The following is a 43117-nucleotide window of genomic DNA, read 5'->3' as shown; positions in this document are numbered from 1 at the left end:
ACCCGTTCGGCGCCAGCCGCAGCATCAGCTCTCCAAAGGTCACTACTTTAGACATAGTTCAAAATTCCTTTCCTGTTTCTTGATGAATGTCCGCTTGCTTATTTCTGCACCAGGTGGACGGCAAAGCCGCAGAAGCTGTCCTTGAGATAGATGGCCTTGGTCACGCCCTTGGCGTCCATCTTGCGGGTGGACTCGTCAAAGGCGACGCCCTGGAGGCCCAGGTGGTACACGGCCCGGTCCACATGGTTGGTGCCCACGGCCAGATGGCCGTGCTCGCCCAGGTAGGGCTTTTTCATGCACTCCACGGCGCTGCCGGAGAAGATGGAGGAGTTGCCGGGCTTGTAGTCCCAGCCGAAGACGGCGGAGAACATCTTGGCCGTCCGCTCCGCCTCCGCCTCATCGGCGCAGTTGATGCCCAGGTGGCGGATGGTGAAGCCCAGCATGGTCTTCACCGCCTCCTTGCAGATGCGGGTGATCTCGTCCCACTGCTCGCCCTCGATCAAATCCTTTTTCACCATCCAGGTGCCGCCGCAGGCGAGGATGCGGTCAAAGCCCAGATAGTCCATCAGGTTCTTGGTGCTGACGCCGCCGGTGGGCATGAACTGGAGGGGAAACACGGGGGCCAGGGCCTTCAGATACTCAATGCCGCCGGCCCGCTCCGCCGGAAAGAACTTCACAACCTTCAGCCCCGCGTTGACGGCCTGGGTCATCTCGGAGGCGTCCGCAGTGCCGGGCAGCACGGGCACACCGATCTCCAGGCAGTGGGCCACCAAGTCGGCGTTATAGCCGGGGGAGACGATGAACTTGGCGCCGGCGGCCACGGCCCGGTCGCACTGGTCCACGTTCAGCACCGTACCGGCGCCCACCAGCACCTCGGGGCAGTTCTGCGCGATCTGCCGGATGGCCTCCTCACCGGCGGCGGTGCGGAAGGTGACCTCCGCGGCGGGCAGGCCGCCGGCAGTCAGGGCGCGGGCCAGGGGGACGGCCTTGGCGGCGTCCTCAATGGCAATGACCGGGATGATTCCGATATTGGATACCTGTTGCAGCACATCATTCATAGCTACATTCCTCCTAGATTCTCCAGTGTCCCCATGTACAGAGCTCACTTGTCTTTATTATATAAAGTTGTCCCGCAGAAAACAAGATGCCGGGGAAAGAAATTCCAGCCTTTTCCGCCGCCGTCACTGACGCGGCGCTCCCTCCCCCGCCCGCATCCCCCGCCTCTTTGAACGCGGGAGGGTGCAATTTTTTGGCCGCGCCCCGCGCTTTTTGGGATAGCGCTTTCTTTTTCCGCACTACACCTATCCGCTTATTCTCCTTACTGCTTTTCAATATTATTTGGCACTATTTCACAAAAGTTTTTGAAATTAATTTGATAGATTGGTCGTTGTATCTTTTCTTTTCCTGTGATATAGTCTTTTTATAGAAAGCGCTTTCATTTCTTTTAGGGCTCCGGCCGGCCAGCCGGACCAGAGAGCGAGGGGGTACTGCACAACATGAGCAACGAAATTGCGGCCATTCGGTGCACGCTGATGCGGGGCGGCACCAGCAAAGCCGTGTTCATCAGAAAAAGCGAGCTGCCCGCGGACCCGGTTCTGCGCGACAAGGTGATTCTCTCCCTGTTTGGAAGTCCCAGCCTGCGGCAGCTGGACGGTTTGGGCGGCGCCGATTCCACCACGTCCAAAGTCGCCATCATCGCACCTCCCAGCAGAAGCGACGCCGACATTGATTATACCTTCGGCCAGGTGGGCCTCCGGGAGGCCTTTGTGGATTACGGCGGCAACTGCGGAAACATCTCCTCCGCCGTGGGGCCCTACGCCATTTTTTACGGTCTGGTTCCCATCACGGAGCCGTACACCGTCGTGCGGATTCACATGACCAATACCGGGCACATCCTGCGCGCCAAGGTCCGTGTGGAAAACGGAAAGCCCTGCGTGGACGGGGACTGCGTGATCGGCGGCGTGCCCGGCACCGCCTCCCCCATCGAGATGGACTGGAGTCTGGCGGTGGGCTGCACCACCGGAAAAATTCTCCCAACCGGCCATGCCACGGATACCTTTGAAATGGACGGCATGCGCTATACGGTCTCCATCGTGGACGGGGGCAACAACGTGATTTACGCAAAGGCGTCCGATTTCGGCCTGACCGGGACGGAGACCCCCGACGAGATCAACACCCCGGAGCGCCTTGCAAAAATCGAACGGCTGCGGGGCATCGTCTGCCAGCACCTGGGACTGATCGGCGATTGGCGGGAGGCCTCCCAAAAAATTCCGTACCAGCCGTTTTTCTGTCTGGTCTCTCCGGCGGCAAGCTACGCCACCTACACCGGCGAGCAGGTTTCCAAAGAGGATGTGGACCTTGTCGTGCGGCTCTATGTGATGGGGCTGATCACCAAGGCCTATCCCGGCACCGCAACCGTGAGCACCGGCTGCGCCGCCAGAATCAAGGGGACGCTGGTGGAGCAGCTGATGAGCCGGGAGGCCCTGCAAAAACAGGAATTGAACCTGGGCCATCCCACCGGCTTCATCACCGTCACCTCCATTGCGGAACCCAGCGGCGGCCTGGTTCCCACAATCCGGAAAATGAGCTTTATCCGCACGGCCCGCGTCCTGATGGAGGGCTGCGCATTCGTCCGGAAGAGCACATTGTAAAGCCGGAAGCCCACAGGCGTTTATTATTTTCTGAAAAAAAGGAGGATTGCTATGACGATTCTGGAAAAAGTCGCCGACTACACGCTGTCACTCCATATGGAGCAGATGCCCGGAGAGGTGGTCTCCACCGCGAAGGATTTCTTTCTGGATACTCTGGGATGCATCATCGCCGGCGCCGCCGGAAAGCCGTCCCAATTGGCCTACGAGTTTTGCAAGACGATGTACGGCACAGAAAAACAGACCGCAAGCGTCATTGGAACGGGCAAAAAGCTGAACAGCTGTTCCGCGGCATTCATCAACGGTATCTCCTCACACTTCCATGATTTCGACGATATGCTGCCCTCTTTGAGCGGGCATCCCAGCGCAGCGGTTCTTCCGTGCACGCTGGCAATGTGCGAAGAGCTGGGAAAGGGCGGCAGGGACGCGCTGGAGGCCTATATCATCGGCGTTGAAGTGATCGACGCCATGTCCCGCGGTCTGAATCAAAAAAACATGGTGCACTACAGCAAAGGCTGGCACTCCACGGAAACCATCGGTATTTTTGGCGCCACCGCCGCCGCAGGGACGCTGCTGCGACTCACCAGGGAACAGCTGGTTACTGCATTCAGCATGGCCGCCAGCGAAGCCGCCGGCCTGCAGGGCAACTTCGGCACCATGACCAAGGCCTTTCATGCCGGCCGTGCCGCAGAAAAAGGCATTCTGGTTTCCAAAATGGCAAAGCTGGGTTTCACCGCCAACCCCGACATTATGGAGATGGCGGGCGGCTATGTGAAAGCCTCCACCGGCAGCCTGGACACCGCATCCATGTACGACAAGATGGACCACGGGAAATCCGCCTTCCTGGACCCCGGCATCACGATGAAACCGTACCCCTGCTGCAAATGCTGCCACAATATCATCGATGACATCTGGAATTTGATGGAGCAGCACCACTTTGGCTACGACGACGTGGAGTCCATCCGCATTGGCGCCCAGCCCTTGACCATGGGCTGCTTAAAGTACCACGATCCCAAGACCATGCTGGAGGGCAAGTTCAGCGCCCAATACACCACCGCGCTGACATTGGCCAACCACCGCCGCCCGGGTATTGCGGATTTTGAAGGAACCCGCATTATGGACCAGCGCGTAATCAGCATGATGAAGAAAATCACGATGGTCACGGACGACTCCATTGCCAACGGCGAATACTTTGCCGGGAACTGGGAGACGCGGATGACGGTATGCTTAAAGGATGGCCGGGAGCTGAAGGAAGCGGTCGTCTATGCCAGAGGCGAGGCGCAGAATCCCATGCACACCGACGAGGTTGTTGAAAAGATGACGGAGTGCATGGGCATCACGCTTGACCCCGGAAAAATCGCCCCTGTGACCAAGATGCTGCGCAGCCTCGAGGAGATTCCCACAATCGCGGACCTGATGCAGGCCATTGGCAACGCAGCCAGATAAAGAACGAGCTTGAGGGGGACATAGCAGCCATGAAAACCTATCGGATTTACCCGTTGAAGCTGGGAACCTCCATCCGCGACAGCTCCGCTGTGGCGTACCAGCAAAATCCGGGCACGCAGCGCGAACAGCCCATTATCTCCTATTATGTGACGGACGGAAGCCGCAAAGTGCTTGTGGACACCGGCGGCGACCCCGCCGACGGCGTGAAGCACATGCCCTATTACCAGGACGAAGACGACTTTCTCCCCATTCGGCTGGGCGCGCTCAATGTGAAGCCCGAAGAAATCGACACCGTGATCTTGACGCACCTGCATTGGGATCACTGCTCCAATAACGATTTGTTTCCAAACGCAACATTCTATGTGCAAAGAGAGGAGCTCCGCTATGCGGCGGCTCCCCTCGCCATCCAAAAGAAACTCTACGACCAGCAGGTGATTTTCAAAACGGACTACGTCATTTTGAATGGCTGTGCAGATATTTTGGACGGCATCCGTGTGATTCCCACCCCAGGCCACTCTCCGGGTTCTCAATCCGTTCTGATCCAGACAGAAAAGGGCATCTATGCTCTCACCGGGGACCTGGTCACGGTGTTTGACTGCTGGGAGGCCAATCCGCGAATCGTCAACGGCCTTCACACCGACATGATCCGCTATTACGAAAACTTCGACTACTTGGAAAAATCCTGCGACCACATCTTGCCCGGTCATGAGATCGGCGTGTTCCGGCAGCCTTGCTATCCCTGACGGGCAACTCAAAAAGTCCTGTCTAAACGTTTGAAGGGAGTTATAACCATGAAATCCAAGAAGTTTTTGAGCCTGCTATTCGTGCTTGCAATGGTATTTTCTCTGGTTTCCTGCGGAGGCGCAGACACCGCTCCAAATGACGCTCCCGGCACCTCCAGCGACGCATCCACTCCCGCGGACGGCCCCACCTATGTTTGGCGCTTCCATCACGGCCTCGCCACAGACCATCCTTACCACATCGGCGCAACCAAATTTGCCGAGCTCTGCGCAGAAAAATCCGGCGGCAGAATTCAAATCGACATCTTCCCCGGCTCCCAACTGGGAAGCGAGCGCGAAACCTATGAAATGCTTCAAATGGGAACTCTGGATTTTGCCTCCAACACAACCTCCCCCCTTGTCAACTTTGACCCCAGCTTCGCCATCTTCGACATGCCCTTCCTGTTTCGGGACAAGCAGCATGCCTATTCCGTTCTGGACGGCGAAATCGGCGACGAAAAATTTGAGAGTCTGGAGAACTACGGCATGCACGGCCTGGCCTGGTGGGAATGCGGCATGTTCAATCTCGTGTACAGCGGCGACCCCATCCGGGTCCCCGACGACATGAAGGGCCGCACCTTCCGCACGATGGAGACGGAGGTAACCATGTCCTGGGTTGCGGCGACCGGCGCAAACCCCGTCCCCATGGCCTGGGCCGAGGTTTTCACCGCTCTTCAAAACGGCACGGTCGACGGCACCATCCTCCCCTATACCACTACTTTTTTCAATAAAATCTATACCGTCGCACCGAACTACACCCTGCTGAACGTCACCTACTCCCCCGTTCCTCTGGTAATCAGCAAGCAGACCTGGGATCCTCTGCCCGACGACATCAAGGCAATCCTTGAGGAGGCCGCCGTCGAATCCCGTGACTACATGCGCGAATATTCCAACAACGTCGAAGCGGAGATTCGGCAGACCATGGAGAACGAGGGCGTCAACCTCATTGATCTGACGCAGGAGGAAATGGACCAGTGGGTTGATACGATTACGGAAAAAGCTTATCCCCAGCTGATTCCCAGCTGGTTCTCCCAGGACGAGGTCGACCGCATTCAGGCCGTGCAATAACGGACGCCGAAGGAAATGCGGGGGGCGGCCGCCCCTCGTATCTCCCGGCAGGAAAGGAGAACGCATGTTGAAGGAACCCAAAAAGGGCGGAACCGTTCAAATCCTCCGCAAATTGGATCAGGCGCTCCACTGGCTGGAAGGCGTCATTTCCATGCTCTGCTTTGTCGCCATGGCGCTTCTGGTACTGTTCGGCGTCCTATCCAGATTTGTCCTGCACATTCCGATGATGTGGACCGAGGAAGCCTCCCGGTACCTCATGGTAACGGGCGCCTATATTGGAATCAGTATGGCGGCGCGGGAACGCGCCCATCTGGGGCTGACGTTTGTCGTCGATATGTTTCCCGCCAAAATCAGATCGGCCGTCATCATCCTGCGCGAGCTGATCTCCATTACCGCCTATCTTCTGTTTACCTGGTTCTCCACCAGCTTCATGCTGCAGGTTCAGAGCTTCCAGCAAAAGTCCGCCGCCCTGCGCTGGCCGATGTGGATCATGTACGTTCCGCTGGTCGTCGGGTTCGGCTTGGCCGCGGTCCAGGCAATGATGCTGTTTTACAACGACCATTTCCTGGGGGGAACGGCCCTTGAAAGCTATGATGATGAGCTGATGGCAAACTGACCATACCGAACGGATCGTGAGGTGAGTGCATGATAACCATTTTTATATTCGTCGTATTCTTTTTGCTCGTACTGATCGGTGTTCCCGTGGCAATTGCGCTGGCACTTGGCGCAATCATTCCGCAGTTCCTCTTTGCCGACGTCACCATGGCGGTAGTCGCGCAGAAGTTCTTCTCCGCCCTGGATTCCTATAGTCTGCTGGCCATTCCCTTTTTCATGATCGCGGGCGGTCTTTTGGAAAAGGGCGGCGTATCCAAGCGTCTGGTAAACCTTGCCAACGCCTTAATCGGCTGGCTTCCCGGAGGGCTTGCAATCGTGGTGTTTTTGTCGTCCGCATTCTTCGGCGCCATATCCGGTTCAGCGGTGGCCACGGTTGCGGCAATCGGCTCCATCATGCTGCCGTACATGCTGGAAGAGGGCTACCCGAGGGCATTTTCCCTGGCAACCATCGCAAGCGCCGGCTATTTGGGCATCATCGTCCCGCCCTCTATACCGATGGTCTTATACGGCCTCTCTTCCGGAGCAAGCATCGGAAACGTCTTTTTGGGGGGATTCATTCCCGGCTTCATGCTCGCTGCGGGGATGTCCATCTACGCCATCATTTACGGCGTCATTCATAAGGAGACCCTGAAAAGCCACAGCTTTTCCCTGCGGGAACTGGGCAGGGCCTTTGTGGACGGCATTTGGGCCCTGATCATGCCCGGCATTGTGCTGGGCGGCATCTATGGCGGCATTTTTACACCCACGGAGGCCGCGGCCGTCTCCTGCCTGTACGGACTGCTTGCAGGCACGTTGATTTATCGGGAGCTGGACCCCAAGAAAATCATCTCCATTCTCCGCAGCTCCGTGATCTCCACCGCCATGATTCTATTTGTCGTAGCGGCGGCCTCCTGCTTTGCTTACGTCCTGACCACGCAGATGATTCCGGTCGCTGTGACAAACTTCATCATCTCGACATGCGACACCCGGGCGCAGTTCCTTTTGCTCGTAACCATCTTCCTGTTTTTTGTCGGCATGGTCATGGACACCCCTCCGGCCATTTTGGTGCTGTCTCCCCTGCTCGCGCCGGTCGCACAGCAGTATGGCATTGATCCTGTGGCGTTCGGTGTGATTATGATCATCAATCTGGGCATCGGGCTGGTGACACCCCCCGTCGGAATGAACCTGTATGTAGCAGCCAGCATTCAAAAGGATAATGCAAAAATTGTGATCAACCGCCATCTGTGGGCCTACGTCATATGCTCTATGCTGATCTTGATTCTGCTGATGGTCGTTCCGGAAATAATCATGTTCCTGCCGAATCTGGCCCTGTAAAAAACCGAATTCAAAAACGTGTACTGGAGGCGATTTTACGTGAGAGAAGGAGCCTTGTCGGGGGTGACCGTCATCGACTTGACTCGCGTGCTGGCGGGCCCATACTGCTCCATGATGCTGGCGGATATGGGCGCCGATGTTATCAAAATTGAACTCCCCGGCAAAGGAGACGACAGCCGCGCCCACTATCCCCAGGTGAACGGGGAGAGCGCCTATTACATGAATCTCAACCGCAACAAGCGCAGCATGACGCTCAACCTGAAATCCGAGGCCGGCAAAAAGGTCTTGCTGCAGCTGGTGGAAAAGGCGGACATCCTCTTGGAAAACTACCGTCCCGGCGTCATGGAGCGGCTGGGCCTCGGCTACGAGAGCCTGAAAGAGGTCAACCCCGGCCTTGTGTACGGCTGCGTGTCCGGTTTCGGCCACTACGGTCCCTACAGCCAGCGGCCCGGATACGACATCATCGGCCAGGCCATGGGCGGACTGATGAGCACCACCGGCTGGCCAGACGGCATGCCCACCCGGTCCGGCACCGCCATCTCCGACGTCATGGGCGGGATCAGCCTGACCGTCGGCGTCCTGGCCGCCTACATCAAAAAGCGGGAAACCGGCGCGGGCCAGTTGGTGGACGTGTCCTTGGTGGACTCCGTGGTGTCCTCTCTGGAGATCATCAACCAAATCTATTTGATGGAGGGCCGCATCCCCGAGCGGATCGGCAACCGCTACGAGGCCTCCTACCCCTACGACTCCTTCCGGACCAGGGACGGCATGCTGGTCATCGGCTGCGGCAACGACAAGCTCTTCAAGCTGCTCACGGACCTCATGGGACAGCCCGGGCTGCGGGACGACCCCCGCTTTTGCACAAACGTGGAGCGCGTGAAGCACCACGCGGCGCTCAAGCCCATCCTGGAGGACTGGCTGGCGCAGTACGACACCCAGACCGCCGTGGAGCTGATTCTGGCCGCCGGCGTCCCGGCGGGACCCATCAACAACATCAAGCAGGTCGCCGAGGACCCACACATCGCCGGCGCAAGGGAGATGTTCGTGGAGATGGAGCACCCCGTCGCCGGGAAGATCAAAATCACCGGCAACCAAATCAAGCTGAGCGAAACCCCCGTGACATACCGCTCCCCCGCGCCGCTTCTGGGCCAGCACACGGAGGAGATTCTGCAGGACTTCCTGGGCTATTCCGCCCGGGACTGCGAATCCCTCCGTGCGGGCGGCGTTTTGTAAGGAGGCGCTATGAAAAGCAGCGTTTCCATCATGGAGGTCTGCCCCCGGGACGGCTGGCAGAACCTGCCGGACTTCATTCCCACCGAGCGCAAAATCCACTACATCGAACGAATGCTGGACGCCGGCGTGCAGACGCTTCAGGTGACCTCCTTCGTCCACCCCAAGGCCATCCCCCAGCTCCGTGACGCCGCCCTGGTGGCCAGGACCATCACCGGCAGGTACCCGGACCGGACCCTCACCGCTCTGGTCCCCAATCTGCACGGCGCCCGGGCGGCGGTGGAAAACGGCATCCGCGAGGTCAACTACGTGGTCTCCGTGTCCGAGACCCACAACCTGAAAAACATCGGCCGGACCCACAGCCAGTCCTTCGCGGAACTGCAGCGCATCCGCCGGGAGCTGCCGGATTTGAAAATCACCCTGGGCTGCGCCACCACTTTCGGCTGTCCCTTCGAGGGCCAGCACTCCCTGGGCACGATTCTCCGCTTCATCGAGCGCGGCGCGGACATGGGCGCGGACCAGCTGGAGCTGTCCGACACCGTGGGCATGGGCGACCCCAGGCTGATTCAGGAGGTCTTTTCGGCGGTCAAGCGCACCTTCCCCCAACTCCCCCTGATGGCCCATCTGCACGACACCCGGAACAACGGCGTTCTGAATTGCTACCTGGCCCTGGAGAGCGGAGCGGACATGGTGCACACCGCCCTGGGCGGCTTGGGAGGCTGTCCCTTCGCCCCCGGCGCCTCCGGAAACACCTCCACGGAGGACCTGGTGTACCTGCTGGAGAAAAGCGGAGTCCGCACCGGAATCGACTTTGAAAAAATTCTGGGGGCCGCCCGTGACATGCGGCGGGAGATCCCGGGCAATTACAGCGGGCATCAAATTCATATCCCGCCGGAGGGCGCATGTCCCGGCGGCGAAGGGAGGCGCGGCTGATGGGAAAGACGCTGGCGGAAAAAATCCTCGCGCGGTGCTGCGGGCGGGCGGAGGTCACGGCGGGCGATATCGTCACCGGAAAGGTGGACTGCGCCATGCTGGACGACACCCTGGGCCCCTGGTATGTGGACGCGGGTCTGCGCCGCCTGGGGGGCACCATCTGGGACAAGTCCAAGGTGGTCCTGATTTTGGATCACTACGCGCCCCCCGCCACGGAGGCGCAGGCAAACGTCATCAAATTCGACCGGGACTGGTCTGCGGCGTACGGCATCGAGCACTATTTCGAGGAGTGTGGCCCCTGCCACCAGATTCTGGCGGAAAACGGCTTCGACCTCCCCGGGACCCTTCTGGTGGGCGTGGATTCGCACACGGTGACGGCGGGCGCCTTCGGCTGCTTCGGCACCGGCATCGGCTCCACGGAGATGGCGGGCGTCCTGGCCACCGGGGAAATCTGGCTGCGGGTGCCGGAGTCCATGCGGGTGGAGTGGCGCGGCAAACTTCCCCGGCGGGTGATGGGGAAAGACCTCTTTCTTCGGACCATCCGGGACGTGGGACACGCCGGAGCCACCTACCAGGCCATGGAGTTCTGCGGAGACACCATCCACGCCCTGCCCATGGACGAGCGCATGTGCATCTGCAACATGTCGGTAGAGGCGGGGGCCAAGGCCGGTTTGATCGCCTGCGACGCCGTCACGGAGGCCTACCTCAAAGGCACCGGCACCGCAAAGCCCTACTATCCCATGGACAGCGATCCCGACGCGGTCTATGCCTCCAGTCTGCAATTCCAGTCGGAGGAGCTGACGCCCCAGGTGGCCTGCCCCCACGCGGTGGACAACGTGCACGACGTCCGGGAGGCGGCGGGCGTGCGGGTGCACCGGGCCTACATCGGCTCCTGCACCGGCGGGCGGCTGACGGACCTGATGGCCGCCGCGGAGATATTGCGCGGCAGGAAGCTGAGCAGGGCGTGCAAGCTCTGCGTGTCCCCCAGCTCCAAGCAGGTCTGGCGGCAGGCCGCCGAGCTGGGCCTCCTCACGGCGCTGTCCGACGCCGGAGCCACGATTCTGGCGCCCACCTGCGGTGCCTGCGTGGGCTTCCACTCCGGCGTGCTGGCGGCGGGGGAAACCTGCGTGTCCACCACGAACCGCAACTTCCGGGGGCGCATGGGCAGCAGCCAATCCAACGTGTACCTGGCGTCGGCGGCCACCGCCGCCGCGTCCGCCCTGACCGGGGAGCTGACGGACCCCCGGGACATCTGACAGGAGGAATCACAGTGGCCCAAGAGATCATTCGCGGAAAAGTCCATAAGTTCGGCGACAACATCAACACCGACGCCATCAACCCGGCGCAGTACATGGAGCTGACCATGGACGACATGATCGCCCACGTCCTGGAGGGCGCGGACCCGGACTTTGCCCGGCGCGTCCGCCCCGGCGACATTCTGGTGGCCGGCAGAAACTTCGGCTCCGGCTCCAGCCGGGAGACCGCTCCGGTCAGCATCAAGGGCTGCGGCATCTCCGTGGTCATCGCGGAGTTTTTCGCCCGCATTTTCTACCGCAACGCCATCAACATCGGCCTCAAGGCGCTGATCTGCAAGCAGGCCTCCGAGATTCAGGACGGCGACGAACTGGAGGTGGACCCCGCCTCCGGGCGAATTCTGGATCTGACCACCGGCCGGGAATACTGGTGCGACCCCCTTCCGCCCCACATCCTGGAGCTGGTGGAGGACGGCGGGCTGCTCCCCCACCTGGAGCGCAGGCTGGGCATTGCGGCAAAATCATGAATCAAGAAAGGGAGAAGGATATGTCTTTCAAAGTGAGGGCCCGCTCCATCGCCGGCACCTATGCCGAGGGCGAAGCCCTGGTCAGCAAAATGGCGCTCGGCTTCAACCACGGCGTCTACACCGACACCGGCATCATCAAGGACAACGGCCACGACCTTCAGGGCGTGTCCATGAAGGGGAAGGTGTTCGTCTTCCCCAACGGGCGCGGCAGCACCGGCGCCTCCTACTATTTCTATCAGCTCATCAAGGCCGGCGGCGGCCCCGTGGCCATGATCATGGACAAGGCCGACACCATTGTGGCGGCGGGGGCCATCATGTCCGACGTGCCGACGGTGGACGCCCTGGAAGACGGCGCCTACCACACCATCGAGACCGGCGACTACGTGAAGGTCGATGCGGCAAACGGCACCGTAGAGATTATCAAGAGAGGCGAGAGATAAATGTATTTGACGGATGAAGAAAAGAGAATGCTCAACGGCGAGTGCGGCGAGCCTCTGCGCTTCGCCATGCAGATGCTGAAAACCCTGGGCGAGATCAACGGCGCCGACAAAATGATCCCCATCAAGCACGCCCACATCGCCGGAATCTCCTTTAAAACCCACGGCGTAGCCGGCACGGAGTGGGCGGAGGACATGGCGGCCAAGGGGGCCAAGGTCCGCATTCCCACCACCTACAACGTCAGCGGCTGCGACCGCAGCCAGGATCTGGGCTCGCCGGAGCGCTGGGTCGCCTATTCCCGCCGCATCTGCGCCGCCTATGAGAGCATGGGCATCCACGGCATCTCCACCTGCACACCCTACTACCTGGGATACGTGCCCCGGCTGGGGGAGAGCGTGGCATGGGCGGAATCCTCCGCCGTGGTCTACGCCAACTCCATCCTCGGCGCCCGGGACAACCGGGAGGGCGGTCCCAGCGCGCTGGCCGCCGGCCTCGCGGGCCGGACCGCAAACTACGGCATGCACCTGGCGGAAAACCGCAGGGGCGACATCCGCGTGAAGGTGGAGGTGCCCCTGACCGACATCTCCCACTTCGGCGCCCTGGGCAACTTCACTGGAAAGTTCATCAACACGAAGATCGCGGTGTTCGACGGCATCCCAGACGCCAAAAATGAGGACCTTTTGAGCATGGGCGGATGCATGGGGGTGGTGGGCGCCCCTCTGATGTTCCACGTGGTGGGCATCACTCCCGAGGCTCCCACCCTGGAGGCCGCCTTCGGCGGCAAGCGCTACGAGACGGTCGTCTTCGGCAGGCAGGAGCTGGCGGCGTCCATCGCCGATCTCAACAAGGGCAAAAACCGCCACGTGGACTACATCACCATCGGCTGTCCCCACGCCAACCTGGACCAGATCAGGGAGGTGGCGGAGAAGCTGCGGGGCAAAAAGATCAAAGACGGCGTCCAGTTCCACGTGCAGACGAACTGCGCCTTCAAGGGCCTGGCCCGGCAGTTGGGGTACATGAAGACCATTGAGGACGCCGGAGCGAAACTGCTGCAGGACTTTTGCAGCCCCCTGGGCGACCCGGAGGATTTCGGTTTGAAGGTCATGGCGACCAACTCCGCCAAGTCCGCCTTCTACGGCCCCCACAACAACCACATGGACACCTGGTTCGGCACCCTGGACCAGTGCATTGAGGCCGGCGTCACCGGCTACTGGAGGGAAACCGACTAAGGGCCCAAAACAATTTTTACGAGGAAAAGGAGCATGGTCATGGTACTGAATCTGTTTGACCTGGCCGGCAGGACGGCCATCGTCACCGGGGCCTGCAAGGGCCTGGGGCGCAAAGAGGCGGAGGCCCTGCACGAGGCCGGGGCGGCGGTCGTGCTGGTGGACATCATGGAGCAGGTCCGCGACACCGCCGGGGAGCTGGCCGCCGCCGGCGGCGCCCCCGTGTACGCCATCGTGGGCAACCTGCTGGACAGGGACGACCTGGACCGCGTGTTCCGGGAGGCGGTGGAGACCCTGGGCGGCCGCCTGGACATCCTGGTAAACAACGCGGGAACCCACTGCAAGGGCCCCACCATCGGCTATCAGATGAAGGATTGGGACCGGATCATCGCCCTGAACCTGACGGCGCAGTTCATGATGTGCCAGCGGGCGGGAGAGGTGATGGTCCGGCAGGGCTACGGAAAAATCATCAACATCTGCTCCGCCGTCGGCGTGACCGGCGGATTGCACTGCACGGCGTATTCCGCCAGCAAGGGCGGCATCAACACCATGACCAAAACCCTCTCCAACGAGTGGGCCGGCAGCGGTGTGTGCGTCAACGCCATCGCCCCCGGCTACATCAACACGGACATCAACAAGGCCTCCAGCCCGAAGCGCCGGGCCTACATCAGCTCCCGCATCCCCAAGGGCTGCTGGGGCGAGCCGGAGATGCTGAAGGGAACCGTGGTGTTCCTGGCCTCGGACGCCTCCGACTACGTCACCGGCGTCATTTTACCGGTGGACGGCGGATACCTCTCCCGGTAATCTCCCCCGCACGGGCCGCGCCCCATACCCGCGGCTTCGGCCGCGGGTATGGGGCGAAACCGGGATCGGCGCTCCATCGGTCTTTGTTCCGCCCATGCTCTGCGCGGCGCTTGCCATGATCCTGCTCACGGCTTTCCCGCAGATCATCCTCCTTCTGCCCAACCGGATGCTGTGAAACATCCCCCCATGCCATTCCCCCGGAGGCGCGGGCCTCCGGAAGCGGCGGCGGAGCCGCCGTGCATTTTGTAAAGAGGAGGCGCTTGTCCTATGGAGTTTGAGAAAGTCGCCGTCGTCACCGGAGGCGGCACTGGAATCGGCCGCGCCATCGCGCTGCGTTTTGCAGCGGAGGGCTATTTTGTGGCGGTCAACGGAAGGCACCGGGAGAACGCGGAAGAGACCGCGCGACTGGCGGAGGCGGTGGGCGGCCGCGCGGAGGCTTACACCGCGGATGTCTCGCAAAACGGCCAGGTCCGGGAGATGATGCGGCGGATTGTGGAGGCGCGGGGGCGCGTCGACGTGCTGGTGAACAACGCCGGCGTCTGTCCCATGCGGAACTTCGAGGACATCACGCCGGAGAGCTTCGAGGAGACGATGCGGATCAACCTCTTCTCCATGTACTACTGCGCAGCCGCGGCGGCGGAGAGCATGAAGGCCGCCGGCGGCGGCCGGATCATCAACGCGGGCAGCCAGTCCTCCTTCCGGCAGAGTCCCCAGACGGTGGAGTACGCCACCTCCAAGTGGGCGGTGCGGGGGCTGACCCGCACACTGGCGGCGGCCCTCGCGCCGTACAACATCACCGTCAACGCCTATTGCCCGGGCACCGTGCTGACCCCCATGCAGAAGAAGAACAGCAAAAAGCGCGGCGAGATGTTCGGCATCACCGAGGAGGCGTATCTGCAAAAGCGGTTTTCCGAAATCCCCCTGGGGCGGCCCCAGACGGAAGAGGAGATCGCCGCGTTCGTCTCCTTCCTCGCCTCTCCCGACGCAAACAGCATCACCGGCCAGTGCATCATGATCAACGGCGGCCAGGTGATGTGCTGAAAAACGACTCCCCCGGGCCGCCCGGCGCGAACGCGGACCGGAAATTTGGAAAATCTTTCTTGCTTTTTGTGGGATTATCCCTATAATAAAAGCATATTCAGGGTTCATCCCATACGAAAAACAGGATGACGACTATGACGATTTATGATGTTGCAAATGAGGCCGGCGTTTCGATTTCAACGGTTTCCCGTGTGATGAACAGCCCGGAGAAGGTGTCGCCGGCGACACGGGACCGGGTTTTGGCCGTGCTGCAAAAAAACAGCTACGTACCCAGCGCATTTGCCCGGGGCCTTGCGAACAACTCCAGCAAAACCATTGCCATTTTGATGCCGGATATCCGCAACCTTCACTTCTCCATCGCGGCCTACGTGCTGGAAAACTATTTTTTCGAGCACCAGTACATGACGCTGCTGTGCAACACCGGCAACGATCTGGAGCGGAAAAAGAGCTACATCCGGAGCCTGTCGGAAAAGAAAATCGAGGGTCTGATCCTGCAGGGGTCCGTATTCAACGATCCGGAGATTGAGCGGATGCTGACGGATTACATGCCGGATATCCCGGTGATCATTTCAAACAGCGAGCTGAACCTGAAAAACGCGTATTCCGTCTCCGTCGATCAGGCATACGGCGCCGAGCTTCTCCTGCAGCACCTGTGCGACAGGGGCTACCGGAACGTCTACTTCATCCGGTCCAACAAAAGCCGCAACACCCAGCGGAAAATCGACGGGTTTCTCCATGCCATGAAGCGGCACCACCTGCCGCTGAACGAGGAGAAAAACCTCTTTTGGTGCGACTACTCGCCGGAGGGCGTGCTGGACCTGGCCCAGAGCATCCTGCCGCTGTGCGGCCAGGGGACCGCGTGCATTTTCTACGACGACTACCTGGCCAGCTGCGGCGTCGGCGCCTTCCGCTCCCTGGGCCTCTCCATCCCCCGGGACGTGGGCATCGTCGGCTTCGACAACTCCCGCTTCTCCACCACCTGCTACCCGCAGCTGACGACAATTGACACCAAAGTGGAAAAAATCGCGCTGATGATGGCCAATACCCTGCACAACATCCTCACAAACCAATTGGCAGCCGAGGCGACCATCATCAAGCCGGAGCTGATCGTCCGGGAGAGCACCTGAACCGTCGGCCCGGCGCCTGATTAAAAAAAACGAGGCAGGCCTCCCCCATGGGGAGGCCTGCCTCGGCGCATCGCTGCATCCATTCCGGCACCCGGCCGGTTCCCCCGCCGCGCTACCGGGCAGGCGGGACGATCTCCTCCGCGGTAATGACCGTCTGCATGACCGCTTCCAGATCACAGGTGTAAATGCTCTCATAAGGCCGATACCGGACCGTCAGATAGACCGCGTCCCCACCGGCGGGGCGGAGTTCCGCAGAGACCACCGCCGCAAGCAGCCGCCGCTCATCGGGGAACTGCGCCGCGGGAAAGTGGGAGTTCTGCGCGAAACCGTCGGGGAAGGGACGCCACGTCTCACCGCCATCGTCGGTTTGCAGAAGGGCCCAGGGCGTTTCCCGGCCGCTCCCCAGCAAAACCCCCTCCCAGCTGTTGAAGAAGTACAGGCCGGAAACCGTCAGGGAAAGCGGCTCGCCCACCTCCTCCCAGGTCCTACCCCCGTCCACCGTGCGGCGCAGGCGCCCGGCGCCTGCGGCCCAGCCCTCGCTCCCGCTGAGGAAGGCATACGCGCTGCTCCCCTCCGGCAGGGCCCCGCTCTGCGGAACAGCAGGCGCGCCGCCGCGCAGCACGCCGGCGGCCTCCAGAAGATTCCCGTAGGCCCAGTGCCCGGCGTCCAGGTCCGAAAAGGGATTCGCCCCCGCCTCAACGGGCGTACAGGACTCGTCCCGCCCCAGCATCCGGTTGATGGCGGTCACCGCCTCAGCCCGGGTGATCTCCCGATCGGGATGGAATTCGCCGCCGGCGTCCCCGGTCATCCACCCCAAAATTCGGGCGCTGTAAAGGAAGTCTTCCGCCCAGCTCCCCTCCGGAACATCCGCAAAATCCGCCGTGTCACCGTACCGGCCCACGGGGACGGCAAACTGGCAGCGGTGCAGCAGCACCGCGCACTGGGCCCGGCTGACCGGCGATTCCGGCCGGAACGTCCCATCCGGATAGCCGGAGAGGATGCCGTAGCTTCCCAGATAGTTCACCGCCCGGGCGCAGTCCGCTCCGGCAATGTCCGAAAACCCGGCGTCGAACAGCCGGTCCTTGTTGTCCGCCTCCAGCAGGGCGTACAGCATCTGCGCCATCTCGCCCCGCGTCACTGCGTCGTCGGGCCGGAGGAGGCTGCCCTCCACCGGGAGATAGGCGAGATGCCGCTCCTCCCGCAGGCGCGGCAGCGCGTCCGGGCGCACGGGCGTCAGGCACTCCCGCAGGCGCTCCACCGACAGCGCCGCCGACGCCCGTGAAAACGCCTCCAGCAGGTCCGCGCCGCTGTTCGCCCCGTCGCCCGGGGACTTCCAGAGGAACATCCGGTCCTCCCCCACCGCGAGAATCCGATAGGCCGGGTGGGTGTACGCCTCCGAAAAGAATGCGCTCCGGGGCGAGACCACTTCCAGCGTGCCGATCAGACCGCCGAAGCGCTCCCGGGACGGCGCGTGATAAAAGCGCACGCCGGTTTCCCCCTCCTCCGCCGTGATCTCCCCGCCGGAAAGGCCGGGAACCGTGAGGGAGAAGCCCAGCGCCTCGCTCTCATAGTGGAACGGCTCCGCCGCAGCCGCCGGAACGGCGGCCAGGAACACCAGGCAGACTGCCAGGACCCAGGAAAATTGTTTCATCGACAGCATCTCCTTTTCTCTCCGTCCAGCGGAATCCTCCGCCACCGCACAGCGTCTTTCCCGGGCGGACGGCCCGCGGCGCCGGGGTGTTTGGCCTGATTATACCACCCGCCGTCCCCGCACGCAAGCCGCCCCGCCGGGGTGCCATCCCCGCGTCCGCCTGCACGTATACAGCGGCAGCGCGGAGGACCCTGGGGAGCGGGAGGGCCCGGGGTATGTCCACCTTCGACGAGCCGATGCCCACAGGCCGGGGTTCGGCCCCCGCCGAGGCGGCTCCGGCGCGCTTCGGCGCCCAAGATTCGAGGCCATACGCGGCTTCGCCCGCAGAACGGTCTCTCACGTTTCTTTCGGCGGCCGCATACGCTATATAGGGTTGTCAATGCAATCGCCCCCGATAGGAGGTCATTCTATGTTCCATGATCAGCCTGACGGCTGTAGAGATAAATGCTGTTCCACCCTCGACCACATGAATGTTTATCGCCCGCCTCATCCCCCTTGCTGTCCTCCATGCTGTGGATTGCCCGGTCCCGCAGGGCCCCAGGGCAAGCCCGGCCCCGCAGGGCCTCAAGGCGAACCCGGGCCCGCCGGACCCCAGGGCGAACCCGGTCCCGCTGGTGCCCAGGGCGAACCCGGGCCCGCTGGTATCCAAGGGGAACCCGGACCTGCCGGACCTCAAGGCGAACCTGGTCCCGCAGGTGCCCAGGGTGAACCCGGTCCCGCCGGACCCCAGGGCGAACCCGGTCCTGCCGGTGCTCAGGGAGAACCCGGTCCTGCCGGACCTCAGGGCGAACCCGGTCCTGCCGGACCTCAAGGCGAACCCGGTCCCGCCGGTGCCCAGGGCGAACCCGGACCCGCCGGACCCCAGGGCGAACCCGGACCCGCCGGACCTCAAGGCGAACCCGGACCCGCCGGGCCCCAGGGGCCAATTGCCGCCACCATACCGTTCTCTTACTCCAACCAGAACGCATCCGGCGTTCCGCTCAGCACGGACAATACCGGCGCGCCGGCGCAAATCGCCTACGCCGGTTTTGGCGGAGACGGCGGATATTTTACCGCGCTGGATCCCGGAGAGTGGGCGTCGGGTGTCATCACCATCAAAACAAGCGACTCGTACCCCTCCTCTTTCGTCATGCCCCATGACGGCACGGTACGCAATTTCTACGGCGTATTTGCCAACCGCCAGGAACTATTCCCGGAACAGGGCGTGATCCTGCGGCCGTTTATGTGCCTGGCCGTAGGTGAGGCCGACCGGCTGGCCTTTACCGTGCTTCCGGACAGCATCGTATATTTTCCGCCGTATGTGGGCGGGGAGGAAATCCCCAAATACACCCTCCGCAGAGCCGGTCAAACGGGACTGAGCATTCCGTTGGCCGCCGGTACGCTGGTGACGATTCTCTTCGGAATCATCTCGGCGGGCACCGATACGGCGCAGTATATGACCGCTTCCATCAGCGGTGGGATTTATATCGAGTAATCGGCTTTGAAACGGGCTCCGGATTTGGCTCCGGCCAAGTCCGGGGCCCGCTTTTATATGCAAAAAAGGAGCGGTCGCCATGTCAGTAAGGGAAACCATTCTACAGCTTATCCGCCAAGAAACCGCCATTCCCGTCCCAATTCTGGAGACAACGGACCTGTTTAAGGACCTGTATCTGGATTCTCTTTCCTTCGTAAGCCTGCTGCTGGAGATCGAGGAACGCTACCATATCACGATTGAGCTGCCGGAGATGGCGGACTGCCGCATTGCCGGGCGGCTCGTGGAACTGGTGGAGCGCAAGGCCGGAAAGGAGCGGAACGATGCTTAGAGACGCATTGCTGGCCAGATGGGGGCAGGACCTCCCCGCTGTGCTGGGGAGGGAGCCGCCGGTTTCCTTCGCAGACCTGGCACAGCGGGCGGCAGGCGTGCAGGCGGCTCTGCCCAGCGGGGACGGTCCGTCGATTGCGGCGGTTCTGCTGCCTGACGGAGAGGATTTTCTCGCCGCCCTGTTCGGCATTCTCCAGGCCGGATGGACGGCATTTCCTCTCAATGCCCATCTGACCGCGGAGGAGCTGTCGGCATTGCTGCGCCAGGCGCCGGTCCGGGCCGTGGTGACCTCCGGCGCCTTGGAGCCGCTCTGCCGGCGGGCGGCGGCAGCCTGCGCAAAAACGCCGGACGTCCTCCGCATGGAGGCGCTGCCGCCGTTTTCCGGACTGCGGCCCGCGCCGCCCGCCGCCGCGCCGGATTCGCCCATGCTGCTGCTGGCCTCATCGGGCACCACGGGCCGCGCCAAGCTGGTTCAGCTCTCCGAGGCCAATGTGGCGTTCAATGTTCTGGCCTATCTCAACCACATGGGATACGAAAAGCACCGGGACACCGCGCCGCGTTATGCGCTCGGCACTCCCCTTTTCGCAATCTACGGCCTGCTGGTCTCGTTTTCCTGCGTCCTCCGGGGGTTCCCCCTGCTGCCCATGGCGGAGGGGTTCACGCTGGACGCGCTTTACCGCGCGTCGCAGGAGTACGGGGTGAGCCACTATGACGGCGGAACCCTCGCGGCGGTCTTGATGGATCGGACCTTGGGCCATCCCATCCCGTATGACATCTCCGCCCTGCAGTATTTCGGCTTTGGGGGAAGCAAAGCGCCCGAGGGAACGCTGGAACGGCTGTCCGCCGCGTTTCCCCGGATCCGGTTTTGGTCAGGATACGGAATGACCGAGGCCTCGCCCCTGATCGCGCAGCCTTACCAGGAGCTGCCGCCCGACAAGCTGGGCTCCGTCGGGGTGCCGCTTCCCGGCGTCACCGTCCTTTTGGAGACGGAGCGCGGGCGGACCGATGCCCCCAACCAGCCGGGCGAAATCGTGGCGCGCGGGCCCAACGTCATGCTGGGCTACTACGGCGACGAAGCGGCAACCAAAGAAGTGATCCGGGACGGCTGGCTCCACACGGGGGACATCGGGTATTTCGACGAGGACGGATACCTCTATCTCTGCGGGCGCAAGAAAAACATGCTCTTGGTGCGGGGCTTCAACGTCTACCCGGAGGAGGTGGAAGCCCGTCTTTTGCGCTGCCCGCTGGTTCAGGACTGCGTGGTGTACGGTGGTGCGGAGAAATTCGGCACGGAGGCCGTCCTCGCCGACGTGGTCCCCTCCGGACCGGACGCAACCGTTGCGCGCATACAGCGCTGGTGCGCGGAGCATTTGGCGGACTATAAGCGCCCCAGCAAAATCAGGCTTTTGGATCAGCTGGAAAAGACCTCCACCGGCAAGAACAGGCGCGTCTCGGAGCCCCCGGTCCCATGAAGCTGATTCACATACGCGGCCTGAACTGCTATCACGACTGTGTGATCACCCTGGCGGGCGCCTTCGGGCTTGACTATGTCCAATCCTTCTCCGGGCTCTGGTCTGAGAGCGACCTGCGCTACGATCCGATTTGCAAGGTGTTTCTCACACGGCGGATGCCCGCAGCGCTGGAGGACATGGGGATGCGCTTAGGGCCGCCCCGCGTCACGAAAGAGGAGCGGGAACGGGCCTGGGCGCAGCTCCCCGCCGGCGGATTTCTCCTCGCCGGCATGGACGGCTTTCTGATCCCCTGGAATCCGCTTTACCGTCTCCAGCACGGCCCGCACTATTTTATCGTCCAAAAGACGCGCGCAGACCCGCAGACCTGTCTCGACCCCACCTACGGCCTGGGCGGCGAAGCGCTGGACTCACAGGATTTGGTGGGCAATGCCTACGCCCTGATCCCCGTCGCAAGGACTGCGTCCGGCCTCCCCCTTGCGGCGGCGCAGGACCCGGATTCCCTCCCCGCCCAAGCGCGCGAGGTGATCGGGCATCATCCCGCCGCCATAAGCGGGTTTTTGGAGCAGGCGGGCGTCTGGCTCCGCGGGACGGAGGAAACCGTCCTGTTTCCGGCCAAATTTGTGGATGCCCTGCTGGCAAACCGGCTCCTATACCGGCATTACCTGGAGGAGCGGCATCCCGAATCGGAAGAGGCGGCCCTATTTCAGGATAAACGCTATTATGAGGCGTGGCAGGCCGTCAAGCACGGATTTTATAAAGCAGCGCTCACAAAGCGGAATCCAAGTGTGTTTGACGAAGCGTGCGATTGCCTTGCGGCGCTCTTTCAGCGGGAAATCGCCTTGGCAGAGCGGCTCCTTGCACGTCAGCAGGGCGTGCCCCGAGCGTGAGCCACAGCCGTCCCGGCAAACGGGCAGCGTCCTTTCCGCGGGACTCCGCCTCCCCTCAGGCGCCGCGCCCCCTGTAAAGGCTTTGTTCTCCCCCCCTCACAACCCTAATAAAGCGCCGGAGCCGCGCCGCATAACCGCCTCCGGCCGTCTCCCCTTTTGCCGCCTGCCCGAAGGAAAGGCAGCTAAAGAATTGAGGCCCTCAACCGTTTCCGGTTGAGGGCCTTCCAAGCCTTGGAGTCACCGGTTTTTCCGGCCACATATTTTTTTGCCTCGCACTTCTGCCGCGCCCCTATAAACCCGATCCCCGCGCCCCCGTTCTCCTCGGCCGCGAGCCCAGCGCGGCGGGTCGCGGCCGAAAGCGAAGAAACACCCCTTATGGCATCGAGTCCCGCAGCAGGCGGGGTCTCGTTCCACAAGGGGTGTTTCTGAGCTGGAGCGGCTGATGGGAGTCGAACCCACCTATGCAGCTTGGGAAGCTGCCGTTCTACCGATGAACTACAGCCGCGTCTGGATGGTATTATAACAGAGCTTTTTCCAAAATGCAACCCGAAAAACGGCGGACTTTCCGGAAAATTTATTTTCCCCGCCCGCCGCCTTGCAAAGCCGCCGGGGCTGTGATATGGTGGCCTCACTTTCAACCGCGGGAGGACATCTTTATGAAGACCATCGGGCTTTTGGGCGGCATGAGCTGGGAGAGCACCGCCCTGTACTACCAGCTGATCAATCAGGCAGTAAAGGACCGCCTGGGCGGGCTGCACTCCGCCAAGCTCCTGCTGCACAGCGTGGACTTCGCCGAAATCGAGGCCTGCCAGGCGGCGGGGGACTGGGACAAAAGCGCCGCCATTTTGACGGAGGCCGCCCTGGGCCTGGAGCGGGCGGGGGCGGACTTCCTCCTGATCTGCACCAACACCATGCACAAGGTGGCGCCCCAGATCGAGAGCCGCCTCTCCATCCCCCTCCTCCACATTGCGGAGGCCACCGCCCGGGCACTGCTGGACCGGGGCGTGCGCACCGTGGCGCTGCTGGGCACCCGGTACACCATGAGCCAGGACTTCTACAAGGCGAAGCTGACGCAGGCGGGGATCACCGTCCTGGTTCCGGAGGCGGCGGAGGCGGCGCTGGTGGACCGGGTGATCTACCGGGAGCTGTGCCTGGGCGTGGTGTCCGGCGCCTCCCGGGACGCGTACCTGCGCATCATCGACGGCCTGGGGGCCCGGGGCGCCCAGGGGGTGATTCTGGGCTGCACGGAGATCGGCATGCTGATCTCCCAGGCGGACACCGCCCTCCCCGTGTTCGACACCACCCGCATCCACGCCCTCCGGGCGGCGGAGCTGGCCCTGGAGGCATAAGAGAGCGGGCATCCCCAGCGGGGGGTGCCCGTTCTTTGCTGCCCTGCATGAATGTCCCCTCCCCGGCATATGCATGTAGCAATGCTGCAAAGGGGGATCACCATGAGGAAAGTACTTGCACTGCTGTGCGCCCTGCTGGTCCTGGGGACCGGCGCCCGGGCGGTGGAGGTGGCGGCTCCGTCGGCCCTGCTGATGGAAAAGGAGACCGGCACCGTCCTCTTCGCCAAGGAGGAACACGCCAAACTGGAGCCCGCCAGCGTCACCAAAATCATGACCATTCTCTTGACCATGGAGGCCATCGACGCCGGCCAGCTCTCCTACGACACCATGGTCACCGCCTCCGCCCACGCCTGCTCCATGGGCGGCAGCCAAATCTGGCTGAAGGAGAACGAACAGATGACCGTGGGCGACATGCTCAAGGCGGTGTGCGTGGTGTCCGCCAACGACTGCGCCGTGGCCCTGGCGGAGCAGATCGCCGGCAGCGAGGACGCCTTCGTGGAGCGGATGAACCAGCGGGCGGCGGAGCTGGGCATGGCGGACACCACCTTCCACAACGCCACCGGGCTTCCGGCGGCGGGCCACGTCACCTCCGCCCACGACATCGCCCTGATGAGCCGGGAGCTGATTTTGAACCACCCGGACATCCGCCAGTACACCACCATCTGGATGGACACCCTCCGGGGCGGCACCTCCCAGCTGGTGAACACCAACAAGCTCATCCGGTTCTACGACGGGGCCACCGGCCTGAAAACCGGCTCCACCGACTCCGCCCTCTACTGCCTCTCCGGCACGGCGGAGCGGGACGGCATGGAGCTCATCGCCGTCATCATGAAGGACGCCACCTCCGCCCAGCGGTTTGAGGACGCCAAGGCTCTTTTGAGCTACGGCTTTGCCGGCTACGCCCTGGAGACGGTGACGCCGGAGGCGCCCCTGCCGCCGGTGGCGGTGGACCTGGGGACTCAGGCCACGGTCCAGCCGGTGCTGGGGGAGGGCACCCACCTGCTGCTGGAGAAGAGCCGGGCGGGCAGCCTCCAGCAGAGCGTGACCCTGGCGGAGTCGGCGGCGGCGCCGGTGGCGGCGGGGGACCGGCTGGGGACGCTCACGGTCACCGCCGGGGAGGAGGTCGTGGCGGAAATCCCGCTGCTGGCGGGGGAGGACGTCCCCCGGATCACCTATGTCCAGATGCTGCTGCGGCTGCTGCGGACGGCCTTTTTGTCGGATTGACCGAAAGCCCCCCCTCCCTTTTCGGCGCCCTTTCGACGCTTTTCCCTTGCCGTCCATCGGTCAAACTGCTATAATTTGGATAGGGCCCATGGGCCGGGATTCATGCATCCTGCCCATGGGCGATCAAGGAGACCCTTGGACGGCGGGCCGTCCATGGCAAAGGAAAGGACGATACATGCGATGTTGGATGTGAAATTGTTCGAGATGCGGAGCTTTTTGCCCATGCCCTACGAGGAGGCCCTGGCGCCCCGGCTGAAGCTGGCCCATGAGAAGCTGCAAAACGCCTCCGGCGCCGGCGGGGAGTTCACCGGCTGGGTGCACCTGCCCCGGGACTACGACCAGGAGGAGTTCGCCCGCATCCAGGCCGCCGCCGGGCGCATTCAGGCCGATTCCCAGGCCCTGGTGGTCATCGGCATCGGCGGGTCCTACCTGGGGGCCCGGGGTGTGATCGACTGCCTGTGCTCCCCCAACTACAATCTGAAAAAGAAGGACACCCCCAACGTCTACTTCGTGGGCAACGGCCTCTCCGCCGACGCCATGCAGGAGGTTTTGGACCTGGTGGCGGGGGGGGATTTCTCCGTCAACGTCATCTCCAAGTCCGGCACCACTACGGAGCCCGCAGTGGCTTTCCGCTTCTTCCGGGCGGCCCTGGAGGCGAAGTACGGCAAGGAGGGCGCGGGAAAGCGCATCTACGCCACCACCGACAAGGCCCGGGGCGCCCTGAAGTCCCTGGCGGACAACCAGGGGTGGGAGACCTTCGTGGTGCCCGACGACGTGGGCGGGCGGTACTCCGTCCTCACCGCCGTGGGCCTGCTGCCCATCGCCGTGGCGGGGGTGGACATCCGGGAGCTGATGGCCGGCGCCGCCGAGATGATGGACGCCTGCGCCGTCCCTGGCTACGACTGCCCCGCCTGGCGCTACGCCGCCATCCGCTACGAGCTGTACCGGGCGGGCCGGTCCGTGGAGCTGCTGGCCTGCTACGACCCCGCCTTCCGCTTCATGAGCGAGTGGTGGAAGCAGCTCTACGGCGAGAGCGAGGGTAAGGAGGGCAAGGGCCTCTTCCCCGCCAGCGTGGATTTCACCGCCGACCTCCACTCCATGGGCCAGTACATCCAGGAGGGCAAGCGGCTGATGTTTGAGACCGTGGTGCGCCTGGGCCCCTCCGGCAACCAGCTGTACGTCCCCCGGGACGAGGCCGACGGCGACGGGCTGAACTTCCTGGCCGGGGAGTCCATGGACTTCATCCGGGACCGGGCCATGGAGGGCACCCTCCTGGCCCACACCGAGGGCGGCGTGCCCAACGTGATCGTGGACGCCGGCGCCAAAACGCCCCGGGCCCTGGGCCAGCTGATCTACTTCTTCGAGTACGCCTGCGGCCTGTCCGGCTATCTGCTGGACGTGAACCCCTTCGACCAGCCCGGCGTGGAGGCCTATAAAAAGAACATGTTCGCCCTTCTGGGCAAGCCCGGCTACGAGGAGCGCAAGGCGGAGCTGGAGGCCAAGCTGAACAAGTGAGGCCCCCGCTCCCCCGGCGCGGTTCCCCGCAGTCCCAGGGCTGCAGCGGGGCGGAGCGGACGGGGGACAGACGGCGCCGGCGCGCCGCCTGTCCCCGCTCCCGCCTCCGGCTGTCAATGTCACATTATAAACAAACTTTGAACTCGCTTTTTTGCATTGTTTTTTCCCCCGTCTTATGCTATCCTTAACGTAGCAGCACACCCCGCCCCACGATTCTAAATAACAGGAGTGATTTACTATGGTCAGACTTATTATGGGCGTCAAGGGCTCCGGAAAGACCAAGCAGCTCATCGAACTGATCAACAACGCGGCGAAGGACGAGCCCGGCAACGTGGTTTGCATCGAGGCCAACCGCAACATGACCTATGATATCCACTATCATATCCGTCTCATTGACGCCCAGGAATATAAACTGAACAACTACGATCTGTTCCGCGGCTTTATCAGCGGCCTGTACGCAGGCAACTACGACATCTCCCACGTGTTCATCGACAACCTGTGCAAAACCGTCGACCAGGATGTGGGCAAGGACACCGAGGCCTTCCTGGACTGGCTGGACACCTTCGGCGAGAAGAACCGCATCAAGTTCACCGTCACCATCAGCGCGGATACCGCCGCCGCTACTGACGGTATGCAGAAGTATTTGTAATCTCTCCCTACGAACATTCAGGCCCCCATCCTCTGGATGGGGGCCTTTTTGGCGCGCCGTGCAAAACAACCGCCCCTCGGGGCGGTTGTTTGCCGTTTCCGTCAGGCCAGAGAGGCCAGCAGGTCCGGCCACAGGCCATTGAGCTGGGTAAAGCACACCTGGTTTACACCGAAGAAGGCCGCCAGGTCCGCCCGCTCCGCCGCGGAGCGGCCGTCCAGATACCAGACCACCGTCTCCTTCTCCGCCACCGTGCCGCTGAGGTAGGCGCAGGCGTAGCGGCTGGAGTAGTACGACCCCAGCCCCCCCGCCGCCAGCAGCCCGGCCGCCGCCGCGCCGGAGACGGGGGCGCCCCGCTTGCCGTCGGTCCAGACGGCGGCGGTGGTGGTCAGCAGCAGCGTCAGCTTCTCCGGCGCCACCGTCCCCCGCAGCCGGTCCAGGGCGTAGTAGACCTCCTCCAGCGGCTCCAGGGGGGAGGTGGGGAAGTTCTCCCCCACCTTCTCCGTATAGGGCGCCACCCGCAGCACCAGCCGGTCCGCCTGGGCCGCCAGGGCGGCGTAGTCATACCCGTCGTAGCTCCGCCCCTGCCAGGCGGGGGCTTCCGCCGCCAGGTAGAAAAGGTCCTCCCCCAGCGCCTGGCGCAGCGCGGCGGCCAGGGCCGTCAGCGCCTTCTGCCCGGCGTAGCCCACCTGGGCCAGGTCCAGGAAGAGGCCGTCGTACCCCCCGGCCTCCACGGCGGCGGAGAGCAGGGCGGCGGTGGCCGCCGCGTCCCCCCGGAGGGCGTTTTCCGTACCGGAGACGTACAGCAGCGCCTTGGCCCCGGCGGCCTTCGCCGCATCCCGTATGGCGGCGGCGGTCTCCGAAGAGGCGGTGGCCGTCAGCTGGGTGGCGCCGCTCTGGTAGATCAGCTGGCCCGCCGCCGCGGCCACCGCGTCGAAGCCCGCCAGCTCCGGCAGCTCCTCCACGGAGGCGGCGATGCCCACGGTGCCGGGGGCATCGCCGTGGAGCTTGTCGTACAGCCGCACCAGCATCACCGCCGCCTGCTCCCGGGTGGCGGTGCGGTCCGGGGAGAACGACGCGGCGGAGGTGCCGTCCACCAGGCCCAGGTCGTAGGCCATGGTGATGTAGCCGGCGTTGGTGGTCACGTCCCGGAAGGGATTGGGCAGATCCTGGGCCAGCCCGGCGATGGTGCCGTACCCCAGGGCCCGGACCAGCATCACCGCCAGCTCCTCCCGGGTGATGGGGTCCTCCGGGCGGAAGGCGTCGCTCTGCCGGGTGACGGCGCCGTTGGCGTAGGCCGCCTCCACCGCCCCGGCGGCCCAGTGGCCGGCGGGCACGTCGGTGTAGGTGCTTCTCTCCGGCTTCTCCGCCTTCCAGCCGAAGAACCGGCCCAGCACCACCGTGAAGGCCGCCCGGGTCATCTGGTGGCCCAGGCCGAAGCGGGTGGCCGTCTCCCCCTGGAAAAAGCCCAGCTCCACCGCCCGGCGGATGGGTTCGGCGGCCCAGTGGCCGGCGGGCACGTCCGTAAAGCCCGCCGCCGACGCGGGCGGCGCCAGGCAGGGCACCAACAAGGCCAGCGCCAGCAGGCAGCCGAGGACACGCTGCAATTGTCTTCTCATACTCGTTTTCGCTCCTTTGGGCGTTTTTCGCGGTTGCATGGCGCTTATTGTACCAAAATATGGCGCATCCGTCAAACGAGGGCTGTCGAAAGCCGTTCCCGCCCCGGAAAACCGGGGGTTTCCGGCAGATTTTTTCTTTACCTGCCCCGCTCTTTCTGGTATAATAGCTTGGTTATGATGGATTTGTATGCGCACAGATATCGAGGGAGAGGAGGGAACCGTCCGTGAAATTTCAAAAGTGGAAGATCGGCGCTCCGGCGGAGCAGGACGTGGCCCTTCTGCGGGCCGCGGGCTACCCCTACCTGCTGTCCACCGTGCTGGCCGCCCGGGGCATCGCCACGGCGGAGGCCGCCGCGGAATTTTTGGACCGGGAGCGGGCGCTGACCATCTCCCCCATGCGGATGAAGGACATGGACCGGGCGGTGGAGCGCATCCAGCGGGCCGTGGCGGACGGGGAGACCATCGCCGTCTTTGGGGACTACGATGTGGACGGCATCACCTCCACGGTGCTGCTGATGGACTATCTGAAAAGCTGCGGCGTGCGGTGCCTGCGGTACATCCCCCGGCGGGTGGAGGACGGCTACGGCCTCTCCCGGGACGCCATCCAGGGCCTGTGGGACCAGGGGGCTACCCTGATGATCACCGTGGACTGCGGCATCACCGGCAACGAGGAGGTGGCCTTCGCCGCCTCGCTGGGGATGGACGTGGTGGTGACGGACCACCACGAGTGCAAGGAGAGCCTCCCCGCCGCCGCGGCGGTGGTGGACCCCCACCGTCCGGACTGCCCCTACCCCTTCAAACACCTGGCGGGGGTGGGCGTGGCGCTGAAGCTGGTGCTGGCCCTGGGGGGCGAGAGCCGGGAGGACGCCCTGTTCAACCGGTACTGCACCCTGGCCGCCATCGGCACCATCGCCGACGTGATGCGGATGGAGGGGGAGAACCGGACCATCGTCTCCTGCGGGCTGGAGGCCCTGCCCCACACGGACTTCGTGGGCGTGCACGCCCTGTTGAAGGAGGCGGGGCTGCTGGGCAAGCCCATCACCTCCATCCAGATCGGCTTCGTCCTCTCCCCCCGCATCAACGCCGCCGGGCGGATGGGGGCGGCGGACCTGGCCGCGGACCTGCTGGAGACCAGCGACCCCCTGCGGGCCGAGGAGCTGGCCCGGGCGCTGTGCGATTTGAACCGGGAGCGGCAGATGGTGGAGCAGGCCATCTGCGCCGACGCCACGGAGAAGATTCACTCCCTGCGCAGCGAGGAGCGCAGCGCCCTGGTCCTCTCCAGCGAGCGCTGGCACCAGGGGGTGGTGGGCATTGTGGCCTCCCGCCTCAGCGAGAAATACTCCTGCCCCAGCTTCATGATCCACCTGAAGGACGGCGTGGGCAAGGGCTCCTGCCGGTCCTACGGCGGGTTCAACCTCTTCGCCGCCCTGGAGTCCTGCAAAAACCTGCTCTCCGGCTTCGGCGGCCACGAGCTGGCGGCGGGCTTCACCATTCCGGAGGAGAACATCGACGCCTTCCGCGCCCGGATGAACCGCTACGTGCGGGAGACCTGCGGCGCCACGCTGCCGGTGAGCTCTCTGGAGGTGGACGCCCCCATCACCTGCCCCGGCGGCGTGACGCTTGCGGAGGTGGAGGAGCTGGGGCGGCTGGAGCCCTACGGCGCCGGGAACCCCCGGCCCGTCTTCGCCCTGCTGGGGGCCACGGTGGACACCGTCCAGTCCGTGGGCCAGGGGCGGCACCTGAAGCTCCACCTGAGCAAAGGCCCCTGCCGGTTTGACGCCATCTTCTTCTCCGTGACGGAGGCGGAGTGCGGCATCCCCGCGGGCAGCCGGGTGGACGTGGCCTTCTATCTCCAGGCCAACACCTTCCGGGGCAGCACCACGCTGCAATTGCAGCTCATCGACATCCGCCCCTCCCTCCTCCCCAGCCGCCACCAGGCGGAGGACCTCCGCCTGGTGGAGCGGCTTTTGGCGGGGGACGCCCTCACCGCCCAGGAGATGAGCCGCCTCCAGGTGACCCGGGAGCAGCTGGTGCCCTTCTGGCGGGTGCTGGAGCGGCGCCTCCGCCCCGGAAAGCTGGAGACGGACCGCCTGCCCTTCCTGCGGGCGCTGGCCCAGGAGGCCGCGGCGGAGAGCGGCGGCAGCGAGAACTTCCTCCGCGCCGCCCTGGCGCTGGAGATCTTCCGGGAGCGGGGGCTGGTCTGCCTCACCTGCCGGGAGGACCGTTTGACGCTGCACCTGTCCCCCACCCAGGGGAAGGTGGATCTGGCCGCCTGCCCCTATCTCTGCCGGCTTCGGGAGGGAGCCGCCAATCGGAACCGAGGTGATCTGCCATGACGATTCAGGAACAGTACGAGCTGCTGGAGGCAACCGTCCGGGGCTACAACCCCGCGGCGGACTTCGCCCACATCCGCTCGGCCTTTGAATATGCCTGCAAATACCACGAGGGGCAGACCCGCAAAAGCGGCGAGCCCTATATCATCCACCCCCTGGCGGTGGCCCAGATCGTGGCGGAGGAGCTGAAGCTGGACTCGGAGTCCATCGAGGCCGCCCTCCTCCACGACGTCATTGAGGACACCCCCGCCACCCACGAAGACGTGGCCAAACTCTTCTCCCCCACCATTGCGGACCTGGTGGAGGGCGTCAGCAAGCTGACCCGCATCCAGTACGCCACCAAGGAAGACGAGCAGATGGAGAATCTGCGGAAGATGCTCATCGCCATGAGCAAGGACATCCGGGTGATTCTCATCAAAGTCGCGGACCGGCTGCACAACATGCGGACCATGGAGTACCAGTCCCCCGCCAAGCAGAAGCAAAAGTCCCTGGAGACCATGGAGATCTACGCCCCCATCTCCCACCGCCTGGGTATGCAGCGCATCAAGTGGGAGCTGGAGGACCTGTCCCTAAAATACCTGGACCCGGTGGGCTATGAGGAGATCGTCTCCAACCTGGACTCCAAGAGCCAGGAGTACGACGTCTTCATGCGCCGCACCCAGGGCCAGATCGACCAGCGGCTGGACCAGTTGAACATCCGCCACATCGTCTACGGCCGCGTCAAGCACCCCTACTCCATCTACCGCAAGATGTTCAACCAGAACAAATCCCTGGACGAGATCTTCGACCTCTTCGCCTTCCGGGTGATCGTGGAGAGCGTGGGGGACTGCTACAACGTCCTGGGCGTCATCCACGACATCTACAAGCCCATCCTGGGCCGGTTCAAGGACTATATCGGCACCCCCAAGCCCAACGGCTACCAGTCCCTCCACACCACCGTGATGGGCGGGGACGGCATCCCCTTCGAGGTGCAGATCCGCACCCGGGAGATGCACGAGATCGCCGAGTACGGCGTGGCGGCCCACTGGAAGTACAAGCAAAACGGCCAGGGCACCGGCACGGAGGGGCGCTACGAGTGGGTCCGGCGGCTGCTGGAAAACCAGGAGGGCGCCGACGCCGAGGACTACATCCACTCCCTGAAGGTGGATATGTTCTCCGACGAGGTGTTCGTCTTCACCCCCAACGGCGACGTGCAGAACCTGCCCGCCGGGGCCACCCCCATCGACTTCGCCTACGCCATCCACTCCGCCGTGGGCAACCGGATGGTGGGCGCAAAGGTCAACGGCCGCATTGTCACGCTGGACCACGTGCTGAAAAACGGCGACATCGTGGAGATTCTCACCTCCAAAAACGCCAAGGGCCCCAGCCGGGACTGGATGAAGATCGCCCGGTCCAGCGAGGCCCGCAGCAAAATCCGCCAGTGGTTCAAAAAGGAGAAGCGGGAGGAGAACATCGCCAACGGCCGGGCCTCCTTTGAGGCGGAGCTGAAGCACTGCGGCATCCCCATGCGGGACGTCATCGCCGCGGAAAACCTGCCGGGCCTTTTGAAAAAGGTCTCCTACGGCTCCCTGGATGAGCTGTACGCCGCCATCGGCTACGGCGGCTTCACCGCCCAGAAGGCGGTCAGCCGGATGCAGGGGGAGCTCCAGCGCATCGCCCGGCAGCACCAGGCGGAAAAACCCGACCCGCCGGAGCCCAAGGCGGCCGAGCCCAAGGAGAAGGCCGCCCCCAAGCAGGTGAAAAGCGAGCAGGGCATCATTGTGGAGGGGCTGGACAACTGCCTGGTGAAGTTCTCCAAGTGCTGCACGCCGGTGCCGGGGGACGAGATCGTGGGCTTCATCACCCGGGGCTACGGCGTGTCCGTCCACCGGGCGGACTGCCCCAACGCCTCTCTGGAAAAGCGCAGCGCCCCGGACCAGGCGGACCGCTGGATCAAGGTCACCTGGGGCAGCGACACCAACGAGAGCTATCCCACCACCCTGGAGGTGGTGTGCAAGGACCGCCAGGGCCTGCTGCTGGACATCTCCGCCGCCCTGTCCACCACCAACACCTTCGTCCTGGGCATCAACTCCCGCTCCACCGAGGACGAGTTCGCCATCTTCCGCCTGGAGGTCCGGATGCGGGACAGCCAGCAGCTGTCCACCCTGATGAACCGGCTCCACCAGATCTCCGGCGTGCTAAAGGTCATGCGCCCCGCCGGATAACCCCTGCGGGGGACCCATGTTCCCCCTCCGTCGCCCCCCTGCCCGCCGGGCCGGGGGGCGGCAAACCACTTCTCTTTGGGAGGCTGTTTCATGCGCGCTGTCGTCACCCGGGTGTCCCGGGCCTCCGTGTCCATTGAGGGCGCGGTCCGCGGCCAGATCGGCCGGGGCTTTCTGGTGCTGCTGGGGGTGGGCCCCGGGGACACCCGGGAGACCGCCTGCCGCCTGGCGGAAAAAATCTGCAACCTGCGGGTCTTCGAGGATGAGGCCGGCAAGATGAACCGCAGCCTGGAGCAGGCGGGGGGCGGCCTTCTGGTGGTCTCCCAGTTCACCCTGTACGCCGACACCTCCTCCCGCCGCCCCGGCTTCTCCGGCGCGGCCAAACCGGAGCTGGCCGTTCCCCTGTACGAGGCCTTCCTGGCCCGCTGCCGGGAGCGGGGCTTCCCCGTGGAGCAGGGGGTCTTCGGCGCGGACATGCAGGTGGAATCCGTCAACGACGGCCCCGTCACCATCCTCTTCGACACGGAGCGGCCCTGACCGCCCCTACACCGCCCCAGGCGAAAGGAGGCACCTATGGAAATTGATACGCTGCAGGTGGGCCCCATCGGCACCAACTGCTATCTGCTCTGCGACCCCGCCGCCGGCGCCTGCGCCGTCATCGACCCCGGCGGGGACGCCGACCGGGTGATCCGGGCCGTGGAGGCCCGGCGCTGCGTCCCCCGGGCCATTCTGCTCACCCACGGCCACTACGACCACACCGGCGCCGCGGCGGCGCTGCGGGAGCGGTGGCCGGAGGTCCCCGTCTACCTCAGCCGCCGCGACCAGTACCCCGGCGACCCCGTCCTCAGCCAGCTCTTCCCCCCGGTGCCCGGCGCCGCGGACTACGGCGAGGGGGACACGGTGGCGGTAGGCGCGCTGACGGTGGAGGTCCTCGCCACCCCCGGCCACTCCGAGGGCGGCGTCACCCTCCGCTGCGGCGACGCCCTCTTCTGCGGGGACACCCTCTTCGCCGGCTCCTGCGGCCGGACGGACTTCCCCGGCGGCAGCATGCCCACGCTGCTCTCCTCCCTGCGGCGGCTGGGCGCCCTGGAGGGAAATCTCCGGGTGCTCCCCGGCCACATGGAGCCCAGCACCCTGGACGCCGAGCGGCGGACGAATCCCTACCTCCGCCAGGCCATGGAGGCGGAGTGAGGGGCCTATGAAACTGGTATTGCAGGGACATGACGAGCGGTACGTGGCGGAGCAGAGCCTGCTGAACCTGTTCCCCGGGGAACTGCCGGTCTACGAGCCCCTCCAGCCCGGGGACGACAACTTCGCCGTCCTCACCCTGAAGGAGGATGGCGGCCTCTGCCGCGTCACCGCCCAGTTGCGCCGGGGGGAGCGGGAGGCGGAGGAGACCTGCGCCGCCCCCCTCACCGGCACGGACTTCGACCGGGAGGGCCAGCGGCGGCACCTGCTGGGCCGCTGCTTCTTCCTGGCGGCCCGCCGCGTCACCGGGGACACGCCCCCCTGGGGCATGCTCACCGGCGTCCGGCCCGACAAGCCGGTGACCTGGGCCCTGGCCTCCGGCAAGACGGCGGAGGAGGCCCGGGCCATGCTGGAGACGGAGTACTTCGTCTCCCCCTCCCGGGCCGCCCTGGCCCTGGAGACCGGCGCCGCCGCCTGCACCGCCGCGGAGAAGCTGGACCGGCGGGACATCGCCGTGTACGTGGGCATCCCCTTCTGCCCCACCCGCTGCGCCTACTGCTCCTTCGTCAGCCAGTCGGTGGAGCGGAGCTTCGCCCTGGTGCCCCCCTATGTGGACGCCCTGACGGCGGAAATCCGCGCCGGCGGACAGATGGTCCGGGAGCAGGGGCTGCGGGTCCGGGCCTTCTACATGGGCGGCGGAACCCCCACCACCCTCACCGCCCGGCAATTGGACCGGGTGCTGACGGCCTTCGCCAAGGCCTTTGACACGGACGGCTGCGAGGAGGTCACCGTGGAGGCCGGCCGGCCGGACACCATCACGGCGGAGAAGCTGGCGGTGCTGAAGGCCCACGGCGTCACCCGGGTCTCCGTCAACCCCCAGACCATGGAGGACCACGTGCTCTCGGCCATCGGCCGGCGCCACACGGCGGGGGACATCGGCCGGGCCATGGAGCTGGTGGCGCGGCACGGCTTCCCCCACGTGAACATGGATCTGATCGCAGGCCTGCCCGCGGACAGCCCGGAGGGGTTCCGCCGCTCGCTGGACGCGTGCCTCTCCTTCGGCACGGACAATGTGACGGTCCACACCCTGGCCCTGAAAAAGGGCAGCCGCATTTTGCTGGAGGGCCTCCCCGTCCCCGGCCCCGAGGCCGTGGGGGAGATGCTGGACTACGCCGCCCCCCGCCTCCGCGCCGCCGGGTACGGCCCCTACTACCTCTACCGGCAAAAGTACATGTCCGGCAGCTTTGAAAACATCGGCTGGTGCCGCCCCGGCGGGGAGTGCTGGTACAACATCTACATCATGTCGGAGCTGTGCTCCATCCTGTCCTTCGGCGCCGGCGGGTCCACCAAGATGGTGGAGCCGGGCACCAACCACATCGAGCGGGTGTTCAATCTGAAATATCCCAAGGAGTACACGGAGCGGCCGGAGAAGGCCCTGGCCAATCAGGCCGCCTTCGCCGCCTTCTACCGGTCCCTGGCACTTTGAAAGGAGCCGCCGCCATGGCCTATTCCCTGTCCGAACTCAACGCCGCCGTCCGCAGCGATCCCCGGGGCTTCGCCCAGTCCTGCGACGACGCCTTCGCCCAAAAGGTGGAGCGCGCCGCCCGGCAGATCGCCGCCCACCGGACGCAGTCCCGGGTGATCCTGCTCTCCGGCCCCTCCGGCTCCGGCAAGACCACCACCGCCCTGAAAATCGAAGAGGTGCTGGACCACATGGGCATCGAGACCCACACCGTGTCCATGGACAACTACTTCAACACCATCGACCCGGAGACCGCCCCCCGGAACCGGGAGGGCGCCATCGACTACGAGTCCCCCTTCTGCCTGGACGTGGAGCTGCTGAACCGCCACTTCTCCATGCTGGACCGGGGGGAGACCATCCATGTGCCCAAGTACGAGTTCGCCCGGCAGATGCGCTCCGACATCCTCTCCCGCCCCCTGCGCCTGGGGCCCGACGAGCTGGCCATCTTCGAGGGCATCCACGCTCTGAGCGACATCATCGTGGGCAAGAACCCCAACGCCTTCAAGCTCTACATCGCCGCCCGGAGCGACCTGGTGGACGACGAGGGGCAGGTGGTGTTCCAGCACGCCTGGCTGCGGCTGTGCCGCCGCCTCGTCCGGGACCACCTGTTCCGGGGCAGCGACGCCGCCCTCACCCTGAAAATGTGGCCCAACGTCCAGCGGGGAGAGAAGCTGTACATCGCCCCCTACCGGGAGAACGCCGATCTGATGTTCGACTCCTCCCTGGCCTTTGAGTACGCCGTGCTCAAGCCCCTGGCCGTACCCCTGCTGGAGGCCGTCCCCGCCGGGAAATACGAGGTGGTGGACCAGATGCTCCGGGCCTTTGAGCGGATCGAGGCCATGGACCAGCAGCACGTGGCCCCCGCGTCCCTGGCCCGGGAGTTCATCGGCGGCAGCCCTTATGACAACCATTGACCCGTCCGAATTTGACAGGAGGTTTCTATGAACGAGAAGCTGTATGACGTGCTGAACAAGGTCCAGGACACCGCCGTGCAGGTGGGCGGCATCGCCGCCGACGCCGCCTACGGCGTGGGGCGCCGGGCGGAGGAGCTGCTGTCGGTGGCCAAGCTGCGGGTCCGCGTCGCCACGCTGGAGGGCGCCGTGGAGGGCTGCATGGCGGAGATCGGCGAGATGCTCTACGCCACCCACACCGGCACCCCCACGGACTCGGAGATCCTGCTCTCGAAGCTGGAGGAGATCGACGGCCTGAAGGCCCAGATCGCGGAGCTCCAGGCCCGCATCGGCCGGGAGGCGGAGCGCCCCGCCTGCCCCACCTGCGGCGCCGCCGTCCGGGCGGAGGACCGGTTCTGCCGGGAGTGCGGGGGGGCACTGTGATGGAGACGTACACCTACCGCCAGTATCAGGAGAGTGCGGCCGCCCTGGCGGAGGTGCTGGGGTCCTTTCGCCCCCGGGTGCTGCTGATCCTGGGCTCCGGCCTGGGCGCCCTGGGGGAGGAGGTGGCGCAGCCCGTCTCCGTCCCCTTCGGCCGGGTCCCCCACATGAAGCGCTCCACCGCCCCGGACCACGCGGGCTGCTTTCTCTTCGGCCGCCTGGCGGGGCAGGACGTGGCCGTGATGCAGGGCCGCCTCCACACCTATGAGGGCTGGTCCTTCGCCGACGTGGCCTACCCCGTCCGGGTGCTGCGGCTGCTGGGGGCCGAGACCCTGCTGGTCACCAACGCCGCCGGGGCGGTGAACACCGCCTTCTCCGCCGGGGACCTGATGCTCCTCACGGACCACATCAAGCTCTTCGGCGTCAGCCCCCTGTGCGGGCCCAACGAGGAGGCCTTCGGCCCCCGGTTCCCGGACATGAGCCACGTCTACACCCCCGTCCTCCAGGCGGCGGCCCGGCAGGCCGCCCAGGCCCTGGGCATCCCCCTCCGGGAGGGGGTCTATATGTACTTCCCCGGCCCCCAGTATGAGACCCCGGCGGAGGTCCGGGCCGCCCGGGCCCTGGGCGCCGACGCGGTGGGCATGTCCACCGTGCCGGAGGCCATCGCGGCCGCCCACTGCGGCATGGCGGTCCTGGGCCTCACCCTGTGCACCAACATGGCCGCCGGCGTCCTGGACCAGCCCCTCTCCGGCGACGAGGTGATCGCCGCCGCCAACCAGGCGGGGCCAAAATTCGCCGCCCTGGTGAAAGCCTGCCTGGAACGGGTATAATGTTCTTTGATCCGCCATACGCTGAGAGCGGACACCACCCTCAGCGGACAAAGGACAGCACGCCCCAGACGCATCCAAACCGCGCGCTGGCGGCGTTCTCGCCCTGGCCTTGCGACAGCAAAGCGGCGGACTGCGGCCTTGCCATCCCACGGTTTGGATGTGCCTGGGGCCCGCAGGCGTATGTTGTCGGCAAAATCGGTTGCCGGCAAGGCGGACGAGGCCGCCTTGCTGACGCAAGGCAACGAGGACAACACCGCCAGCGGCCCATTTGGCCACAAAATACCATGTTGCCCTTTGTCCACTGAGCGTAGCGATCCTTTTGATAAATTCGAGGTATTGGTCCATGACAAAACAACAAAAAAAGCAGTCCTTTCTCACCGGCACCGCCATTCTGGCCAGTGCGGTGGCCATTGTGAAGGTCATCGGCGCCGTGTACAAAATCCCCTTCGGCAACATCGTGGGCAGCGAGGGGCAGACCTACTTCAACGTGGCCTACAACATCTACAACGTGCTTTTGACCGTCTCCACCGCCGGGCTGCCGCTGGCCATCTCCAAGCTCACCAGCCAGGCCCACGCCCAGGGCCGGGAAAATGAGAAGCGCAAGCTCTTCCGCACCGCCATCTGGCTCTTCTTCCTTCTGGGCCTGGTGGGGGCGCTGCTGATGTTCTTCGGCGCGGAGCACCTGGCCGGCTTCATGAACGAGCCCCTGGGCTACTGGCCCATCCGCACCCTGGCCCCCGCCGTGTTCTGCGTGTGCCTGCTGGCCTGTATGCGGGGCTACACCCAGGGCCAGGGCAACATGACCCCCACCGCCATCTCCCAGATCCTGGAGGCCATGTGCAAGCTGGTGCTGGGGCTGACGTTGGCCTGGTACTGCGTGCGGGCGGGGATGGGGCTGGACATCGCCGCCGCCGGCGCCATTCTGGGCGTCACCGCGGGCACGGTCTTGTCCATGCTGTTCCTCATCGTCTACCTCCTGCGCCACCGGGACCACAGCCGCTCCCTGGACGTGCCCCCCAGCAGCGCCGCGCTGATGCGGCGGGTGCTGGCCATCGGCATCCCCATCACCCTCAGCAACTCCGCCATGAGCATCATCACTCTGGTGGACACGAAAATCGTCCTGGGGCGGCTGCGGGACATCCCCGCCCTGGCGGACTCCGCCGCCACGCTGTTCGGCCAGTACCAGTTCGGCATGAACCTCATCAACCTGCCCCCCTCCTTTGTCTTCCCCGTCACCATGAGCCTGATTCCTTTCGCCGCGGCGGCCATCACCCGGCGGGACCACGCCGGGGCCGGGCGCATCGTCTCCTCCGCCTTCCGCCTCATCGCCCTGCTGGCCATCCCCGCAGGCGTGGGGCTGAGCGTGCTGGGCGGTCCCATTCTGCTGATGCTCTACCCCTCCCAGCAGGTGGACGCGGCGGCGGCGGGCGCCCATATGCGGTACCTGGGTATCGCCTGCATTTTCATCTGCATCATGACCCTGACCAACGCCATCCTCCAGACCTACGGCAAGGAGCGCATCCCCATCTACACGGTCATCCTGGGGGGCCTCACCAAGATCGTGATGAACTATCTCCTGGTGGGGAATCCGGACATCAACATCCACGGCGCCCCCATCTCCACCCTGTGCTGCTATCTGGTCATCTGCGGGCTGAACCTGTTCTTCGTGTGGAAGTACTCCCCGGAGAAGCCCCACTACCTCCAGCTTTTCGCAAAGCCCATCCTGGCCTCCGCCCTCATGGGCGGCGCCGTCTGGGCCTTCCACGGGCTGACGCTGCGCCTGCTCAACGGCGGGGTGTACGCCTACGGCGCGGGCGCCCTCTCCACCCTGGTGGGGCTCTGCGTGGGCGTGGGGGTGTACGCGGTGCTGGTCATCGCCCTGCGCATCCTGCGGGCAGAAGACGTCCGTTCCGTCCCCCACGGGGAGAAATTGGTCAAACTTTTACACCTGAAGTAAAAAATCCTTGCATTTCAAGGGTTTTGCACGCAAATTTTCTTGCAAAGGCGGACAATGTATGGTAGATTTTCAATGTAAGTCCCATTACGGCTGGGAGGACTTCCTCACCGTGATGGCCCTGCTCCGCTCCCCCGGCGGCTGTCCCTGGGACGCCGAGCAGACCCACGGCTCCATCCGCCGGAATTTTCTGGAGGAGACCTACGAGGTGCTGGACGCCCTGGACCGGGACGACGGCGCCGCCATGTGCGAGGAGCTGGGCGACGTTTTGATGCAGGTGGCCTTCCACGCCCAGATCGAGGCGGAGCGGGGCCGCTTCACCATGGAGGACGTGGTGGACGGCGTGACGAAAAAGCTGGTCTACCGCCACCCCCATGTCTTCGGCACGGCGGAGGCGGACACCAGCGAGCAGGTGCTGGTGAACTGGGAGGCCCTGAAGCGCACGGAAAAGGGCCAGCGCTCCACTGCCGACGCCATCGAGTCCGTGCCCCACACCCTGCCGGCCCTGTGGCGGGCGGAGAAGATCCAGAGCAAGACCGCCAAGGCGGGCTTTGACTGGAACGACCCCGCCGGCGCCCTGCGGAAGCTGGAGGAGGAGGTCCGGGAGCTGCGCCAGGCCGTGGAGGCGGGCGGAGACGCCAGCGCCCCCCACGGCGTCCGGGAGGAGACGGGGGACGTGCTGTTCATCGCCGCCAAGGTGGCCCAGATGGCCGGTGTGGACCCGGAGGACGCCCTGCACCGCGCCTGCGACAAGTTCGACCGGCGCTTCCGCCGCGTGGAGTCCGCCGCGGGAAAGCCCCTGGGGGACTGCACCCCGGAGGAGCTGCTCTCCCTCTGGCAGGAGGCCAAGCATCAGGAGTCTTAAACGCAATCCGCGTTAAGAATATCAACATTACAAATGATTCTAGGAGGATAACACCCATGAACAAAGCTGAACTCATCAACGCCGTCGCCGCCACCGCCGAGGTCTCCAAGAAGGACGCCGAGGCCGTCATCACCGCCACCCTGGATGCCATCACCGGCGCCCTGAAGGAGGGCGACAAGGTCCAGCTGGTGGGCTTTGGCTCCTTCGAGGTGAAGAAGCGCGCCGCCCGCACCGGCCGCAACCCCAAGACCAAGGAGCCCATTGAAATCCCCGCCTCCGTGGTGCCCCTGTTCAAGGCCGGCAAGGCGCTGAAGGACAGCGTTGCCAAGTAAGGAATCCCCTGACCCTTTTTCCGCCCCACCTCGCCCCCCCCGCCGGCGCCCGCCCTTTCTCCGGGACCGGCCTGCCGGGCCGGGCGCGGGCGGTCGCCGCTTCGCCGGAGCACGCTCCGGCCGGCGGAGGTCCCCCGCCCGCGGGGGATGCGGGGAGCGGCGACGCCCCCCGGCCCCCCTCCCTGCGCGGCCTCCGGGCCGCCCGGGGCGGGGGTCTTTGATTTTTGGAGGTTTTTTATGCGTCTGGACAAGTATTTGAAGGTCTCCCGCCTCATCAAGCGGCGGACCGTGGCCAACGAGGCCTGCGACAACGGCCTCATCACCGTCAACGGCAAGGCCGCCCGGGCCTCCTACGACGTGAAGGCGGGGGACCGGATCTCCCTGCGCTTCGGGGAGCGGGTCCTCACCGTGGAGGTGCTCTCCGTCCAGGAGACGGTGAAGCAGGCCGACGCCGCCACCCTCTACCGGGAAGTGGCCCCCTAAAGTCCGCTTCTATCCCCGCCCCCTCCTGCATATCCTTGGGACAGGGAGGGACGATGAAATGAACGATTTTACCACCATGCCGCAGGACGCCCACCGCCTGGAGCTCATTGGGCGGGAACGGCTCACCATCTCCGGGGTGGAGGATGTGGAGCGCTTTGACGAGACGGGCATCGTCATGTCCACCTCCGCCGGGACGCTGGTCGTCACCGGGGAGGAGCTGCACATCGGCAAGCTGTCCCTGGACGGCGGGGAGCTCCACGTGGACGGGCGGATCGACTCCGTGGCCTACGAGGACCAGGGCGGCAGCCGGGGCGGCTTCTTCAGCCGGCTGTTCGGATAGCACATGGAAAACCAGGTCTCCCACCAGCTGCTGGTGTTCGCCCAGTCCATCCTGCTGGGCCTGGCCGCCGGCGTGCTGTACGACGTGCTGCGCCCCTTCCGCCTCCGCATCCCCCGCCTCACCGGGGTGCTGGACGGGGGTTACTGCCTGGCCGTGGGGGCCTCCGCCTTCGCCTTTCTCCTCCGCCGGGCGGAGGGCGAGCTGCGGGGCTTCGTGGTGCTGGGCATTCTGGGAGGCGCGGTGCTGTTCTTCTGCGCCTTCTCCGCCCCGCTGCGGCCGGTGTGGACCTTTTGGGCCGACACGCTGGCCTATCTGGTGCATTTGCTGTCCCTTCCCCTGCTGTGGCTGAAAAATTTTTGCAAAAAATGTGTCCGCCGCGGAAAAAATCTCTTTTATTTTGCGCGGAAATGCTATACAATAAGAAAAACTGGGTGCGGATGCGGATTTTACAGAGGAGGCGGCAGGCATGGCAAAGCAGGAAAACGGCGCAAAGCGGAGCCGCCGCGCAAAAAGCGGCCTCCTGACCCGGGTGCTGCTGCTGGCGCTGCTGGGCGGCATCGGCTGGCAGCTGTACAGCCTCCGGGACCAGGTGGAGCGCGCCCAGGTGGATCAGGCCCGTCTGGCCGCCCAGGTGGAGGCCAAGCAGCGGGAGAATGACACCCTCTCCGCGGACATCGCCCAGGGGGGCACTCAGGAGAAGATGGAGGAGATCGCCCGGGAGCAGCTGGGCCTGGTCACTCCCGGCGAGTATGTCTTTTATGACGTCAGCAATTGACCGGTGTCGGGCGACGAGGGGGCGGCCGCGCTTCCCCGCTGGTACCAGCACCGGTCTCTTTTTTTCCGCGCCCGTGTGTTGGGAAAGCACGGTGAAAATCATTGGAAGGAGAAACAATAGACTGTATGGAGCCGCAGGTTGGGAGCATTTTGGAGGGCAAGGTGACCACGATCACCAAATTCGGCGCGTTTGTCGCCCTGGAGGGCGGCAAGTCCGGTCTGGTACATATCTCGGAGATCGCCAACACCTTTGTCAACGACGTACACGATTTCTTGCAGGAGGGGCAGGCGGTGAAGGTGCTGGTCCTCTCCGCGGAAAACGGGAAGATCAATCTTTCCATCAAGAAGGCC

The 43117-nt window shown here is 64.5% G+C and carries 41 protein-coding genes, 1 tRNA gene and 1 pseudogene; 39 read left to right on the top strand and 4 right to left on the bottom strand.

Annotated features, from left to right (window positions below; genetic code table 11):
• Positions 1-98 precede the first annotated feature (98 nt).
• The gene (locus QZS21_RS06090) at positions 99-1058 is read right to left on the bottom strand and encodes a bifunctional 4-hydroxy-2-oxoglutarate aldolase/2-dehydro-3-deoxy-phosphogluconate aldolase (RefSeq protein ID WP_295581353.1); all 960 of its coding nucleotides are present in this window, start codon (positions 1056-1058) and stop codon (positions 99-101) included.
• A 438-nt stretch (positions 1059-1496) separates the two neighbouring features.
• On the opposite strand from QZS21_RS06090, the gene QZS21_RS06085 reads away from it, so the two are divergent.
• The 15 genes from QZS21_RS06085 (at position 1497) to QZS21_RS06015 (ending at position 16449) form a co-directional block, all read left to right on the top strand.
• Positions 1497-2651, top strand: a complete 1155-nt coding sequence (locus tag QZS21_RS06085; RefSeq protein ID WP_295581351.1) for a 2-methylaconitate cis-trans isomerase PrpF family protein — start codon at positions 1497-1499, stop codon at positions 2649-2651.
• Between the two features lie 51 nt (positions 2652-2702).
• Positions 2703-4094: an MmgE/PrpD family protein gene (locus QZS21_RS06080; protein ID WP_295581350.1), complete on the top strand. Its 1392-nt coding sequence runs from the start codon at positions 2703-2705 to the stop codon at positions 4092-4094.
• 29 nt (positions 4095-4123) lie between these two features.
• Positions 4124-4837 (top strand): N-acyl homoserine lactonase family protein, encoded by a 714-nt coding sequence (locus QZS21_RS06075; protein WP_295581348.1) that lies wholly within the window; start codon positions 4124-4126, stop codon positions 4835-4837.
• 48 nt (positions 4838-4885) lie between these two features.
• On the top strand, positions 4886-5941 hold the full coding sequence (locus QZS21_RS06070; protein WP_295581346.1) for a TRAP transporter substrate-binding protein: 1056 nt from the start codon (positions 4886-4888) through the stop codon (positions 5939-5941).
• A 67-nt stretch (positions 5942-6008) separates the two neighbouring features.
• Entirely contained in the window at positions 6009-6557 is a 549-nt protein-coding gene (locus tag QZS21_RS06065; RefSeq protein ID WP_295581344.1) for a TRAP transporter small permease, read from the top strand.
• 29 nt (positions 6558-6586) lie between these two features.
• Positions 6587-7870, top strand: coding sequence for a TRAP transporter large permease (locus tag QZS21_RS06060; RefSeq protein ID WP_295581342.1), 1284 nt, complete (start codon positions 6587-6589; stop codon positions 7868-7870).
• 39 nt (positions 7871-7909) lie between these two features.
• Positions 7910-9103: a CaiB/BaiF CoA-transferase family protein gene (locus QZS21_RS06055; RefSeq protein WP_295581340.1), complete on the top strand. Its 1194-nt coding sequence runs from the start codon at positions 7910-7912 to the stop codon at positions 9101-9103.
• 9 nt (positions 9104-9112) lie between these two features.
• The gene (locus QZS21_RS06050; protein ID WP_295581338.1) at positions 9113-10033 is read left to right on the top strand and encodes a hydroxymethylglutaryl-CoA lyase; all 921 of its coding nucleotides are present in this window, start codon (positions 9113-9115) and stop codon (positions 10031-10033) included.
• Positions 10033-11289, top strand: coding sequence for a 3-isopropylmalate dehydratase large subunit (locus tag QZS21_RS06045; protein WP_295581336.1), 1257 nt, complete (start codon positions 10033-10035; stop codon positions 11287-11289). The genes QZS21_RS06050 and QZS21_RS06045 overlap by 1 nt, the downstream gene beginning before the upstream one ends.
• Positions 11290-11303: 14 nt before the next feature.
• Complete coding sequence (locus QZS21_RS06040; protein ID WP_295581334.1) at positions 11304-11813, top strand: 3-isopropylmalate dehydratase small subunit; 510 nt, start codon at positions 11304-11306, stop codon at positions 11811-11813.
• 20 nt (positions 11814-11833) lie between these two features.
• Positions 11834-12253: an aconitase X swivel domain-containing protein gene (locus QZS21_RS06035; RefSeq protein ID WP_295581332.1), complete on the top strand. Its 420-nt coding sequence runs from the start codon at positions 11834-11836 to the stop codon at positions 12251-12253.
• Positions 12254-13480, top strand: a complete 1227-nt coding sequence (locus QZS21_RS06030) for an aconitase X catalytic domain-containing protein (protein WP_295581330.1) — start codon at positions 12254-12256, stop codon at positions 13478-13480. It abuts the gene before it with no gap.
• 39 nt (positions 13481-13519) lie between these two features.
• Positions 13520-14281, top strand: a complete 762-nt coding sequence (locus QZS21_RS06025; RefSeq protein ID WP_295581328.1) for an SDR family NAD(P)-dependent oxidoreductase — start codon at positions 13520-13522, stop codon at positions 14279-14281.
• Between the two features lie 267 nt (positions 14282-14548).
• Positions 14549-15322, top strand: coding sequence for an SDR family NAD(P)-dependent oxidoreductase (locus QZS21_RS06020; protein WP_295581326.1), 774 nt, complete (start codon positions 14549-14551; stop codon positions 15320-15322).
• A gap of 134 nt (positions 15323-15456) precedes the next feature.
• Positions 15457-16449: a LacI family DNA-binding transcriptional regulator gene (locus QZS21_RS06015; RefSeq protein ID WP_295581324.1), complete on the top strand. Its 993-nt coding sequence runs from the start codon at positions 15457-15459 to the stop codon at positions 16447-16449.
• 112 nt (positions 16450-16561) lie between these two features.
• Here QZS21_RS06015 and QZS21_RS06010 read toward each other — a convergent pair whose 3' ends face one another.
• Positions 16562-18100: an S-layer homology domain-containing protein gene (locus tag QZS21_RS06010; RefSeq protein WP_295581322.1), complete on the bottom strand. Its 1539-nt coding sequence runs from the start codon at positions 18098-18100 to the stop codon at positions 16562-16564.
• A gap of 1129 nt (positions 18101-19229) precedes the next feature.
• Here QZS21_RS06010 and QZS21_RS06005 point away from each other — a divergent pair.
• From QZS21_RS06005 to QZS21_RS05990, 4 genes are all read left to right on the top strand, one after another.
• Positions 19230-19574, top strand: a complete 345-nt coding sequence (locus QZS21_RS06005; RefSeq protein ID WP_295581320.1) for a hypothetical protein — start codon at positions 19230-19232, stop codon at positions 19572-19574.
• 79 nt (positions 19575-19653) lie between these two features.
• A complete protein-coding gene (locus QZS21_RS06000) occupies positions 19654-19902 on the top strand; it encodes an acyl carrier protein (RefSeq protein ID WP_295581318.1) in 249 nt (82 codons plus the stop codon).
• Positions 19895-21373, top strand: a complete 1479-nt coding sequence (locus QZS21_RS05995) for a class I adenylate-forming enzyme family protein (RefSeq protein WP_295581316.1) — start codon at positions 19895-19897, stop codon at positions 21371-21373. The genes QZS21_RS06000 and QZS21_RS05995 overlap by 8 nt, the downstream gene beginning before the upstream one ends.
• Positions 21370-22260: a hypothetical protein gene (locus QZS21_RS05990; RefSeq protein ID WP_295581314.1), complete on the top strand. Its 891-nt coding sequence runs from the start codon at positions 21370-21372 to the stop codon at positions 22258-22260. Before QZS21_RS05995 ends, QZS21_RS05990 begins: the two co-directional genes overlap by 4 nt.
• 431 nt (positions 22261-22691) lie before the next feature.
• Here QZS21_RS05990 and QZS21_RS05985 read toward each other — a convergent pair.
• Positions 22692-22765 (bottom strand) — tRNA-Gly (locus QZS21_RS05985).
• 151 nt (positions 22766-22916) lie between these two features.
• Here QZS21_RS05985 and QZS21_RS05980 point away from each other — a divergent pair.
• The 4 genes from QZS21_RS05980 to QZS21_RS05965 all read left to right on the top strand — a co-directional run bounded on the left by QZS21_RS05980 (position 22917) and on the right by QZS21_RS05965 (position 26997).
• Positions 22917-23609: an aspartate/glutamate racemase family protein gene (locus QZS21_RS05980; RefSeq protein ID WP_295581312.1), complete on the top strand. Its 693-nt coding sequence runs from the start codon at positions 22917-22919 to the stop codon at positions 23607-23609.
• A gap of 102 nt (positions 23610-23711) precedes the next feature.
• Positions 23712-24833: a D-alanyl-D-alanine carboxypeptidase family protein gene (locus QZS21_RS05975; protein ID WP_295581310.1), complete on the top strand. Its 1122-nt coding sequence runs from the start codon at positions 23712-23714 to the stop codon at positions 24831-24833.
• A gap of 180 nt (positions 24834-25013) precedes the next feature.
• On the top strand, positions 25014-26348 hold the full coding sequence (locus QZS21_RS05970) for a glucose-6-phosphate isomerase (RefSeq protein ID WP_295581308.1): 1335 nt from the start codon (positions 25014-25016) through the stop codon (positions 26346-26348).
• A gap of 238 nt (positions 26349-26586) precedes the next feature.
• On the top strand, positions 26587-26997 hold the full coding sequence (locus QZS21_RS05965) for a hypothetical protein (RefSeq protein WP_295581306.1): 411 nt from the start codon (positions 26587-26589) through the stop codon (positions 26995-26997).
• 101 nt (positions 26998-27098) lie between these two features.
• Here the strand turns inward: QZS21_RS05965 and QZS21_RS05960 are convergent, their stop codons facing one another.
• Positions 27099-28613: an S-layer homology domain-containing protein gene (locus QZS21_RS05960; RefSeq protein ID WP_295581304.1), complete on the bottom strand. Its 1515-nt coding sequence runs from the start codon at positions 28611-28613 to the stop codon at positions 27099-27101.
• A gap of 224 nt (positions 28614-28837) precedes the next feature.
• Between QZS21_RS05960 and recJ the strand changes: the two genes are divergently transcribed.
• The 16 genes and pseudogenes from recJ to QZS21_RS05885 all read left to right on the top strand — a co-directional run.
• Positions 28838-30949 carry a single-stranded-DNA-specific exonuclease RecJ gene (gene recJ, locus QZS21_RS05955; RefSeq protein ID WP_295581302.1) on the top strand — a complete coding sequence of 704 codons (2112 nt, stop codon included), beginning with the start codon at positions 28838-28840 and terminating at the stop codon, positions 30947-30949.
• A complete protein-coding gene (locus QZS21_RS05950; protein ID WP_295581300.1) occupies positions 30946-33150 on the top strand; it encodes a bifunctional (p)ppGpp synthetase/guanosine-3',5'-bis(diphosphate) 3'-pyrophosphohydrolase in 2205 nt (734 codons plus the stop codon). The genes recJ and QZS21_RS05950 overlap by 4 nt, the downstream gene beginning before the upstream one ends.
• A gap of 90 nt (positions 33151-33240) precedes the next feature.
• Positions 33241-33684 (top strand): D-aminoacyl-tRNA deacylase, encoded by a 444-nt coding sequence (dtd, locus tag QZS21_RS05945; protein WP_295581298.1) that lies wholly within the window; start codon positions 33241-33243, stop codon positions 33682-33684.
• Positions 33685-33720: 36 nt separating this feature from the next.
• The gene (locus QZS21_RS05940; RefSeq protein ID WP_295581296.1) at positions 33721-34338 is read left to right on the top strand and encodes an MBL fold metallo-hydrolase; all 618 of its coding nucleotides are present in this window, start codon (positions 33721-33723) and stop codon (positions 34336-34338) included.
• A gap of 7 nt (positions 34339-34345) precedes the next feature.
• On the top strand, positions 34346-35821 hold the full coding sequence (gene hemZ / locus QZS21_RS05935) for a coproporphyrinogen dehydrogenase HemZ (RefSeq protein WP_295581294.1): 1476 nt from the start codon (positions 34346-34348) through the stop codon (positions 35819-35821).
• Between the two features lie 14 nt (positions 35822-35835).
• The gene (locus QZS21_RS05930) at positions 35836-36771 is read left to right on the top strand and encodes a uridine kinase (RefSeq protein ID WP_295581292.1); all 936 of its coding nucleotides are present in this window, start codon (positions 35836-35838) and stop codon (positions 36769-36771) included.
• 27 nt (positions 36772-36798) lie between these two features.
• Positions 36799-37191: a zinc ribbon domain-containing protein gene (locus tag QZS21_RS05925; RefSeq protein WP_295581290.1), complete on the top strand. Its 393-nt coding sequence runs from the start codon at positions 36799-36801 to the stop codon at positions 37189-37191.
• A complete protein-coding gene (locus tag QZS21_RS05920; RefSeq protein ID WP_295581355.1) occupies positions 37191-38018 on the top strand; it encodes a purine-nucleoside phosphorylase in 828 nt (275 codons plus the stop codon). The genes QZS21_RS05925 and QZS21_RS05920 overlap by 1 nt, the downstream gene beginning before the upstream one ends.
• A gap of 343 nt (positions 38019-38361) precedes the next feature.
• Positions 38362-39975, top strand: coding sequence for a polysaccharide biosynthesis protein (locus QZS21_RS05915; RefSeq protein WP_295581288.1), 1614 nt, complete (start codon positions 38362-38364; stop codon positions 39973-39975).
• A 58-nt stretch (positions 39976-40033) separates the two neighbouring features.
• Entirely contained in the window at positions 40034-40837 is an 804-nt protein-coding gene (gene mazG / locus QZS21_RS05910) for a nucleoside triphosphate pyrophosphohydrolase (protein ID WP_295581286.1), read from the top strand.
• A gap of 56 nt (positions 40838-40893) precedes the next feature.
• The gene (locus QZS21_RS05905; protein WP_295581284.1) at positions 40894-41169 is read left to right on the top strand and encodes an HU family DNA-binding protein; all 276 of its coding nucleotides are present in this window, start codon (positions 40894-40896) and stop codon (positions 41167-41169) included.
• 237 nt (positions 41170-41406) lie between these two features.
• Complete coding sequence (locus QZS21_RS05900) at positions 41407-41652, top strand: RNA-binding S4 domain-containing protein (RefSeq protein ID WP_295581282.1); 246 nt, start codon at positions 41407-41409, stop codon at positions 41650-41652.
• 58 nt (positions 41653-41710) lie between these two features.
• Positions 41711-41992, top strand: a complete 282-nt coding sequence (locus tag QZS21_RS05895) for a YabP/YqfC family sporulation protein (protein ID WP_295581280.1) — start codon at positions 41711-41713, stop codon at positions 41990-41992.
• 3 nt (positions 41993-41995) lie between these two features.
• Positions 41996-42244: pseudogene (gene yabQ / locus QZS21_RS11655) on the top strand (spore cortex biosynthesis protein YabQ); the annotation flags it as partial.
• A 214-nt stretch (positions 42245-42458) separates the two neighbouring features.
• Entirely contained in the window at positions 42459-42767 is a 309-nt protein-coding gene (locus QZS21_RS05890) for a septum formation initiator family protein (protein ID WP_295581278.1), read from the top strand.
• Positions 42768-42892: 125 nt separating this feature from the next.
• Positions 42893-43117: S1 RNA-binding domain-containing protein (locus QZS21_RS05885; protein WP_295581276.1), on the top strand; the 225-nt coding region annotated here is incomplete at its 3' end.

This window comes from uncultured Oscillibacter sp., assembly GCF_900544955.1.
Classification (GTDB): Bacteria; Bacillota; Clostridia; order Oscillospirales; family Oscillospiraceae; genus Oscillibacter.
The sequence above is the reverse complement of the archived record's forward strand: the minus strand, read 5'-3'. Positions and strand labels throughout refer to the sequence as shown.

Coding starts and splice junctions, on each gene's coding strand:
- QZS21_RS06090 (WP_295581353.1), bottom strand. CDS start 1,058: ATGAATGATGTGCTGCAACAGGTATCCAATATCGGAATCATCCCGGTC.
- QZS21_RS06085 (WP_295581351.1), top strand. CDS start 1,497: ATGAGCAACGAAATTGCGGCCATTCGGTGCACGCTGATGCGGGGCGGC.
- QZS21_RS06080 (WP_295581350.1), top strand. CDS start 2,703: ATGACGATTCTGGAAAAAGTCGCCGACTACACGCTGTCACTCCATATG.
- QZS21_RS06075 (WP_295581348.1), top strand. CDS start 4,124: ATGAAAACCTATCGGATTTACCCGTTGAAGCTGGGAACCTCCATCCGC.
- QZS21_RS06070 (WP_295581346.1), top strand. CDS start 4,886: ATGAAATCCAAGAAGTTTTTGAGCCTGCTATTCGTGCTTGCAATGGTA.
- QZS21_RS06060 (WP_295581342.1), top strand. CDS start 6,587: ATGATAACCATTTTTATATTCGTCGTATTCTTTTTGCTCGTACTGATC.
- QZS21_RS06050 (WP_295581338.1), top strand. CDS start 9,113: ATGAAAAGCAGCGTTTCCATCATGGAGGTCTGCCCCCGGGACGGCTGG.
- QZS21_RS06045 (WP_295581336.1), top strand. CDS start 10,033: ATGGGAAAGACGCTGGCGGAAAAAATCCTCGCGCGGTGCTGCGGGCGG.
- QZS21_RS06035 (WP_295581332.1), top strand. CDS start 11,834: ATGTCTTTCAAAGTGAGGGCCCGCTCCATCGCCGGCACCTATGCCGAG.
- QZS21_RS06030 (WP_295581330.1), top strand. CDS start 12,254: ATGTATTTGACGGATGAAGAAAAGAGAATGCTCAACGGCGAGTGCGGC.
- QZS21_RS06025 (WP_295581328.1), top strand. CDS start 13,520: ATGGTACTGAATCTGTTTGACCTGGCCGGCAGGACGGCCATCGTCACC.
- QZS21_RS06020 (WP_295581326.1), top strand. CDS start 14,549: ATGGAGTTTGAGAAAGTCGCCGTCGTCACCGGAGGCGGCACTGGAATC.
- QZS21_RS06015 (WP_295581324.1), top strand. CDS start 15,457: ATGACGATTTATGATGTTGCAAATGAGGCCGGCGTTTCGATTTCAACG.
- QZS21_RS06010 (WP_295581322.1), bottom strand. CDS start 18,100: ATGAAACAATTTTCCTGGGTCCTGGCAGTCTGCCTGGTGTTCCTGGCC.
- QZS21_RS06005 (WP_295581320.1), top strand. CDS start 19,230: ATGCCCCATGACGGCACGGTACGCAATTTCTACGGCGTATTTGCCAAC.
- QZS21_RS06000 (WP_295581318.1), top strand. CDS start 19,654: ATGTCAGTAAGGGAAACCATTCTACAGCTTATCCGCCAAGAAACCGCC.
- QZS21_RS05995 (WP_295581316.1), top strand. CDS start 19,895: ATGCTTAGAGACGCATTGCTGGCCAGATGGGGGCAGGACCTCCCCGCT.
- QZS21_RS05990 (WP_295581314.1), top strand. CDS start 21,370: ATGAAGCTGATTCACATACGCGGCCTGAACTGCTATCACGACTGTGTG.
- QZS21_RS05980 (WP_295581312.1), top strand. CDS start 22,917: ATGAAGACCATCGGGCTTTTGGGCGGCATGAGCTGGGAGAGCACCGCC.
- QZS21_RS05975 (WP_295581310.1), top strand. CDS start 23,712: ATGAGGAAAGTACTTGCACTGCTGTGCGCCCTGCTGGTCCTGGGGACC.
- QZS21_RS05970 (WP_295581308.1), top strand. CDS start 25,014: ATGTTGGATGTGAAATTGTTCGAGATGCGGAGCTTTTTGCCCATGCCC.
- QZS21_RS05965 (WP_295581306.1), top strand. CDS start 26,587: ATGGTCAGACTTATTATGGGCGTCAAGGGCTCCGGAAAGACCAAGCAG.
- QZS21_RS05960 (WP_295581304.1), bottom strand. CDS start 28,613: ATGAGAAGACAATTGCAGCGTGTCCTCGGCTGCCTGCTGGCGCTGGCC.
- QZS21_RS05950 (WP_295581300.1), top strand. CDS start 30,946: ATGACGATTCAGGAACAGTACGAGCTGCTGGAGGCAACCGTCCGGGGC.
- dtd (WP_295581298.1), top strand. CDS start 33,241: ATGCGCGCTGTCGTCACCCGGGTGTCCCGGGCCTCCGTGTCCATTGAG.
- QZS21_RS05940 (WP_295581296.1), top strand. CDS start 33,721: ATGGAAATTGATACGCTGCAGGTGGGCCCCATCGGCACCAACTGCTAT.
- hemZ (WP_295581294.1), top strand. CDS start 34,346: ATGAAACTGGTATTGCAGGGACATGACGAGCGGTACGTGGCGGAGCAG.
- QZS21_RS05930 (WP_295581292.1), top strand. CDS start 35,836: ATGGCCTATTCCCTGTCCGAACTCAACGCCGCCGTCCGCAGCGATCCC.
- QZS21_RS05925 (WP_295581290.1), top strand. CDS start 36,799: ATGAACGAGAAGCTGTATGACGTGCTGAACAAGGTCCAGGACACCGCC.
- QZS21_RS05920 (WP_295581355.1), top strand. CDS start 37,191: ATGGAGACGTACACCTACCGCCAGTATCAGGAGAGTGCGGCCGCCCTG.
- QZS21_RS05915 (WP_295581288.1), top strand. CDS start 38,362: ATGACAAAACAACAAAAAAAGCAGTCCTTTCTCACCGGCACCGCCATT.
- mazG (WP_295581286.1), top strand. CDS start 40,034: ATGGTAGATTTTCAATGTAAGTCCCATTACGGCTGGGAGGACTTCCTC.
- QZS21_RS05905 (WP_295581284.1), top strand. CDS start 40,894: ATGAACAAAGCTGAACTCATCAACGCCGTCGCCGCCACCGCCGAGGTC.
- QZS21_RS05900 (WP_295581282.1), top strand. CDS start 41,407: ATGCGTCTGGACAAGTATTTGAAGGTCTCCCGCCTCATCAAGCGGCGG.
- QZS21_RS05895 (WP_295581280.1), top strand. CDS start 41,711: ATGAACGATTTTACCACCATGCCGCAGGACGCCCACCGCCTGGAGCTC.
- QZS21_RS05890 (WP_295581278.1), top strand. CDS start 42,459: ATGGCAAAGCAGGAAAACGGCGCAAAGCGGAGCCGCCGCGCAAAAAGC.